Raw genomic sequence first — 54,970 nt, forward strand, 5'->3', positions numbered from 1 at the left:
GCTTTCGTGGTGGCCCCGGGTGGGGCGTTTCTCGTCAGCCGTGTTCGCGCCAGCGGTTGGTGATGGGGAGCCGGCGGTCCTTGCCGAAGCCCTTGGCCGAGATCTTGGTGCCCGGCGGGTACTGGCGCCGCTTGTACTCCGCCGTGTCGACCAGGCGGAGCACCCGGGTGACGAGGTCCGGGTCGAAGCCGGAGGCGACGATCTCCGCCCGGCCCTGGTCCCGGTCCACGTACCGTTCGAGGATCTGGTCGAGGACGTCGTAGTCCGGCAGCGAGTCGGTGTCGACCTGCCCCGGGCGCAGCTCGGCGCTGGGTGGTTTGGAGATGGAGTTCTCCGGGATCGGGGGCGTCTGCCCGCGGTCCTCTGCCGCCCGGTTGCGCCATGTGGCGAGGCGGAAGACCTGGCTCTTGTAGACGTCCTTGATCGGGCCGTAGGCGCCGACCGAGTCGCCGTAGAGGGTGGAATAGCCGCAGGCGAGTTCGGACTTGTTCCCCGGCGCGAGCACGATATGGCCCTCCTGGTTGGAGATGGCCATCAGGGTGGTACCACGCAGCCGGGACTGCAGGTTCTCCTCGGCCAGGCCCGTGAGCTGTAGCGCTTCCATATAGGCGTCGAACATGGGGCCGATGGGCACCGTGCGGTAGTGCAGACCCGTACGGCGCGCGAGCTCGGCGGCGTCCTCCTTGGAGTGCTCCGAGGAGTAGCGGGAGGGCATGGAGACGCCGTGGACGTTCTGCGCGCCGAGCGCGTCGCATGCGATGGCGGCGACGAGCGCCGAGTCGATGCCGCCGGACAGGCCGATGAGGACGCTGCGGAAGCCGTTCTTGGCCGCGTACGCGCGCAGGCCGACGACCAGCGCGGAGTAGACCTCCTCGGCGTCGTCCAGGCGTTCGGCGTACCCGCCGGTGAGCTCGGGCTCGTAGGGAGGGAGCGGGGTGGGGGAGAGGGTGACGTGGTCGACGCGCAGACCGTCGTCCACCGTGCCGGAGGGCGGCTCCGGGGCAGCCTCCGGCAGGTCCAGGTCGATCACGACACAGCCCTCGGCGAACTGGGGCGCGCGGGCGATCACTTCGCCGTCGGGCGCGACGACGATCGAGTCGCCGTCGAAGACCAGTTCGTCCTGGCCGCCGATCATCGCCAGATAGGCGGTGGTGCAGCCTGCCTCCTGGGCGCGCTTGCGGACGAGTTCCAGGCGGGTGTCGTCCTTCTCGCGCTCGTAGGGGGAGGCGTTGATGGAGAGCAGCAGTCCCGCGCCGGCGGAGCGGGCTCCGGGGACGCGGCCGCCTTCCTGCCACAGGTCCTCGCAGATGGCGAGGGCGACATCGATGCCATGGACACGGATGACGGGCAGGGTCTCGCCGGGGACGAAGTAGCGGAACTCGTCGAAGACGCCGTAGTTGGGAAGGTGGTGCTTGGCGAAGGTCAGCACCACCTCGCCGCGGTGGAGGACCGCCGCGGCGTTCTGCGGGGCGCCCGCGGGCTGGCCGTAACGCGGCTGTGCCTTCTCCGACCGGTCGAGATAGCCGACGACCACCGGGAGTTCACCCAAGCCCTCCTCCGCGAGCCGCGCCGCGAGCGCGCGCAGGGCGGCGCGGGACGCCTCGACGAAGGAGGAGCGCAGCGCCAGGTCCTCGACGGGGTATCCGGTCAGCGCCATTTCCGGGAAGGCGGCCAGATGGGCCCCCTGCTCGGCGGAGTGCCGGGTCCAATGGACGATCGTCTCGGCGTTCCCGGCGAGATCGCCGACGGTCGAGTCGATCTGATTCAGGGCGAGACGAAGTTGAGGCACGCGGTCAGTGTAATCGTCTCTCTGACGCGATCCAGGGGCGGGCGGTACGCGCTCCAGCATGCGGTGCGGGCCCGCCGCCGGGTCCTCCGAGGATCCGGGGAGGCCGGGCCGGCCGGGAACGTGAAGGCCCCGTCCGGTGCAGGCACGGGCCTCGTCGGAGCTGAGGCCGGGGCAGCCCGCAGACCGCCGTCTCGATCGGCGGCCGCGGCTGACGGCCGCGGCCCGGACACCATCAGGCTTGGGGACGGCTCTTCCGAACGCGGCGGGGCGGCCCGGCGCCCGCTGTGGTGAACGCGGTGCCGGGTCCCCCCGTGCTGATTGCTCCGCTGAGCTGCGGCGATAGCATGACGCCCACTATGTCCGGTGCCCCGCGTCTCATCTCCGTCCTGCTCGCACTCGGAGCGGCCGCCTACACCGCCTGGGTGCTGGAGGCCGTCCTGGCCACCGGCCTGGACCCCGGCGGGACGTACGTCAGTGAGCTCGCGGCGACCGACCAGCCGCTCGGAACACTGTTCCGGACGACCGACCTCGCCGCCGGAATGATGTTCCTCGCAGCCGCCGTGATCGCGCTGCGCCGGGAGCCGCGCCGCGCCCCGTGGGCCACCTTCGGCTGGGCCGGGATGGCCGTGTTCGGCGCCGCCACCGCGATCGACTCGCGGCTTCCCCTGAGCTGCGCGGCGACAGACGACACCGGGTGCGCAGCCCGCGAGGCCGCCGGTCTGGTGCCCGTCACGCATATGGCGCACGTCGTCAGCAGCGCGGTCGCGATGGGCGGCGCGCTGGTGGCCGTGGCGGCGCTGACGCTCGCGGCCCGCCGCTACGGCCGGTGGGCGCCCGTCGCCCGTTTCGGCCCGCATCTCCTGGCCGGTGAACTGCTCGCCACCGTCTGGACCCTGGCCGCCGTCGCGGCCTTCGAGACAGGCTGGGGCCAGTGGTACCTGGGGGCCGGACAGCGGCTGCAGGTGCTGCTCATCGCGGTCTGGACCGCCGTACTGGCATACGCCGTGCGGGAGCGGACCGTATGACGCGCGTCCCCGGGCGCATGCTCCGGATCGACGGGGTGCCCACGCACGTCCTGTGCGAGGGGTCGGGCCCGGTGTGCGTCCTCAGCGGCGGGCTCGGCAGCAGCTGGTTCGACTGGGATCCCGTGGTGCCGCTGCTCACCGCGCACCGCACCGTGGTCCGCTTCGACCGTCCAGGGCTGGGCCTCAGCGCCCCGTCCCCGCGCGTCCCGACCGCCGCGGGGGAGGCCGGCCGCATTCTGCGTGTCCTGGACGCGCTCGGACTGACCGGCCCCTGCGAGGTCGTCGGGCACTCCCTCGCCGGATTCCACGCCGAGGCGTTCGCCAGACTGCACGCCGCGCGCACAGCGGGGCTCGTCCTGCTGGACGGCAGCGTCGAGGAGAACCCCCGATCACCGTTCCCGCCGGGGCTGCGGATCGGCACCGCCCGGCTGCTGGCCGCGGCGCTGTCGGCCGCGGGCCTGCCGCGGGCGCTGGGCCGTACCGCCCGGCGCCTCACGGTCCGGGCGGAGACCGTACGGCACCGCGACCCCGCGCCGGGCGAGCTCGTACGCCGCTGCTACGGCACCAGCCGTGCACTGCGGGCCGGGCTGCTGGAGAACGCCACCTACCCGGACGTGGCGGCGGAACTGGCCGCGCTGCGCGCCCGGCACCCGCTGCCCCGCGTGCCCGTCACCGTCCTGGCGGCGTACGGCGCCACGGACTCGCCGCGGGAACTGCGCTGGCTCGAGCGGCAGCGGGAGCTCGCCGCGCTGCTCGGAGGAGAGTTCCGGATCTCCGCCCCCGCAGGGCACCTGGTGATGCTCGACGACCCTGCCGCGGTGGCCCGGGCGGTGCTCCGCGCCGACTGACGGGTTCGCCCGCACCTGAATTGCGCCACCACCGGTGGAGACGCGTAACCTGCTGGAAACTGCCCCTGGTGATACTGATCCGGCCCCCACGATGTGCCCGGCGGCGCTGAACAAGCCGTCCGACCTGCAAGGAAGTAGCGATGGACAAGCAGCAGGAGTTCGTGCTCCGCACGCTCGAAGAGCGCGACATCCGCTTCGTGCGCCTGTGGTTCACCGATGTGCTCGGTTTTCTCAAGTCGGTCGCGGTGGCACCAGCGGAGCTCGAGCAGGCATTCGACGAAGGCATCGGCTTCGACGGCTCGGCGATCGAGGGATTCGCACGGGTCTACGAATCCGACATGATCGCCAAGCCGGATCCGGCCACGTTCCAGATCCTGCCCTGGCGCGCCGAGGCCCCCGGAACGGCCCGGATGTTCTGCGACATCCTGATGCCGGACGGCTCGCCGTCGTACGCGGACCCCCGCTATGTCCTCAAGCGGATCCTGGCCAAGACCTCGGACCTGGGCTTCACCTTCTACACCCACCCCGAGATCGAGTTCTTCCTGCTCAGGGACAAGCCGGTGGACGGCAGCCGTCCGGTCCCCGCGGACTCCTCCGGCTACTTCGACCACACACCGCAGAACGTCGGCATGGACTTCCGCCGGCAGGCGATCACCATGCTCGAGTCCATGGGCATCTCCGTGGAGTTCTCCCACCACGAGGGCGCGCCCGGCCAGCAGGAGATCGATCTGCGGTACGCGGACGCGCTGTCGACCGCGGACAACATCATGACGTTCCGGCTGATCATGAAGCAGGTCGCGCTGGAGCAGGGCGTGCAGGCCACCTTCATGCCCAAGCCCTTCTCGGAGTTCCCGGGCTCCGGGATGCACACGCATCTCTCGCTCTTCGAGGGCGACCGCAACGCCTTCCACGAGTCCGGTGCCGAGTACCAGCTGTCGAAGGTCGGACAGGCCTTCATCGCGGGCCTGCTGCGGCACGCCGGCGAGATCGCGGCCGTGACGAACCAGTGGGTGAACTCCTACAAGCGGATCTGGGGCGGCTCCCAGCGCACGGCGGGCGCGGGCGGTGAGGCGCCCTCGTACATCTGCTGGGGCCACAACAACCGCTCGGCGCTGATCCGCGTGCCCATGTACAAGCCGGGCAAGACCGTCTCGACGCGGATCGAGGTCCGCTCGCTGGACTCCGGCGCCAATCCCTATCTGGCGTACGCGGTGCTGCTCGCGGCCGGGCTCAAGGGCGTCGAGGAGGACTACCGGCTCCCGGCCGGCGCGGACGACGACGTCTGGGCGCTGACCGACGCCGAGCGCCGTGCGATGGGCATCGAGCCCCTGCCGCAGAACCTCGGCGAGGCCATCGCGCTGATGGAGCGCAGCGAGCTGGTTGCGGAGACCCTCGGCGAGCATGTCTTCGACTTCTTCCTGCGCAACAAGAAGCAGGAGTGGGAGGAGTACCGCTCCGAGGTCACGGCCTTCGAGCTGCGCAAGAACCTGCCGGTTCTCTGATCCGGCATCGGGCAGCCCGGCCCGCCGACCCCGGATAGGCTCGTCACCAGCCCTTGACCGCGAGGGCGGCAGGCCGGCGGGGGCGTGCTCCAGGGACGGGAGGCGGCGGGATGCGGGTACCGCAAGGACGCAGAAGCAGTACGTTCACCCGGCTGCTCAGGTACGGCTTCACCGACCCCTCGGCCGCCGCCCGGCTGCTCGACGCCCCCGAGTTCTCGGCCGTCAGCACCGACTCCGTCCTCCTGGACGCCCTCGGCGAGACCGCCGACCCCGACCTCGCGCTGATGGGCCTGGTACGCCTCGTGGAGGGGCTGTCGCTGCGGGACGAGGTGGAGGCGGCGTCCGGGGAGGACGGGGGGCGGCCCGAGGCCCAGACGCTGCTCGACACCCTGATCGCCGCGAAGCCCCTGCGCGACCGGCTGCTCGGCGTGCTCGGCGCGTCCGAGGCGCTCGGCGACCACCTCTCCCGGCACCCGCTGGACTGGCACGCGCTCGTCACCTACGAGGCGGCCGATCTGCATCCGGGCGTCGACGAGTTCGAGCGCTGCCTCGACGAGGCGAAGGACCCCGACGCGCTGCGCGCCGCGTACCGCCGCTGTCTGCTCACCATCGCCGCCCGCGACGTCTGCGGGACCATCGACGTCGCCGACAGCGCCGCCGAACTGGCCGATCTGGCGACCGCCACCCTGCGCGCCGCCCTGGCCATCGCCGAGGCCCAGGCACCTGCCGACGCCAAGGCCTGCCGGCTCGCCGTGATCGCCATGGGCAAGTGCGGCGGCCATGAGCTGAACTACGTGTCCGACGTGGACGTCATCTTCGTCGCCGAACCCCTCGACGGCACCGAGGAGCCCAAGGCGATGCAGGCTGCGACCCGGCTGGCCTCGCACATGATGCGGATCTGCTCCGACACCACGGCCGAGGGCACCATCTGGCCGGTGGACGCCAATCTGCGCCCCGAGGGCCGCAACGGCCCGCTGGTGCGGACCCTCTCCAGCCATCTGGCCTACTACCAGCGGTGGGCCAAGACCTGGGAGTTCCAGGCGCTGCTCAAGGCCCGGCCGGTCTCCGGCGACATGGCCCTGGGCCAGGAGTACGTGGACGCCGTCGAGCCCCTGGTCTGGCAGGCCGCCGAGCGGGAGAACTTCGTCCCCGACGTGCAGCAGATGCGCCGCCGCGTGGTCGACAACATCCCCGCGGCCCAGGTCGACCGGGAGCTCAAGCTCGGCCCCGGCGGGCTGCGGGACGTGGAGTTCGCCGTCCAGCTCCTCCAGCTCGTGCACGGCCGCACCGACCCCGACCTGCGCAGCGGCGCCACCCTCGACGCGCTGGCCGCGCTCGCCGCGGGCGGCTACGTCGGACGCGCGGACGCTGCCTCGCTCGACCGCGCGTACCGTTTCCTGCGCTCGATGGAACACCGCATCCAGCTGTACAAGCTGCGCCGCACCCATCTCGTCCCCGAGGACGAGGCCGATCTGCGCCGCCTCGGCCGCTCCCTGGGCTTTCGTACGGAGCCGGTGACCACCCTGCGCCGGGAGTGGAAGCGGCACGCGCGCGAGGTGCGCAGGCTGCACGAGAAGCTTTTCTACCGGCCGCTGCTCGACGCCGTCGCCCAGCTGGAGCCGGGCGAGGCCCGGCTCAGCCCCCGGGCCGCGCGCCAGCGTCTCGAAGCGCTCGGTTACGCCGACCCGGCTGCCGCCCTGCGCCACCTGGAGGCCCTGGCTTCGGGCGTCACCCGCAAGGCAGCGATCCAGCGCACCCTGCTGCCCGTGCTGCTGGGCTGGTTCGCCGACTCGGCGGACCCCGACGCCGGGCTGCTCAACTTCCGCAAGGTCTCGGACGCGCTGGGCAAGACCCCCTGGTACCTGCGGCTGCTCCGGGACGAGGGCGCCGCCGCGGAGAATCTCGCCCGGGTGCTGTCCGCCGGCCGGCTCGCCCCCGACCTGCTGCTGCGCGCCCCCGAGGCGGTCGCCCTGCTCGGTGACCCCGAGGGGCTCAAGCCTCGCGACCGGGCGCATCTGGAGCAGGAGATCCTTGCCGCCATGGGCCGGTCCGACGGGCCGGAGCAGGCGCTCGTCACGTCCCGCGGCGTACGGCGCCGCGAGCTGTTCCGTACCGCCGCGGCCGACCTCATCGGGGCGTACGGCACCGAGGCCGGCCTCGCGGAGGAGGCCGACCACCCCCTCACCGGCGGCCGCGCCGTCGACATGGTCGGCAGCGCGATCAGCACCATCACCGCAGTGACCATCGCGGGCGCGCTGCGGGCCGCGGTGCGTGCCACCTGGGGCGATGAGCTGCCCACCCGCTTCGCCGTGATCGGAGTGGGCCGTTTCGGCGGGTACGAGCTGAGCTACGGCTCGGACGCCGATGTGCTCTTCGTCCACGAGGCCCGCGAGGGCGTGGACGAACAGGAGGCCGCGCGGGCCGCCTTCGCCGTCGCCAACGAGATGCGCCGACTGCTCCAGCTGCCCACCGCCGACCCTCCGCTGCTGATCGACGCCGACCTGCGCCCGGAGGGCAAGTCCGGACCCCTGGTGCGCACGCTGGCCTCGTACGCCGCCTACTACCGGCGCTGGTCGCTGGTCTGGGAGAGCCAGGCGCTGCTGCGTGCCGAACCGGTGGCGGGCGACCGGGATCTGGGGGAGCGGTTCATCGAGCTGATCGACCCGCTGCGCTACCCCGTCGAGGGCCTCGGCGAGGACGCCGTACGGGAGATCCGCCGGCTCAAGGCCCGGATGGAGTCCGAGCGGCTGCCGCGGGGCGCCGACCGGACCACCCACACCAAGCTGGGCCGCGGCGGGCTGTCCGACGTCGAGTGGACCGTACAGCTGCTGCAGATGCGGCACGGCTGGGCGGAGCCGGGCCTGCGGACCACCCGCACCCGGGAGGCGCTGCACGCCGCCCATGCGGCGGAGCTGATCTCCACCGAGTACGCGGAGATCCTCGACGAGGCCTGGGTGCTCGCCGCCCGGGTCCGCAACGCCGTGATGCTGGTGCGCGGACGGCCCGGCGATACCTTCCCCACCGACGGGCGGGAGCTCGCGGCGGTGGGGCGCTATCTGGGGTACGAGCCGGGTCATGTCGGAAAGATGCTCGACGACTACCGACGGATCACACGACGGGCACGGGGGGTCGTCGAGGAGCTGTTCTACGGGGCATGAGAGCTCGCCGCGGCACGCTCAGACCGGCCGCAGCTCCGGCTGCACCGCCACCTGTCGGGGCAGCCGGTACGCCATCGAGCCGTACCAGGCGAAGGACAGCGCGAAGCCGAACGACAGGCACATCAGCCCGCCGACCGCGTCCAGCCAGAAGTGGTTCGCCGTCGCGACGATCACCAGCAGGGTGAACGTCGGATAGACCATGCCGAGCACCTTCGCCCACAGCGGACGGGCCAGCATCGCGATGGTGATGCCGCACCACACCGACCAGCCGATGTGCATCGACGGCATCGCCGCGTACTGGTTCGACATGGCGGCGAGATTGCCGGACGCCATCGAGCCCCACGTCTCGTGCACCAGCACCGTGTCGACGAAACCGCCGCGCGGCATCAGCCGGGGCGGCGCCAGCGGATACAGGTAGTAGCCGAGAAGGGCCACACCCGTGGCCACGAAGAGCACGAGCCGCGTCGCCGCGTAGCGCCCCGGGTGCCAGCGGTAGAGCCACACCAGAACCGCGATGGTCACGATGAAGTGCAGCGTGGCGTAGTAGTAGTTCATGCCCACGATCAGCCATTCCACCGAGTTCAGGGCATGGTTGACCGTTTTCTCCACGGCGATGCCGAGGGCCTCCTCCGCACGCCAGATCCAGTCGGCGTTGCGCATCGCCTCCGCCCTCTGCTCGGGCACCGCGTTGCGGATCAGCGAGTACGTCCAGTAACTGACCGCGATCAGCAGGATCTCGAACCAGAGCCGGGGCCGACGAGGGGTACGCAACCGGTCCGTCAGGGACCGCTGGAGCGCGGCACGGTCCGCGCGCTCCTCGATGGGTGACGGAGTGGTGGCCGCGCGACGGCCTTCCAGAGTCCTCACGGTTACTTCACCCATAGCGCGACAGTCTGCCAGATCGTCGCCATCGACAGATCATTCGCCGGTCGGTTCCTCCTCACCCACGCTACGCCTGGACAGGCTCTGCTGCCCCTTCGGACCGGCGGCCGTCGAACCGCGTACCACCAGCTCCGGGAGGAAGACGAACTCGTTGTACAGCGGGGCCCGGGCCCCGCCCGAGGAGGGCAGGGGAAGGGTGCCGCCGACCTCCTCCAGCAGCGCCCGCACCGCCGCCTGCCCCATCGCGGCGACCGGCTGTCGGATCGTGGTCAGCGGCGGATCGGTGAAGGCGATCAACGGCGAGTCGTCGAAGCCGATCACCGACACGTCGTGCGGCACGTTCCGGCCGCGCTGCCGGGCGGCCCGGACCGCGCCGAGCGCCATCATGTCGCTCGCGCACACCACCGCCGTACAGCCCCGGTCGAGCAGCGCGGAGGCGGCCGCCTGGCCGCCCTCCAGCGAGAACAGCGAGTGCCGCACCAGCGACTCGGCCTCCTCCGTGCCGAGGCCCAGCTGCTCCTCCATGCTGCTCAGAAAGCCCTCTATCTTCCGCTGCACCGGTACGAACCGCTTGGGGCCCAGCGCCAGCCCGATCCGCTCGTGGCCGAGCGCCGCGAGATGGGTGACCGCCAGACGCATCGCCGCCCGGTCGTCGGGCGAGACGAAGGGCGCCTGCACCTTCGAGGAGAAGCCGTTGACGAGCACGAACGGCACACCCTGGGCCCGTAGCTGCTCGTACCGCTGCATATCGGCGGAGGTGTCGGCGTGCAGCCCGGAGATGAAGATGATCCCGGCGACCCCGCGGTCCACCAGCAGCTCGGTCAGCTCGTCCTCGGTGGCGCCGCCCGGGGTCTGGGTCGCCAGCACCGGCGTGTACCCCTCGCGGGTCAGCGCCTGTCCGATCACCTGCGCGAAGGCCGGAAAGATCGGATTCTCCAGCTCCGGGGTGATCAACCCGACCAGGCCGGCGCTCCGCTGACGCAGCCGCACCGGGCGCTCGTAACCCAGCACGTCCAGCGCGGCCAGCACGGACTGGCGGGTGGTCGCGGCCACGCCCGGCTTCCCGTTGAGGACACGGCTGACCGTCGCTTCGCTGACCCCCGCCTGAGCTGCGATGTCAGCAAGGCGCGCGGTCACGGAACGGGACTGTACCGGTCGCATCTCAGACCGCCCACCACACACAGGAATCGGCCGGGACACGGACGGTGCCTCCGGCGAACTCGAGCGGTCGGGTGGAGAGCAGCGGCCGTCCCGGTACCGGGAGTTCGATCTCCCCGCCCAGTGTGTTGAGCGTGCACACGAACCCGGGACGCGACACGGCCAGCACCCCGGTGGGCGCGTCCAGCCAGGTCATCGGTCCGTCGCCCAGCCCCGGCAGATCCCGGCGCAGCACCAGCGCCGAGCGGTACAGCTCCAGGGTGGAGCGCGGGTCACCCGACTGTGCCTCGACCGACAGCTCCTGCCAGGCCGCCGGTTGCGGCAGCCAGCTGCCGCCCGGCCCGAAGCCGTACGGCGACCGCTCGCCCGACCACGGGATCGGCACCCGGCAGCCGTCGCGGGTGCCGTCCTGGCCGTCCCCGCGGAAGAACGCCGGGTCCTGGCGCACCTCGTCGGGCAGATCCACGACCTCGGGAAGGCCCAGCTCCTCGCCCTGGTAGACATAGGTGGAACCGGGCAGCGCGAGCATCAGCAGGGCGGCGGCGCGGGCCCGGGCCAGGCCTCGCTCACCGCCGCCGTAGCGGGTGGTGTGCCGGACGACGTCGTGGTTGGACAGCACCCAGGTGGTGGGCGCGCCGACCGAGGTGGTCGCGGACAGCGACTCGTCGATCACCGTACGCATCGCGGTCGCGTCCCATGCGCAGGTCAGGAACTGGAAGTTGAACGCCTGGTGCAGCTCGTCGGGGCGTACGTACAGCGCGAGCCGCTCGGAGGTCGGCGCCCAGGCCTCCGCGACTCCGATCCGGTCGCCGTCGTAGGAGTCGAGCAGCTTCCGCCAGGAGCGGTGGATCTCATGCACCCCGTCCTGGTCGAAGAACGGCAGCGTCTGCGCGCCGATCATCTTGGCCTGCTCGCCGGCGCCGATGTCCGGCAGACCGGGGGCCTTGACCATGCCGTGCGCGACGTCGATACGGAAACCGTCGACACCCAGGTCCAGCCAGAAGCGCAGGATCGAATCGAACTCCTCCCGCACCTCCTGGTTGTCCCAGTTGAGGTCGGGCTGCTCGGGCGCGAAGAGGTGCAGATACCACTCGCCGGGGGTGCCGTCCGGCTCGGCCGTACGCGTCCAGGCCGGGCCGCCGAACACCGACTCCCAGTCGTTCGGGGGCAGTTCACCGCCCGGGCCCTTGCCGGGCCGGAAGTGGTACCGGTCCCTGGAGGCCGCGCCCGCTCCCTCCGCGAGCGCGGCCCGGAACCACACATGCTGGTCCGAGGTGTGGTTGGGGACGATGTCCACGATCACTCTGAGCCCGAGCTCATGAGCCGTACGCACCAGGTCGTCGGCGTCCGAGAGATCGCCGAACAGCGGGTCCACGGCGCGGTAGTCGGCCACGTCGTATCCGCCGTCGGCCTGCGGCGAGGCGTAGAAGGGAGTGAGCCAGACGGCGTCCGCGCCCAGTTCGGCGAGGTAGGGCAGCCTCTCGCGGATTCCGCGCAGGTCGCCGATACCGTCGCCGTCACTGTCCGCGAACGAGCGCACATACACCTGGTAGATGACGGCACTGCGCCACCAGCCCTGGGTGTGCTGCCCGGCCGGCTGCTCGCGGACGGACGGGGCGAGGTCCTGGGTCATATTGCGTCCCTATCGGGTAGGCCCAACGGAGGGGCATCACAGGCGAAGGCTTGGTCGTAGGAGTCAACGCGCCGCGCGCGGACCGGGATACGGAGATCAACCCTTGGTGCCGCCCGCGGTCAGCCCGGCGACCAGGTGCTTCTGGGCGAAGAAGAACATCAGGCCGGCCGGGATGGTGATCAGTACCGAGGAGGCCGTCATCAGGCCCCATTCGGCCCGGTGCGGGCCGATGAAGGTCTGCAGCCCGACGGCGAGGGTGTAGTTCTCCTCGCTGGACATGAACTGGGTGGCGTAGGCGACTTCGCTCCACGCCGTGATGAAGGAGTAGAAGGCGGTGACGGCCAGACCGGGCCGTGCGAGCGGCACGATCAGCCGCCAGAAGGTGCCGAACGGGGTGAGCCCGTCGACGCGCCCCGACTCGTCGATCTCGGTGGGCACCGTGTCGAAGTAGCCCTTGAGCATCCAGGCGCAGAACGGCACGGACACCGAGCAGTAGGTGAGGATCAGACCGCCGTAGCTGTCCAGCAGGCCCAGCTTTCCCAGGATGTTGTAGAGCGGCACGATCAGCACCGCCACCGGGAACATCTGGAAGAGCAGAAAGGACCACATCAGCGATCCGTGCCCGGGGAAGCGCATCCGGGAGACGGCGTATCCGGCGGTGGCGGAGATGAGGACGCCGACGAGCGTGTTGCCTCCGGCGACCACCAGCGAGTTCCCGAACCAGTTCAGGAACTCCGTCTCGCCCAGCACCCTGGTGTAGTTGGCGAGGGAGAAGCCGGACATCTCCATCGGATGCGTCCAGCCGTTCTCGCCGCGCAGCGACACCAGGACGATGAAGAGGACCGGGAACAGCGCGACCAGTGCGGCCAGTCCCAGCGTGGCGTGCAGGGCCACCGACGAACCCCGGGCCCGCTCCCCGCGCTTGCGTATGCGTACGGCTGTGGTGCCGCTCATCGGGCGGTCTCCTGACGGGTCAGCATCCTGCGGTAGAAGACGGAGAAGACCAGCAGGAGGGAGAGGATGACGATGCCGTACGAGGCCGAACCGGCGTAGTCCCGTACGCCCTGGAAGGCGAGGCGGTAGGCGTAGGTCACCAGGATCTCGCTCTCGGTCCCCCCGGCCTGGCCGATCACCAGATAGATGATCGGGAACATATTGAACGTCCAGATGGTGCCCAGCAGGATGACGGTGCTGCTGACCGGGCGGAGGCCGGGAAGGGTGACATGGCGGAACCGCTGCCACGGCGAGGCCCCGTCCATCTCGGCCGCCTCGTGCAGTTCCCGGGGGATCGACTGCAGTCCGCCGAGGATCGCGACCATCATGAACGGCACCCCGAGCCAGGTGTTGACCATGATGACCGAGATCTTCTGGATGAAGGGGTCGCCGAGCCAGTCGACCGGAGCGACACCGACCTCGGCGAGCAGCGCGTTGAAGACGCCGTTGCGGCCGTTGTACATCAGCTTCCAGGCGAAGGCGGCGACGAATGCCGGGACCGCCCAGGGCAGGATCAGCAGCACCCGGTACAGGGAGCGGCCCCTGACCGGGCGGTTGAGCAGCATCGCCAGACCGAGACCGATGGTGTAGTGCAGGAACACACAGCTGGCGGTCCAGATCACGGTCCAGGTCAACCGGGGATAGAACGACCCCTCCTTGCCGGAGAGGATGTCCCAGTAGTTGTCGAGGCCGACGAAGGTGTACGTCGACGGGACCTCGAAATTCCCGATGGTGCGGCCGATGTTGGCCTCGTTGGCATCGGTGAAGGAGAGATAGAGGCCGCGGCCGAGCGGATAGCCGACGAGCACGGCCAGGACCACGACGACGGGCAGCACCATCGCCCAGGCGTACCAGTGGTGGTTGAACGATCGCCTGGCCCGGGCGAGCAGTCCGGGGCGCGGACGCTTTTCCGGGCCCCCGGCGCTCCCGGCGCCGGGAGCGCTCCGGGGCTGGGTGACGGCTGTGGTCATGGCTCCAGGCTTTCTACGGGTTCTGCGTGCGGAACGGACGGGAACCGGCTCGGCCGGCCGGGCGCGTGGGTTCCGTCCCACGCGAGCGGGGCGGACCCCCGGCCGGCCGAGCCGGAGACAGGTCCTGTCTGACAAATCCCGCCTGGCCCACGACGCCTGGCACGCCCGTCTGCTGCGTTGTCGGAGTGTCCGAGTAGCCCACTACGAGGACACTCCTCCGCCTTGCAGCCGCACGCGCCATGCGCCGTGGGCCCCGCCTTGCGGCGGACGGCGCTATTTGTCAGACAGGCCCTGTGCTCAGCCGCCGATCGTGTAGTCCTTGATCAGCTTGGTCTTCCACTCCTCCGCCAGTGCGTCGAGCCCGGCCTTCGGGGCGACCTGGCCGCGCAGGATCTTCACATAGTGCTGGTCGAAGGCGACGAAGAGATCACCGACGCCGGGAATGGACGGGCGCGCCCTGGAGGTGGCCAGTGCGTCCTTGAAGGCCTTCCTGACCGGGTCGGCGGTGACCGCCGCGGTGTACGCCGATGTGCGGGTGGGCAGCGTGCCCAGCTCGGTGGCGGTGTACTCCTGGCTCTTCGCCGACGTCATGAACTTCACGAAGAGATAGGCGGCGTCGAGGTTCTTCGTGCCCCGGTAGACCGAGTAGTTGTGGCCCCCGATGGGAGCCGCGCCCTTGCCGGAGGAGCCGGCCGGGATGGGGGCGATACCCAGGTTCTTCTTGTCCTTGAAGGCCTTGCCGGTGAAGTCGTCGGCGGTCGACCAGGGGCCGTTGACCACCATGGCGACCTTGCCGTCCTTGAAGGCCGTCTGCATGTCGACGTAGCCGTCGGTGGTGGCGGGCTTCAGCGAGACACCGGACTTCACCAGCTTCAGCGCGGTCTCGACACCCTTGACGGCCTCGGGTGAGTTCACGGTGATCTTCTTGCCCTTGACGTCGAGCATGTCACCGCCCTCGCCGTAGATGAACGGCAGGGAGAAGTAGCCCTCGGGGTTGAGCTGGGTGCCCGCGACCCCGGTCCTCTTCTTGATCGTCTTCGCGGTCTCGATGAACTCGTCCCAGGTGGCAGGGGGCTTCACGATCCCGGCCTTCTTGAAGACCTCCTTGTTGTACAGGAGGCCGAGGGTGTCGGTGACCTGCGGGACGCCTACCGTCCGGCCCTTGTACTTCGCGGTGGACAGCGGGCCGGGGAGGAAGTCCTCCTCGTTCTCCAGGGCGGCGGTGCCGTCGAGGGGCTGGAGGTAGCCGAGGTTGGCGAAGCCCGCGGTCCAGCCGACGTCCGTACGCATCACATCGGGTGCGCCCTTCCCGGACTGGGCGGCGGTCTTGAACTTCTGCTCGGCGGCGTCGAAGGACACCGGCACCTGCTTGACGTCGATCTTCGGGTACTTCTTCTCGAAGTCCGCGACCAGCTTCTTGTACGCCGGGCCCTCGGCCTCGTTGGCGGTGTCCCACCAGGTGACGGTGCCGGAGACGCTGCCCGGGTCCTTGGCGGCCTTCGACCCGTCGCCCCCGCTGCCGCCGGTGTCGCCACCGCAGGCCGTCGCCGTCAGAGCCAGCACCCCGGCCACCGCGGCGATCGATATGCCTCGACGCATATGGATCTCCTCATTGAATGTGACCCGGCTTGTCCCTTGGCGGTCCGGGCTGGCAGGAACGTAACAGGCTGCAATCTCTTGCGAAAGGCCTTGCAGAGAGAAAACGCTGTGATGTCTCCGCTGTGACCTCCCTGTGTCCTGGGGCTTGACCCCGGTGGTTGAGCCTCGTACGGTCTCGACCGCAGCAATGCGCTGTCGGCTTGCTGCAAGAATCTTCATCAATGGCCTTACGGGCATGGCGCGTTGCCGCACGAGGCTGCGCCATTCGTCCCGCACCTCCCCCCAAACAGGAGGCCCCCCACATGGCCGGCACCCTCAGCAGGTCCCTCGCCGCCGGTTTAATTGTCGTGAGCATGGCGGCGGCCCTTGCCGTGCCCGGCACGGCTCAGCGGGCACAGGCGGCCCCGCCCGGCGACAAGGACGTCACCGCCGTCCTCTTCGAGTGGCGCTTCGACTCGGTGGCCCGGGAGTGCCGGGACACCCTCGGCCCGGCCGGCTACGGCTACGTCCAGGTCTCACCGCCGCAGGAGCACATCCAGGGCAGTCAGTGGTGGACCTCGTACCAGCCCGTCGGCTACCGCATCGCCGGCCGGCTCGGCGACCGCGCCGCCTTCAAGAACATGGTCGACGCCTGTCACGCCGAGGGCGTCAAGGTCGTCGCCGACTCCGTGATCAACCACATGGCCGCCGCGTCCGGCACCGGCACTGGCGGCTCGTCATACACCAAGTACGACTACCCGGGCCACTACCAGTCGCAGGACATGGACGACTGCCGGTCGGCCATCGGCAACTACCAGGACCGGGCCGATGTGCAGAACTGCGAGCTGGTCGGTCTCGCCGACCTGGACACCGGCGAGGAGTACGTCCGCTCCAGGATCGCCGGATATCTCAACGATCTGCTGTCGCTGGGCGTGGACGGGCTGCGGATCGATGCCGCGAAGCACATGCCGACCGGTGACCTCGCCGCGATCAAGCGCAAGTTGAGCGACCCCGACGCCTACTGGAAGCAGGAGGCGATCCACGGGGCGGGCGAGGCCGTATCACCGAGCGAGTACCTGGGCAACGGCGACGTCCAGGAGTTCCGGTACGCCCGTGACCTCAAGCGGGTCTTCACCAGCGAGCAACTGTCGTATCTGAAGAACTACGGCGAGGGCTGGGGCTATATGGAGAGCGGCAAGTCCGCCGTCTTCGTCGACAACCACGACACCGAGCGCGGCGGCGACACCCTCACCTACAAGGACGGCGCCGACTACACCCTGGCCCACGTCTTCATGCTGGCCTGGCCCTACGGCGCCCCGGACGTCCACTCCGGCTACGAGTTCAGCGACCGCGACGCGGGCCCGCCCGACGGCGGCGCGGTGAAGGCCTGCTACACCGACGGCTGGAAGTGCCAGCACAAGTGGCGGGAGATCGCGGACATGGTCGGCTTCCGCAACGCCGTGCGCGGCACCGCCGTCACCCAGTGGTGGGACAACGGCCATGACGCCATCGCGTTCGGCCGCGGAGCCAAGGGCTTCGTCGCCATCAACCACGAGAACACCTCTCTGAGCCGTACGTGGCAGACGTCGCTGCCGGCCGGCGACTACTGCGATGTGCAGAGCGGCAAGGGCGTCACGGTCGACGGCTCCGGCCGGTTCACCGCCACCCTCGGCGCGAACACGGCCGTAGCACTGCACATCGGCGCCCGCGGCTGCGCCGGCTGAAGCCGGCCCCCTTCGTCCCCTTCGTCAAGGAGACCCCGTCCGTGACCCTCCCCGCTCTGCACAGAACGGCCGTGGCCGTCGCCGTCACCCTGTGCGCGGCCCTCTCGCCGGCCCTGCCTGCATCCGCCACGCCGTCCGGAAGCCCGTACGCCCCGCCGACGGCGGACAGCGTGCCCGGCCCGGACCTCACCACGTCCGAAGCGCAGTGGATCGACCGCTCCACCGTGGCCTGGAAGGTCCGGGCCACCGGCGCCACCAGCCAGCAACTCGTCTACGCACCCAGGGGCGGCATCACCATCGAGGACGGGAAGCTGTCGCACCGGGGTCACCGGCTGCGGCTGAGGCCCACCGAGCTGACCGACGCCCAGAAGGACGCGTACCCCCATCTCAAGGACTATCCGGCCTTCACCGTCGACCCGCGCGACCGGCACCGTGTCCGTACGGCCCTCAAGGGCCGGCTCCTCGCCGTCCAACGGGCGGCCGGGGGCACCCCCTCCCGGGCCGAGGGCTCCGGGGCGCTGCTCGCGGCGACCGGGGTGCAGATCCCCGGAGTCCTGGACGATCTGTACGGGGCCAGGGCCTCGCGTGCGCGGCTCGGACCGGTCTTCGCCGACGGACGTCCCACCCTCTCCGTCTGGGCGCCGACCGCGCGGAAGGTGTCGCTCGACCTCGCCGGCCGTACGGTCCGGATGTCCCGGGACGAGGCCAGCGGAGTCTGGTCCGTGCGGGGAGAGAAGAGCTGGGCCGGTAAGCCCTACCGCTACGCGGTGACGGTGTGGGCACCCTCGGTCCACAAGGTCGTCACCAACAGGGTCACCGACCCCTACTCGACGGCCCTGACCGCCGGCTCACGGCGCAGCCTGGTCGTCGACCTGGCCGATCCGGCCCTCGCGCCCCGGGGCTGGTCATCGCTGAGGAAGCCCCGGCCGGTGCCGCTGCGCACGGCCCGGATCCAGGAGCTGCACATCCGCGACTTCTCCATCGCGGACCGCACCTCCCACCACCCCGGCACCTATCAGGCCTTCACCGACCAGCGCTCGGACGGCGTCCGGCACCTGAGGAGACTCGCGGCGGCCGGCACCTCGTACGTCCATCTCCTCCCGGCCTTCGACATCGGCACCATTCCGGAACGGTCCTCCGACCGGACCGAGCCCCGCTGCGACCTGGGCTCCTATCCCGCCGACTCCGCGGAGCAGCAGAAGTGCGTGGCCGCGACCGCGGCGACGGACGCGTACAACTGGGGCTACGACCCGCTGCACCACACCGTCCCCGAGGGCTCCTACGCGAGCGACCCCGACGGCCTGCGGCGCACGGTGGAATTCCGCCGTATGGTCCAGGGCCTCAACGCCACAGGCCTGCGCACGGTCATGGACGTCGTCTACAACCACACCGTCGCGAGCGGCCAGAGCGAGAAGTCCGTCCTGGACAGGATCGTCCCCGGCTACTACCAGCGGCTGCTGGCCGACGGCTCGGTGGCCACCTCCACGTGCTGTGCCAACACCGCTCCCGAGCACACCATGATGGGCAAGCTCGTCGTCGACTCGATCGTCACCTGGGCGAAGGAGTACAAGGTCGACGGCTTCCGCTTCGACCTCATGGGCCACCATCCGAAGGCGAACATCCTCGCCGTCCGCAGGGCGCTGGACGCGCTCACGCCGGAGAGGGACGGCGTCGACGGGAAGAGGATCGTCCTCTACGGCGAGGGGTGGAACTTCGGCGAGGTCGCGGACGACGCCCGCTTCAGCCAGGCCACCCAGGCGAACATGGCGGGCACCGGTATCGCCACCTTCAGCGACCGCGCGCGCGACGCGGCCCGGGGCGGCGGCCCGTTCGACGAGGACCCGCGCGTACAGGGCTTCGCCTCGGGCCTGTTCACCGACCCCAACAGCTCACCCGCGAACGGCTCCCCGGCCGAGCAGAAGACGCGGCTGCTGCACGAGCAGGACCTGATCAAGGTCGGACTGACCGGCAGTCTGCAGGACTTCACCTTCACGGACTCCTCGGGCCAGCAGGTCAAGGGCTCGGAGGTCGACTACAACGGCGCTCCGGCCGGCTATGCGGAGGCCCCCGGCGATGCCCTCGCCTATGCCGACGCCCATGACAACGAGACGCTCTACGACGCGCTGGCCTTCAAGCTGCCGCGGCGTACGACACCCGGTGACCGGGCCAGGATGCAGGTCCTGGCGATGGCCACCGCCGCCCTCTCCCAGGGTCCGGCGCTCTCCCAGGCCGGCACGGACCTGCTGCGCTCCAAGTCGCTGGACCGCAACTCCTACGACAGTGGCGACTGGTTCAACGCCATCCACTGGCAGTGCGGCGCGGAGGGCAACGGCTTCGGCCGCGGGCTGCCCCCGGCGGCGGACAACGAGCCCACGTGGCCGTACGCCCGGCCGCTCCTGGCCGACCCGGCCCTGCGCGCGGGCTGCGAGGAGACCCGGTCCGCGTCGGCCGCCTACCGCGACCTGCTGACCATCGGCACCACCGAGAAGTCCTTCGGTCTCTCCTCGGCGGAGGCCGTGCGGTCGGAGCTCTCCTTCCCGCTCTCGGGGAAGGACGAGACCCCCGGTGTGATCACGATGCGTCTCGGCGGGCTGGTCGTGGTCTTCAACGCCACTCCCGAACGGCAGGGCCAGCGGATCGCCTCCCTCGCGGGCACCCCGTACGCGCTGCACCGCGTCCAGGCCGAGGGCGCGGACGCGGTGGTGAGGACCTCCTCCTACGACCGCGGCACGGGCACCTTCACGGTCCCGGCCCGCACGGTCGCGGTGTTCAGCCGCGGATGAGACCACCGTGGCCCGCTGTCCACCGGGACAGCGGGCCACACGTCATTCGATCCTGTGGACGGGCTTGTTCGCCGTGCCGGAGGCCTCCGTCGTCCCGGCGCCGTCCGTCGTCCAGGCGCCGTCTGCCGTCCCGGGCCGCTGTGGTGCCAGGGCGATCAGTCGGGTCACCAGGTCGCCCAACGTCCCGTCCACCCGCTCGCGCGCGGCGATGCGCCGTACGAGTGCCGCGGCCTCCTCGTCGTACGCCGCGCTCACCGCCAGCAGCGCCATGAAGTCGTGCACGAGCTGCAACTCCAGCTCGGCACGGGGAATGCGCCGGCCGTCCAGCCAGGTGAGGGCCGTGGTCTCGGTCAGCCCGATCCAGGAACGGACCGCGAGCACGATCCGCGGCCCCGGGTCGCTGACCTCCAGATGAGCCAGCATGTGGTCGTACGCCGCCTGGCGCACCTTGTCGATGAGGGCGTTGGCCTGTTCCGAGCCGACGGACGAGCCGCCGCGCAGCAGAGCTTCGAAGCCCGGCGCGTGCTGGTCGACGAAGTCGAAGAAGCGTCGCATGACCCGCAGCAACCGCGGCCCGAGCGCCCCTTCGTGCGGTTCGACGAAGCCTCGCGTCAGCTCGTCGGCCGCGCGCCGCACCACCTCGTCGTACAGGCTGTTCTTGCCCGGGAAGTAGTGATAGACGAGGGGGCGCGAGATGCCCGCGGCCGTGGCGATCTGGTCGATGGACACCTGCCCCGGCGGGCGTTGGCTGAACAGTTCCTGTGCCACGGCGATCAGCTGCTCACGCCGTTCCTCCACGCCCATCCTGCGGCGCACCCCACTTGTCATACGAACACCATATCCGGGGGCCCGGATGGTGTTCTCCAGGGCATCGCCGCAGGCAGAGGCCATGACTACGGTCTCGCGCGGACGCCAACCCGGCCCGGGCGGGGCCGGGTGAGGGGGCGGAACGGGCGGGCGGGGTGAGCGGAGGGGAACGAGCGGGCCGGGTGAGGGGAGGAGGGAGCGGAACGGGCGGGCCGGGTGAGCGACGGGGAACGACGGCCAGACCCCGTCAGTGTCAGTGTCAGTGCAGTGCCGCGAGTCGGCTGCCGTCCGCCAGCCGGGCGTCCAGTTCGGCCCGCGCGCCCGGCCCCGCGGGCAGGGCCAGCACACTGCCTCGGACCGCGCCCCGGACTCCGCCCGACGCGGAGATCGACGCCACGTCCCGGCTGCCCGCGGCCAGGACATACCACTGCCCGGTGCCCGTCTTCCACACCACGCCCGCCAGGACCCGCGGCGCACGGGGACCGCAGGCCCTGGAGCCGGAGGCCTGGGCGGCCACCGCGCCCGGGGCGCCCGGCTGCGCGGTCGGTGGCTGGAACTCGGCGAGCACCCTGCTCCCGGCGCCCCGCCAGGTCTCCGCGCGGGTGCACACCCAGGCAGCGGTGCCCCCGCCCCCGGGGAGCGGCTGGACGGCGAACTGCCAGGCGTTCACCGTCCGTACGCCCAGTGAGCGCACCGCCGGAAGATGGCAGGCCGTACCCGCCCAGCTCGCCCGCGCCGCGCCGCCCGACACATCGCGGGCCGGCCGGGCCGGATGCCCGTACGTCAGCCGGGCCGGGGCCAGCTCGCCGAGATCGGTCAGCAGCCGCGAGGCAGGGCCGCGACCGGCTCCCGGCGGCGTACGCAGCTCCAGCGCCGGCCAGCTCCGGCAGGCCGTCGCCGAGACCGGGCTGGGCAGGGGGGCGGTCACCCCGTCCGCGGCGTGGCGCAGCGGACGCCCGGCATCTGCCGGGCGCAGCAGGTCGAGCAGGTGCGCGCCGGACACCCAGGGGGCGGTCAGATAGCGGACGTTGCCGTCGGTGCGGTCCACGACGACAGCGGAGGCGGACGCGTCGTCCGCTCCGTCCGTCCGTGCGAAGTCCAGGGCCGCGCCGCCGCCCTCGGCGTCCTTCGCCTCCGCGTACCGCACGATCCGCAGACCGTCGTACAGCAGCACGACCGCGGCCCGGTCGACCTCGCCCGCGTACAGCAGCTGCGCCGGCCCCGGGGGCGGACCCGACGCGGTGCCGGGGGTCGCCGACACCAGGACTCTCCGGCCGGGGCGTGCCCAGACCGCGAGCGCGCGGCGCAGCAGGGCCCGGTCGTCGGTGCGGTTGCCGCGCGCGGGCCAGGCGGCGAAGCCCGTACGGTCCGAGGTCCGCCAGGCCGCGGGCGCCGTACGGGTCAACGCGGCGGGATCCAGGGCGCGTTCGGACGAGCGGTTCCGGGCGTACGGCGGTGCGGCGGCGCCGTCCTTCCCCCACCCCTCGCCGGGCACGCCGAGCAGCGTGCCGCACACGACCACCGCGGCGGCGGCCGCGAGGGCGGCCCGCTGATGCTGGCGGCGGCGCAGCAGGTCGGTGGGCCGGGCCTGAAGAGAACAGGCATCGAACTCCGGGGAGGACAACAGGAGTTGGTCCCGGCTGCCGTTCGGCACGGTGATGCCGTCGGCCTCCATGAGGGCGGCCCGTGCGTCCCGGACCCCGGCCGTCTCCAGCAGCTTCCGCACCTCGCGGTCGGGAAGCCGCTCCAGCCCGCGGACCACATACGCGGCCCGGGCGGGCGGAGTGAGCGCCGACAGGGCGATGTCCAGGGCGAGTTCATCGGCCCCACCGGACCGCGGGAACAGTCGCAGACCCCACACCTGCGGGAACAGCGCGGGCAGCTGCGCCCGGCGGGGCAGGCCCCAGCGGCGGCGCGTCCGCCCGGCCCCGAGCGCGGCCCGCAGCACCCGCAGCCGTACGAACGCATACCCGGCCTCGGCGGCACCGGTGCCCCCGTCCGCCCGCTGGGCCGGAAGGCTGTGCTCCGCTCCGCCGGTGCGATTGCGGGGCAGGGCCCGCTGTACGACGGCGTGCGCGGTGAGCACCCTGCGGTTGCGCCCCAGCCCGGACGGCAGGATCAGATAGGCGATCCGTACCAGCCGGGGGTAGTGCTCGACGAGCGCGGCCTCGGCCTGCTCGACGCCGACGGGCTCGGCCGGAGAGGGCGGGGGAGGGTGAGCGGCTGTCGCGTCCCGGGGAGTCACGTTCAACAGAACGAGCGAATCGTCGGATGGTCACCTGGCGGACGACATCCCCACCCATACGTTCGCTGCAACCGGCCGCGTGCCTGCGCACGGTCTGCGCCCCGCCGCACGACTACGCCACCTGCGCCCCGCCGCGTCGCAGACGCGCTCAGGCGAAGGCTGTTTCCGCCGGTCAGCGCACGCGCCACCCGCTGAACTCCGCCGTTCCCCGCGCCCCGCCTCCGCCGTTCGACGCCGACATGAACAGGCCCGCGTCCTGGCTCGCCGCCGCGCCCGGCACCGTGACCGTGGCGACCGTGCGCCACGTCGCCCCGCCGTCCGTCGAGCACTCCCCGGTGTACGAGCCGGAGGCGGCCTGTGACAGTCGCAGCAGCACCGGAGCGCGTACGCCCGTGACCCGCTGGTATGCGTCCAGCGTGCCGTTGCCGTCGGTGTCGTAGGACAGGACCACGCCGTTCGCGGGAGTGACCGACAGATTCAGGAAGCCCGGGGAGCCCGCCGTCGCAAGGCGGTTGCGGACGATGATCCCGGCCCGCGCCCAGGGCGCGGTGACCGTCTGGCCGTCCACCCCCACCGTTACCGTCCCGCCTACCGGCAGCGCCCCCTCGCGGTAGACCGCGCCGAACTCCGCCGTCCCCTTCCACAGGTCCGCACCCGCGCCATCGATACCGATCCGGTCACCCAGCTGCCCGAAGACGGCGTCGTTGCTGGTGACGGTCCGCCATTCCGCGTCGAGCGGGCCCGCCACGAAGAGGGTGCCCGGGTGCACCGCGCGCACCCGCTCCTCGCCCCGCGGTCCGTACTCGGTGCTCAGCTCGTACGGGAGCGGCTTCAACGGCCGGTCGAGCGGCCCGTCCGGCGCGGTCACCCGCCAGCGGGCCGTGCCGCTGCCGCCGGGCGCCACCCGGGGCAGGGACACCGGGCCCTGCGGCTGCGCGTCCACACCGGTGAGCGCGAAGTCGACACGTCCGGTCGCGGACAGGCCGTTGACGTTGCGGAAGGCCGCGGAGACCCGCGCCGCGCCGCCCGGCGGCAGCGTGGCCGGTTCGGCGGTCACCGTCACACTGCCCTGGTAGGGCGCGGCGGCCAGGACCTCGTGCACCCGCCGCGCGGTGCGGTACGCGTCGGTCACCGGCCGCAGCGGATAGCTGGTGCGCTCCCGCGTCCAGGGCTCCTCGACGGCGTACCAGTCGAAGGCCCTGGGGGCGCGGTCCTGGGCGAGCGCGTCCTCGAGCTCGTCCAGATAGCTCTGCCACTGCGGGAGGTGGAAGTCCCCGATCAGCCCGTGCCAGTCGCGGTTGGCGTAGTTGGCGAGGTGTCCGCCGTCGGCGGTGCCCCGGTCCGCCCAGGTGGTGACGAGCACCCGCGCCGTACGCTCCAGCCGTGCCGCCTCCGCGTCGCCGGCCGCCATCCGCCGGGCGTCGTCCAGCCAGGGGCCGAGGAGGAAGAGCCGGTGGGCGCCGGTGATGTCCTCGCTCAGCCGCATCAGCCGCAGCCACAGCCGGGCGAGCGCGCGGAAGGTCTCCAGGTCCTTGCGCTCGTACGCGGTCCTCAGCTGGGGGAGCAGGTGCCAGGAGCGGTTCGCCAGCGCCTGGCGGGCGGTGTCCGTCAGGTCGTAGCGGTAGGTGTCGGAGCCGCGCAGGTCCTCCCGTACGCCCAGGAGCGCGGCGAACGCGGTGTCGAACCCGGCCGGGTCGAAGGCGGGCGTATGGGTGGCGTAGTGCGTGCCGGAACGGGCGGTGAGGCTGGGCCGGGCGGCGAAGATGCTGTCGTGCGGCCGGCCGTCGCGGCTGCTGATCTCGTACGCGGTCTCGCGGAGCGCGGCGAACGCCTCGCGTGCGTGCCCGTCGCGCCCCCCGTACCGCAGATCGGCGTACCCGTCGAACCACGCCGCACGGTCCACCGGGTCACGCCGCCAGGCGAGTTCGCTGAAGAGTTCGAAGGCCGCCGGGTCGCGCTCGGCCGCCTCGGGCATGTACGCCGTGCCGACCAGCTTGCTGCCCGGCTTGTCGCGCCAGGCGGTGAAACGGTCCGCCCACATATGCGTCTTGGCGCCGACCGTCGTGCGGCCGCCGAAGTTGGGAATGGTGCCGAAGGCGTACGGTGTGCCGCCCCAGTCCTTCTCCCGGTCGGTCACCGTCTCCAGGTCGGAGAGGCCGTCCACGACGAGCATGCGGTCCTTGTCCAGGGCGTCCAGCAGATCGCGGCGCGGATTGTCCTGCCAGCCGAGGATCACCCAGGTGGCCCCCGGGCGGGACGTCCGCAGGGCCGTCTCGACGGCCCTCGCCGCCTCGGGCACGGGGACGTCGCCGGGGCTGCCGCCCTCGTGCAGCAGATCCATCTTGAAGTGGCCGACGGGCCCGAACAGCTCCCGCTGGTGGCGGTAGAAGGCGGCGGCCACCTCGCGGAACGCGCTGGTGCGGGGGTCGAGCCAGTCCGGGCGCCGCAGCCCCGCCCAGGTGCCCTGCGGGACCGTACGGGCCCCCGGGTTGCGCTGCTCGAAGCCGTCCGGGACGGTGCCGAAGTAGCCGGGGAGCACGGGCGACATACCGAGCTCGCGCAGCCGGTCGGTGATCCGCCGGCCCAGGTCGGCGCGGCGGGCGAGCAGCTCCGGGCTCACCGGGCCGCCGTACGCGCTCATGTTCTGCAGCAGCCACCACGGCTGGTGGGAGGGGGCGGGGAGCCACGCGCGGGCCTCCGCGTCCGTATAGCCGAAGTCCTGCAACAGGCGGTGGTAGACGGCCTCCTGCCCGGGGGTGACGAGGATCTGGTTGAGGCCGTGCAGCGCCATGACGTCGATCAGCCGTTCCCATCGCGGCCAGTCGGCGTACGGCCCGGTGTAGCCGTCGTGTGTGTCGTTGAGCGCGAAGCGGTTCGGTACGGTCGCGGAACGCTCCAGGGGGCGGGCGGGGGCGGGCAGCCGTCGCGGCAGCCCGGTCCGGCTTCCGGACCAGGAAATATGCGCGCCGCAGACGTACTTCAGGTACCAGTGGACGCCGGTCAGCAGCACCGCCGGGCTGGTGCCCGCCACCTCGATACGGCCGGTGGAGCCGGTGACACGGAAGCGCTCGCGGCCACCGGAGAGGGCTTCGAGGCGGAACTGTCCGGCGTGGCCGGGCAGGAGACGCCGCAGCGCCGCGTCTGCCGCAGAGGTGTCCTCGAACCCGTGTTCATCGGCGGCGGAGGGCGGGGGGCCGCCCAGGGAAGCGGCGACGCCGAGAGCTCCGGCGCTCCCCAGCAGCGTCCGTCTGGCCACGGTACGGCTGTGCAGATCGGTCACGTGCGCTCTCCTCTGCTGCGCTCGCTCGTCTCCGGGCGCTCTGATCGGGTCCCGGCGTGCTCCGTCGCACGCGGTGCGTCCTTCGGCGCGCACGCTCGCTCGGGCGGTGCGGTGCGGTGATGAGGTGCGGGGATGCGGTGCCGTGGTGCGGTGCGGGGATGCGGGGATGCGGCGGCACTAGCTGTGAGGTGCACGGTAATGACCGGGCCAAAGGGGAGCAACGGGGCGCGAGTGAGACACGCGTGGGCGAATTCCGTAACGAGAAGTGCCGACGTGTGTCGGCTGCCGTCCGGACCTTGCCCGCGGTCCCGATCCGGGGCACAGTCCAGAGCCCACCCAGAAGGAGCATCATGCGTACAGCGAGCCGAGCCGTTCTCACTTCCGCAGCGCTGGCGGGCGCCCTGCTGCTTGCCTCGGGATGCTCGGGCGGCGAGGAGAGCCGGGAGAAGAAGGTGCCGAAGGCCGCGACGGGCACCGTGGAACAGCTGGCCGCGAAGGCGAAGTGCAAGCCCGACATGCAGATCGACGCCGAGGAGCTGCGGCAGGGCATCTGCAAGACCGGGAAGAGCAAGTTCATCCTGGCGACGTTCAAGACGAACCAGGGACAGCAGAACTGGCTGAGCGAGGCACAGAACTACGGCGGTTCGTACCTCGTCGGTCCGAAGTGGGTGGCCGTGGGGGACACGACGTCGCTCGGCACGCTGCGTGGCCGGCTCGGCGGACAGGTGGAGAAGTCCAACGCCCACGGGGGCGCCCACGGAGGCGGCGGCTCGCACGGAGGCGGGGACACGCACGAGAACGGTGAGCCGCACAAGAGCGGGGACTCGCACTAGAGCAGGGACCAGCACTGAAGCGATGAGCGGACGAGAGCACCGTGGCCGGTGACACCGGAACATTCCGGTGGCACCGGCCACGGTGATTCAGGAGAACGACGGTCACGGAGCTGACCGGCCGGCGTCTCCCGAGGGCCGGGCTGCTAGTTCTGGCAGTTGCGGCCTTCGTTGATGCAGGCCACGGCTTCCTTCATCAGGTTCTCCGAGAAGATGTTGATGAAGTCGCCATGGTCGGTGACCGGCTTGTGCAACTGCTCCGGGAAGGAGTCGACCGCGAAGTTCGTCTCGGCCGGGACGTCGTAGACAAGGCGCTGCACCAGCTGCGGAATGGCCTGGAAGCCGTTGTCGCAGGAGCCGTCCTCATTGGCGAAGTCGACATGCGTACGGTGGTTGGCGCTGTCGATGTTCTGACCGTCCCAGCAGCTCTGGAACTTGAAGGTGCGGACCACCTGCTCGCCCTCCGGGCAGAGCGGGTACTTGTCCTTCAGCTGCACCTTGTCCTCGAAGCCGGTGCAGCTCCACGAGGCGTTGGCGTTGGCGTCACCGTTGGTGAAGGCTTTGGCGTCACCGGTGATGATCCGCAGGAAGCGCGGCATTTCCACGACATCGCCCTGGGGGTTGCCCACGAACTCGTTCGTCACCTGTGCCGGGGTCTGGATCTCCCCGATGTTGTCGTCCTGGCCGCCGCCGGGCGCGTTCGCGTCCTGCTCGTCCTGGCCGTTCTGGATACGCAGCACGGGCCAGAAGTAGGTGGACTGGTCCTCCTGGTTCTGGCACGTGGTCTCGCCGTTGGCCAGGTCGTCATCGCTCGCGAAGGCGTCATTGGCCTGGTTGCCCACGTAGTCGTGCATGTGCTGGGCGCCGTTGCTCACACCGGGAGCGACGATGACGTTGTCGGAGTTGAACTTGCCGTTCTCATTCACCCCGCAGTCGGAGGAGAAGGTGCCGGTGGACCCGCCGCCCTGGTCCTGGGCGTCGTTGACGTTCGGCTGGACGTCCTCGATGTTGACGAAGTCGTCGGGCGAGGGCCCGCCGACCTGCTGGTCGCCGGCCTGGTCCTGCCCGGCCTGGTCCTGGCCCGCTTGGTCCTGCCCGGCCTGGTCCTGCCCGGCTTGGTCCTGGCCCGCTTGGTCCTGCCCGGCCTGGTCCTGGCCGTCGATGTTGTTCTGGTCCTGACCGTCCTCTCCCAGGGTTGCGGCGTCGTTCTCCTTGAGCTGACAGTCGGCCAGCTCCTCCAGACCCTGAGGCTTGTCACCGGTGCGGTCCAGGACCGTGCCGATGCTCTTGATCGTGGCTTCCCGCTTGGCGACCAGCGGATCCATGACCTTGGTCTTGACAAAGTCAGGATCGCTCTCGGCGGCCTCGCGGTTACTGACCATGAGCTGGTACGCGGCGCCGACCTGTTTGTCCAGCGCCGCGAGCTTGCGGTCGACTTCCAGCCGCGACTCCTTGGGCACGTTGTCGATCTGGTTCACCACCTCCGGGCAGGCGATGGTGGAGGCATTGCGCGCCGCGACCGGTTGGTCCTGGGAAGAGTCGCCGCTCTGGCCTGCATTGGCGGTGACGTTGAAGGCAATGAGCCCGCCGCCGCCCAGCAACAGGGCCGCCGCCGCAGCGATCGCCCTTTTGGCCAGCGGGTTGCGTTTGTGTGTTGTGTGATTCATGGAACCCCTCTACGTCGTTCCGGAAGATGGGGGGACTCCCGGTCGAGAAGCTCCGTTTCATACGACGAACGCTCCGGCCGTGTTCATGGCCGCCCGAGGTTTTGTGGGATGCGCCAACGGCAAGTGTCCCCAGAGCCCTCCATTTACGGCACGGCGGTTACCCCCGGTCGAGACGGGCGAGAACCACCCATACCCCGGTGGAAGGTCGTGGGCGGCGCCATGACCACAGCAGTGAGATGCCCTGCGGGGTCATCGCCGTCCCTCCAGTCCCTTCCGAGGCCCCGCGCGTACCGCGTCGATGGGCCGGTCCGCCTCGAAGGCAGGGGACATTTCGTACTGCCGCCATGCCGCGGGCCGCGGAGTGGCAGCATGTGCGCCCATGACAGACGCCCGGTCGCTCTCGCGGCACGCACGGGCCGCGGTGTTCGCGGCGGTGTGCGTGGTGCTGGCCGCGGCCGGTCACGCATGGACGTCGGGCCGTCACATACCGTTGCCGACGCTGATCGCCGCCTTCGCGACGACCGGCGCCGCCGCCTGGCTCGCCGCCGGTCGGCAGCGGGGTCTCCTGCCCATCGGCACGGGGCTGTTGGCCGTCCAAGCGGCGCTGCACGCGATCTTCGACGACGGGCAGTGGTCCGTGCAGCCCCACAAGGCCCACGACATGGCCGGCACGGCCGCCGCAACAGGAATGGATGCCGTGCGGGGCGTGACCGGTACGGCCGGCGGGCCCGGCGCGCCGCTCGCGCACACCGGCGCCGCCGGCCACAGCCCCGAAGTCATGCTCGTCGCCCACGTGCTGGCGGCGGTGTGCTGCGCCCTGTGGCTGTGGCGCGGCGAGGCCGCCTTCTTCCGGCTGCTGCGCTGTCTGGGCGCCTTCGCCTTCACACCGCTGCGACTGCTCCTGGCCGCCGCGGAACTGCGGCCCGCCCCCCGGCCCGTACGCCCCCGCTTCCGCCCCGCTGCCGCCGGGCCCGGGCGGAGCCTTCTTCTCGCACACGTCCTCTCGCGGCGCGGCCCGCCGTACAGCGCGGTGTTCAGCCACACCACGCCCACCGGCCCGCCGGTTCCGGGATTCTGAGCGACCCCTTCCGCGAACGGGCTCATCGGTGGGTGCCACCGCCGGCGGCCTCTTTCCGCCGCACGGCCGTCCCGTCCTGCCGCCGACGCACGACGGTTCCCCGCCCTTGCCGCGTACCGGCCTGCCCGTACGCGGCCGCGAGACAGAAGGACCCCATGTCCGTTGACGACCCCGTCCAGGGGACCCCAGAGACCCAGTCCTCCCCGCGCGGCCCGGAAGACGCCGACCCGGCGACCGCACCGGACGAGCCCGCCGGCGGCAGGCGCGGCGGGTGGGCGGGCCTGCGCCCGCTCGTCCTGCGCCTGCACTTCTACGCGGGCCTCCTCATCGCGCCGTTCCTGCTCGTCGCCGCCGTCACCGGGCTGCTCTACGCCGCTTCCTACCAGATCGAGAAGGTCGTCTACGCCGACGAGCTGACCGTCCCCGTCGGCAGGGAGACCGTCCCCCTCTCCCGTCAGGTGGAGGCCGCCCTCAAGGCCCACCCCGACGGCACCCTCACCGCCGTCTGGCCCTCCGCGGAGGACGGCGCCACCACCCGGGTCCTGCTGAGCGACCCCAGCGTGGACGAGGACACGTCGCTCGCCGTCTTCGTCGACCCGTACACCGCCGAGGTGCGCGGGGCGCTGGAGAGCTACGGCGGTTCCGGCGCCCTGCCCTTCCGCGCGTGGATCTCCGAACTCCACCGCAATCTGCACCTCGGCGAACCGGGGCGGCTCTACAGCGAACTGGCCGCCAGCTGGCTGTGGGTGGTCGCGCTCGGCGGGCTGCTGCTGTGGCTGGGGCGCAAGCGCCCCAGGCGCCGCGCCCGCGGCCTGCTGCTGCCCGAGCGCGGCTCGAGCGGCCGGCGGCGCACCCTGTCCTGGCACGGCACCGTCGGGCTCTGGGCCGTGCTCGGCCTGCTGTTCCTCTCGGCGACCGGCCTGACCTGGTCGACGTACGCGGGGGGGAACATCGATGCGCTGCGGACGCAGGTGCATGGGGCGACCCCGGAGATCACCGCCACGGTCGGCGGCCATGCGGGAGCCGACGGCCACGGTGAGCACACGGGCCACGGAGGTGGCGCGGACCAACACCCGGGCGGCGGCCGGGACATCGGTGTCGACCGTGTGCTGGAGACCGCGCGCGAGCGGAAGCTGACGGGGCCGATCGAGATCGCCGTACCCGGCGAAGAGGGCACCGCGTACGTGGTGAAGCAGACCGACAAGCAGTGGCCGGTGCATCTGGACTCGGTGGCCGTGCATCCGGCCACCGGCGAGGTCACCGACGAACTGCGCTTCGCGGACTACCCGGTGCTCGCCAAGCTCACCCGCTGGGGCATCGACGCCCACCAGGGGCTGTTCCTCGGCCTGGTCAACCAGATCGCGTTGATCGCCCTCGCCCTCGGGCTGTCCCTGCTGACCGTCTGGGGCTATGTGATGTGGTGGCAGCGCCGCCCCGCACAGGAGCGCGGTCTCCGAGCCGGCCGGCCCATCCCGCGCGGCGCCTGGCGCCGCGTCCGGCTGACGGTACTGCTGCCGCTGGCCGCCGCGACCGCCGTGATCGGCTGGTTCGTCCCGCTCTTCGGGGCCGGCCTCGCCCTGTTCCTCGCCGTGGATGTGGTGCGGGGAGCCGTCGGCCGCCGTCGCGCCGCGTCCTCCTGACGGCATCGCGCCCGTGGTCCCCGGTATGCGTACGGGGACCACGGGCGTCTGGTCTCTAAGGGACGGGCGGTGTGTACTTGTAGCCGACGCGTCGCACCGTCACGATCGAGTCCCGGTGCGCCGCGCCCAGCTTGCGGCGCAGCCGGGCGATATGGACGTCGACCGTGCGGCCGTCGCCCACGTGCCCGTAGCCCCAGACCGTGGTGACCAGCTGGTCACGGGTGTGGACCCGGTGCGGATGGGCCACGAGATGCGCCAGCAGCTCGAACTCGAGGTACGTCAGGTCCAGCGGCTCGCCGTCGACGAGCGCGATGCGCTGCGCCGCGTCGATCCGTACCGGACCGGAGTCCTCCGCCGGCTCGGGCTCGTCGGTGGCGGTGGCCGACGGCGCGGCGACGGCGAGCCCGCCCGGGGGCTCATCGGCCGGTACGAGCACCAGGTAGCCGACCATCGGAGGCTTCCCCGGCAGGGTGGGCAGGGTGTGCTGCGGCGCGGGGAACCAGGTGGCGCCCGGCGGCAGCAAGTCCGGGAGATGCACCACCTCGTCCCGGTCGACGGCTCGGAGCCGGTGCCGTCCCAGAGGAGCGGCGGTGGCGGCCGGAGAAGCGGAGGGGGCTGCGGACAGGGAGCGGGTGTTCGTCATGAGAGCTCAGCTCTTTCGCGCGTGAGGTCGTCGATGGACGTACATGCGCGCGGGCCGTTGGCCGGTGAAGGGTGACCGGCGGCTGACTTCGACGGTGGGGCGTCAGCGGTGGGAGAGGGCCTGCGCGTGGGTCGCGCGGCAACACACCCGGTCGAAGTCGTGATGCTGGCGGGAAGGCCAGAACGGCTCGAGGTCGTCGAGACCTGGTGCGGAGTTCTGGAAGCGGGCCATGGCCCCTATTGAAGCAGAAGCGGCGCCGCCTGTGCTCCGCCCTGTCAAGGGGTGATACGGAATGGCTGGTTCCGGCAGCGGGAAGCCGCTGCCGTACGCCGCTGTGCCGGGCCGCCGGACCCGGTGGCGGACCTCGGGTACGCCGGTGCCGGGCGACACGGCGGGGAGGTGGCCGACCGCACACGGCGCCCGCCGGCCCTCACGGACCGGCGGGCGCCTGCGGGACGGGCCGGAGACCGGCGCGGCGGACGATGGGCCGCCGGCCTCCCTGGACGTACGCACGGCTCAGACCTGGCCGGCCTTCTCCAGGGCCGTGCAGCAGGTGTCGACGATGAGGCGGGTCACCACGTACGGGTCCACGTTGGCGTTCGGCCGCCGGTCCTCGATGTAGCCCTTCTTCTCCACCTCGACCTGCCACGGGATACGCACCGAGGCGCCGCGGTCGGAGACGCCGTAGCTGTACTCGTTCCACGGGGCGGTCTCGTGCAGCCCGGTGAGACGGGACTCGATGCCGGTGCCGTAGTTCTCGACATGGCGCAGGGGCTTGTCCCCGTCGCCCAGTGCCTCGCACGCGGTGATGATGGGGTCGTAGCCCTCACGCATCGCCTTGGTGGAGAAGTTGGTGTGCGCACCCGCGCCGTTCCAGTCGCCCTTCGCCGGCTTGGCGTCGAGCGTCGCGGTGACGCCGGCCGCCTCGGCCGTGCGGTAGAGCAGCCAGCGCGCCACCCACATGTGGTCGGCGACCTCCAGCGGGGACAGCGGTCCGACCTGGAACTCCCACTGGCCGGGCATGACCTCGGCGTTGATGCCGGACAGCCCCAGGCCCGCGGCCAGGCAGTTGTCGAGGTGCTTCTCGACGATCTCGCGGCCGAAGATCTCATCGGCGCCGACACCGCAGTAGTAGCCGCCCTGCGGAGCCGGGAAGCCGCCCTCGGGGAAGCCGAGCGGGCGGCTGCCCCGGAAGAAGGTGTACTCCTGCTCGATACCGAAGACCGGCTCCTGCGCGGCGAACCGCTCGGCGACCGGGCGCAGCAGCGCACGGGTGTTGGTGTTGTGCGGCGTCATGTCCGTATGGAGCACCTCGCACAGCACCAGGATGTCGTCGCCGCCCCGGATGGGGTCCGGGCAGGAGAAGACCGGCTGGAGCACGAGGTCGGAGGAGTGACCCTCGGCCTGGTTGGTGCTGGACCCGTCGAAGCCCCAGACGGGAAGGTCCGCGACGCCCCCGGACGGACCCCCGGGGAGGATCTTGGTCTTGGAACGGAGCTTGGCGGTGGGCTGGGTGCCGTCGATCCAGATGTACTCGGCCTTGAAGGTCACGGGTGGGTCCTTTGCTCGGCGCAGGCCGTGCGGGGTGGCTGCGGTCTGTACCGCGGGAGCCTGTCAACACGCGATTTCCCGGCCTTTGCTCACGGGTGAACCCCGTGTTACCGGGCTGTCTCACGGCCGGGGGCCGCAGGGAGAGGCGGCCGGGAGCCATGGCGCGGCCGTGTCCCGGCGCCGGCGGCCGGTGACCCCGGTCCGTCAACCCCGACCTTCGTCCACGTCCTGCCGTGCCGCTGTCCATCCGGGCGGTGCCACTGCTGTTCGGGCGTCGGCGCGGGAACGCCACCGGCCTCGTGGGCAAGACCGTCGGGACCGCCGAGAGGTCCCCGTGTCCCCGCGGAACACTAGATCCGTACCAGACAGAACGGGTGGCCCGCCGGGTCGGCGTAGACGCGCCAACTCCGTTCGCGGTCCCCGGTGTCGAGCGGCGCGGCGCCCAGCGTGAGGACCCGTTGCTCCGCCCGGTCGAGGTCGGCCACCTCCACGTCGACGTGGAACTGCTGCGGATACGCGGGGTCCGGCCAGCGCGGCGGCCGGTGGTCAGGAGCCCGCTGGAAGGCGAGAACCTGGCCGTCCGCCGTATGCAGCGTCGACCAGTCCTCGTCGAGCGACCAGCGCGGATCCGGCCGGTCGACCTCGCCGCCGAACAGCGCCGCGTAGAAGCGCGCGAGGGCGCGCGGGTCGGGACCGTCCAGTACCACGCACTGCAGCTTGCCGATCATGGCGTCCTTCCGTCACAGGCCTCCGGTGCGGATACCCGGACGGCTCTTGTGTTGACCGCGTTGGCCACTGCGATCAGAAATCCCACCGCGGCGTCCGCGATAACCGCGCCTCCCCGCCCGTAGCCCATTCGCAGCGTGGCGAGCATGCCCGGAGGTCGCGGGGGGTATGGGCGCCGGCTCACCCCGGGGCGTCGGTGTCCTCGTACGAGAACGGTTCGACGACCCACGGCTGCCCCGGGCCGTCGCGGTAGGCGGCGTAGCCGGACGGCAGTGTGGCGGTCTCCGCGAGCGAAGGATCCGCCTCGACGAGACGAGCGATGCAGTGGACGGCGCAGGCGTCGGGCAGGTTCGGATCATTCACCCCGTCGCCGACCAGCCAGTCGCCGTCCGTGTCGTGCACCACGGTCAGCGCCGGAAGGACGCCGTCCGCCACGGTCCGCTGGACGACGGCGCCCAGATTCCCCGGAAACCGGTTTCCGGGGAAAGGGAAGGCGACGGTTCGGACGACCTCGTGCTCTTCATGCGTCACCCGCCGCAGTGTGTCATCCGGGGCCGTTGATCGTCCGTGCTTTCCGTATCCCGGTCGGCGGACCGGATACGGCAGCCCGCAGCGCCGTACGCATTCCGGTCCCCTACGAAAGCGCCAGGCCGAGAGGGTCTCGACCAGCGTCAGCGCAGGGAGGCGTTCGCGAGCAGGACGTCTGCCTCCCGGGTGAATTCCGCGACCCCTGGCACCGTCGTATGGGGAGCAAAGCGCTTACGCAGTCGTGCGATGCGTTGGAAACCCCGGGGAGAATGCAGCTTCCGCGTCAGCCGGACCGCTTCCAGGGCATGCTGAGCGGCTGCGTCGGGTTCGCCCTGGGACAGACTCGCGTCGGCGAGAATCGCGGTGTTGATCGAGCGCCGTCGGATATGCGTCACGGGCAGCATCCCCAGGGCGGCCCTGGCGTGTTCCTTCGCCTTCACCGGCAGCTGGAGATCGCGGAAGCAGTGCGCGAACGTGTCCGCCAGATAGGCCTCTTTGAAATAGCTGAGATAGGAGGCGGCGTTGTCCGTCGCCGCTGATCTATGGAAGTGACGCTCGGCCTCGGAAAGCGCTCGTGCGCAGGCCGGGGCATCTCCCATCCGGGCGTGCCCCCGGGCCTCGACGGCCCAGGAGACGGCCGCGGCGAGGGGCGTCCCCTTCTGGCGGCCTCCCTCGCGTGCGGCCTGCGCCAGCTGTACGGCTTCGCCGGGATACCCCGCGTACAGGGAGAGATGGCCGAGGTGGGTGGCCATCACCTGGGCGCCGTAGTCGCGGGAGCCTCCCGCGTCGGCGAGTCGCAGCGCCAGTGTGTAATAGCGCCCCGCCAGGCCCAACTCATTGCAGTCGACGGCCATATAGCCGGCGGACGCGGTGAACTCCGCGGCGGTCTGGAAGAGAGCCCGTCCCACCGCCTCGGTACGGGATCCACGGAGCAGCGGTGCGACGTCGTGCTGAAGGAAGTTCACCATGTGCCAGCGAATGAGCTTGGCCCCGAACTGATGGCTCAGCCGCTCGAATCCATCGCCCAGCGCCCGTACTTCGCGGACGTTGTCCATGCTCACGCGGGAGCCGCCTCCCCCCAGGGCGAGTTGGTCGAAGGAGGGGCCGATGAGCCAATCGCGGCTGGACGCCGACACGGCTCCGGGGACGAACATCGAGCCGATCAGGAACTCACGGCGTTCCACGTCGTACCTCCACAAACGTGTCACTGTCTCGACAGTGCTCTCAAGCGATTTGGGATATCGCAGACCCACGGTGCACTCGTCCGACCCGGTGGCCATTCCGAGGTCCCGGGGGGTGAGCGAACGACCGGTCCGCTGGGACAGCACCTGCGCGAGCAGCGCCGGAGCAGGGTCCCTGGGGACCGCGCCTCCCAACCACCGGGCAATGGAGGTGTGATCGCAACTCAGTACGTGCCCTTGGGACGCTGCCAGCTCACTGACCCGCCGGGCGAGCCCTTTGCGTGAACATCCTGCTTCCCTGATCACCGTGGCGAGTTGATGGTTCGGTTCTCGACGATGCGTCATAGGTGCCCCCGATGCACGTGGCGGTCGTGATGAGCATCGTAGGAGCCCATGGCCGTTTGACTAAGCCTTTACTCGAAGTGCGCCCGTTCCGAGCCCCCCGGAGCATGTGCCACCCTCCCGGCGCGTCTATGCCCACCGCCTGGTCTCCGGGTCTTCTGGAAGGGCTGTCACCGCATGAAGGAAGGGGAGCCGAAGTGCAGGGGGAAGGCGGAAACAATGCGCACTTCAGTCAGTCGATCTCACTGTCGGCGTTAGCCACGTCGGCCGCAGTCTTGATCAATTTCTGGGGAATTCTGACAAGCGGTGATCAGCTGCTTGCCATCGGGGGACTGTTGGCGGAGCTCATCGCCCAATGCATCGTGGCCCGGGGTGGGCAGACCGTCGTACGCGGCCTCTTCCCGCTGACGGGCGGACGGGATACGGCGCCGGGCGAGGAGGCCTAGCCCGCTCTGCGGAACGCGCGGGCAGCTGCCGACCGGCGGGATGCGGCAGCTGCCCGTGAGCTCCCGGAGGCCCCGGGACAGTCGGCTGGTGTGCGCGGTCGGCCGGCTGGTCCGGGCGACCGGCGGTCACAGTCGGCAGGCGGCCTGGGCGGGCCGGAGGAACGGGGCCGGCCGGCGGAAGGGTCACCCGACGGAACGGGCGGGTGGTCCGGCCAGTCCGTGAGTCCCGGTTGGCCGGCCGTCTCCCTCACACGGTGGTCTCGGTCAGATGGTCTCGGTCCGCAGCCACGCCAGGTACGCGTCGCTCCCGGCGGTGATCGGCGTGACGATGACCTCGGGGGTGTCGTAGGTGTGCACATCCTTGATGTGCGCCTCGAGCTCGGCGTACCGGGCGGCCGTGGTCTTGTAGAGCACCCGCCACTCCGCCTCCGTCTCGATCTTCTCCTGCCACCGGTAGACGCTCGTGACCGGTCCGTCGATCTGAGCGCACGCGGCGAGCCGCTTTTCCACAGCCGTCGCCGCGAGCTGCCGGGCCCGGTTCTCGCTGTCGGTCGTGGTCAGCACGGCGAGGTATGCGGCATCGGCCATGGTGTCCCCGCTCTCGTTGGGTCGGTCGCAGCCGACCGTACCGCAGCGGTGTCCGCGAGGGCCTCGGTCAGGTGCCGACGTAGGCCGCGAGGTGCTCGCCGGTGAGGGTGGAGCGGGCGGCGACGAGGTCGGCGGGTGTGCCCTCGAAGACGATCCGGCCGCCGTCGTGCCCGGCGCCTGGGCCGAGGTCGATGATCCAGTCGGCGTGCGCCATGACCGCCTGGTGGTGCTCGATGACGATGACCGACTTGCCGGAGTCGACAAGCCGGTCGAGCAGGCCGAGCAGCTGCTCGACGTCGGCGAGGTGGAGGCCGGTGGTCGGCTCGTCGAGGACGTAGACGCCGCCCTTCTCGGCCATGCGGGTGGCCAGCTTGAGCCGCTGCCGCTCGCCGCCGGACAGCGTCGTGAGCGGCTGGCCGAGGGTGAGGTAGCCGAGCCCGACGTCGGCGAGCCGGTCGAGGATGCGGTGTGCGGCCGGGGTGCGCGCCTCGCCGGCGCCGAAGAACTCCTCGGCCTCGGTCACCGACATCGCGAGCACCTCGCTGATGTCGCGGCCGCCGAGGTGGTATTCCAGCACCGATGCCTGGAACCGCTTCCCCTCGCACTCCTCGCAGGTCGTGGCGACGCCGGCCATCATCGCCAGATCGGTGTAGATGACGCCGGCGCCGTTGCACTCGGGGCAGGCGCCCTCGGAGTTGGCGCTGAACAGCGCCGGCTTCACGTCGTTGGCCTTCGCGAACGCCTTGCGGATCGGGTCGAGCAGTCCGGTGTACGTCGCCGGGTTGCTCCGTCGCGAGCCGCGGATCGCGCCCTGGTCGATCGACACCACACCCCCGCCGGCGGCCCCTGAACCGTTGACCAGCGACCCGTGCACCAGCGAGCTCTTGCCGGAGCCGGCGACGCCGGTGACGACGACAAGCACCCCGAGCGGGATGTCGACGTCGACGTTGCGCAGGTTGTGCGCCGTCGCGCCGCGGATCTCCAGCGTGCCGGTGGGCGTCCGCACCGTCTCCTTGAGGGCGGCCCGGTCGTCGAGATGGCGGCCGGTGACGGTGCCGCCGGCCCGCAGCCCCTCGACGGTGCCCTGGAAGCAGACAGTGCCGCCCGCCGTACCGGCGCCCGGGCCGAGGTCGACGACATGGTCGGCGATCGCGATCGTCTGCGGCTTGTGCTCCACGACGAGCACCGTGTTGCCCTTGTCCCGCAGCCGGAGCAGCAGGTCGTTCATCCGCTGGATGTCATGGGGGTGCAGGCCGATGGTGGGCTCGTCGAAGACGTAGGTCGTGTCGGTGAGCGAGGAGCCGAGGTGGCGGATCATCTTGGTGCGCTGCGCCTCGCCGCCCGACAGGGTGCCCGACGGCCGGTCGAGCGAGAGATAGCCGAGGCCGATCTCCACGAACGAGTCGAGAGTCTGCAGCAGCGCGGTGAGCAGCGGCGCCACCATGGGGTATTCCCTGCTCGAAGAGCTTGGGGAAGGCTCGTCGAGGCCGCGGACCCAGTCGGCCAGGTCGCTGATCTGCATCGCGCACGCATCGGCGATGTTGATCCCCTTGATCTTCGACGACCGGGCCCCCTCGCTGAGCCGGGTGCCGCCGCACTCGGGGCAGGCGGTGAAGGTGACCGCCCGGTCCACGAACGCCCGGATATGCGGCTGAAGTGCCTCCTTGTCCTTGGACAGGAACGACTTCTGGACCTTGGGGATCAGCCCCTCGTAGGTGAAGTTCACGCCCTCGACCTTCACCTTGGTCGGCTCCCGGTAGAGGAAGTCGTGCATCTCCTTCTTGGTGTACTTGCGGATCGGCTTGTCCGGGTCGAGGAAGCCCGACTCGGCGTAGATCCGTACTGTCCACCAGCTGTCCGACTTCCAGCCGGGGATGGTGAACGCGCCCTCGGCGATCGACTTGGAGTCGTCATAGAGCTGGGTGAGGTCGATATCGGAGACCGTGCCCCGGCCTTCGCAGCGCGGACACATGCCGCCGGTGCGGGAGAAGGTCGCTTTCACCGTCTTCTTGGCACCGCGTTCGACGGTGATCGCACCGCTCGCCCGGACCGAGGGGACGTTGAAGGAGAACGCGTTGGGCGAGCCGATGTGCGGCTGCCCCAGCCGGCTGAAGAGGATGCGCAGCATCGCGTTGGCGTCGGTGGCGGTGCCGACCGTGGAGCGGGGGTCGGCCCCCATCCGCTGCTGGTCGACGATGATCGCGGTCGTCAGCCCTTCGAGTACGTCGACCTCGGGCCGGGCCAGCGTCGGCATGAAGCCCTGCACGAAGGCGCTGTACGTCTCGTTGATCAGCCGCTGCGACTCCGCGGCGATCGTGTCGAACACCAGAGAGCTCTTGCCCGAGCCGGAGACGCCGGTGAACACGGTCAGCCGGCGCTTCGGGATCTCGATGCTGACGTCCTTGAGGTTGTTCTCGCGCGCGCCGTGCACGCGGATCAGATCGTGGCTGTCGGCAGCGTGCAGCGCAGGCGACTGCGCGCCCTTCCTCGTGGCCATGCTCATCGATCTCCATCTGTGAGGCGGGGCCGCCTTGCGGCCCCGTCGGCGTCGCCTGGCTCGATCCGACCAGCTTCGAGCAGCACGTCCGGTCCTTCTTCGTCGGCGCGGTCGCGGCACGGTCGGCCGTCTGCCTGATCGGTGGTGTCGGCCGGGGTGGCGCGACCCCGTCCGGCTGACGCCGGCCGGGGTCGCGCTCGGCGCAGGAACCAAGGCATCCACGCCGCTTCGGCCCGTGGAGCCTCTGTGCCCCGGCCACGCGGCGCGCCCGGCCGAGGCGTCGGAACCAACCCGCGGTCGTCGCTCATCAGCTCGCGGTCGGGCATCTCGTTCACCTCGCGCCAGGCCTGGATGCGGCGCGGGGTTCGCCGACAGGGTAGCGCCCGGTTCGCGGGGCCAGGGCTCACTGCCTGCGAGGCTGGGTGAAGCGCAGCATATTGCCGGAGGGATCGCGGAAGGCGCAGTCGCGGACGCCGTATGGCTGGTCGATCGGCTCCTGCAGCACCTCGCCACCCGCGGCGCGGATGCGCTCGAAGGTGGCATCGCAGTCGTCGGTCCCGAAGATGACACCGCGCAGCAGGCCCTTCGCCAACAGTTCCGCCATGGCCTGCTTGTCGGCGGGCGAGGCGTTCGGGTCCGCGAGGGGCGGCTCGAGGACGATCTCCACATCGGGCTGAGACGGCGCGCCGACGGTCACCCAGCGCATCCCCTCGAACCCGACGTCGTTGCGCACCTCCAGGCCGAGAACGTCCCGGTAGAAGGCGAGCGCCTTGTCGTGGTCGTCGACGGCGATGAAGCACTGTGCAAGCTTGATGTCCATGCGGTTCACGCTACGGGCGGGGGGCAGGTTTTGCTTCTCCATTCCTGACCGGTCGCGTGTGGATCTTGGCGACGCAGGCCGGGATGGCGGCGCCCTCGTCATGGCGGCGGGCCCGGTATGAGCTCGGGCTCTCGCCGACCAGCTCGGTGAACCGCGAGCTGAACGACCCCAGGGACGTGCAGCCGACCGCGAAGCACGTCTCCGTCACGGTCAGATCGCCCCGCCGCAGCAGCGCCTTGGCCCGCTCGATCCGGCGCGTCATCAGGTAGCTGTACGGCGTCTCCCCGAAGGCAGCGCGGAAGCTGCGGGAGAAATGGCCCGGCGACATGAGGGCGACGCGCGCGAGCGCCGGAACGTCGAGCGGCTTCGCGTAGTCGCGGTCCATCAGGTCACGGGCCCGGCGCAGCCGGACGAGGTCCTCCAACGTCACGCGACCACCATCCCACAGCGCCGGGCGCCGCCGTGTCGGCGCAGGGGAGGCCTGGCTGCTCCGCATTGGTCGAGGTGCTCCACGTCTCGACGCCGACCGGAGACGGCTGTGGGCCGTGCCCTCCCAGGGAGAAGCACGGCCCACGGCCCACAGACGGCCCAGGGGAGCGGAAACCCGCTCCGACCCGCGGCGATCTTAGATGTCGAAGTACATCTCGAACTCGTGCGGGTGCGGACGCAGCTGGATCGGGGCGATCTCGTTCGTCCGCTTGTAGTCGATCCAGGTCTCGATCAGGTCAGCGGTGAAGACGCCGCCGGCCTGCAGGTACTCGTTGTCCGCCTCGAGGGCGTCGAGCACCGCCGGGAGGGAGGTCGGGACCTGCGGGACGCCCGCGTGCTCCTCGGGGGCGAGCTCGTAGAGGTCCTTGTCGATCGGCTCCGCCGGCTCGATCTTGTTCTTCACGCCGTCCAGGCCGGCCAGCAGCAGCGCCGAGAAGGCGAGGTACGGGTTGCTGGACGGGTCCGGGGCACGGAACTCGACGCGCTTGGCCTTCGGGTTCGAGCCGGTGATCGGGATACGCATCGCAGCCGAGCGGTTGCGCTGCGAGTACACCAGGTTCACCGGCGCCTCGAAGCCCGGCACCAGGCGGTGGTACGAGTTCACCGTCGGGTTGGTGAAGGCCAGCAGCGACGGAGCGTGCTTGAGGATGCCGCCGATGTAGTAACGGGCGGTGTCCGAGAGGCCCGCGTAGCCCGCCTCGTCGTAGAAGAGCGGGTCGCCGCCCGACCACAGCGACTGGTGGACGTGCATGCCCGAGCCGTTGTCACCGAAGATCGGCTTCGGCATGAAGGTCGCGGTCTTGCCGTTCCGCCAGGCGACGTTCTTCACGATGTACTTGAAGAGCATCAGGTCGTCAGCCGCGGCGAGCAGCGTGTTGAACTTGTAGTTGATCTCGGCCTGGCCGGCGGTGCCGACCTCGTGGTGCTGGCGCTCGACGTGGAGGCCGGCCTTGTTCAGCTCCAGGGAGATCTCGGCGCGCAGGTCGGCGAAGTGGTCGACCGGCGGGGCCGGGAAGTAGCCGCCCTTGTACCGGACCTTGTAGCCACGGTTGTCCTCGATGGCGCCGGTGTTCCAGGCGCCGGCCTCGGAGTCGATGTGGTAGAAGGACTCGTTCGACTTGGTCTCGAAACGGACGCTGTCGAAGACGTAGAACTCCGCCTCCGGGCCGAAGTACGCGGTGTCCGCGATGCCGGAGGAGGCGAGGTAGGCCTCGGCCTTCTTGGCGATGTTCCGCGGGTCACGGCTGTACTGCTCGCCCGTGATCGGGTCGTGGATAAAGAAGTTGATGTTGAGGTGCTTCTCCTGGCGGAACGGGTCCAGACGGGCCGTCGTCAGGTCGGGGACCAGCGCCATGTCGGACTCGTGGATGGCCTGGAAGCCGCGGATGGACGAACCGTCGAACATCAGCTGTTCGGCAGGGTCGAACGCCTCCACCGGAACCGTGAAGTGCTGCATCACGCCGGGCAGGTCGCAGAACCGGACGTCTACGAACTTCACGTCCTCGTCCGCGATGAACTTCTTCGCATCGTCGGCGTTCTGGAACATCCAACTCCTCCTAGCCCGCCGCCAGGGGGCGGGATTGCTGCTCGGGGCGTGGCCAGTGCGGTGGCACGCTGGCCCCGACCATAGGTTTCCGGGATTTCCCGAGCATGACCCATTTGTTTCGCCGAGGTTAACCGCGGAACGGCGTAACCGGCATCCGCCGGTGAGATGGGCCGGTGCCCGTACTCCCCATGAAACACCCAGTGGGCCATGGAGTGGCGGAACCCGCGCGCGGGGGCACGTATGCGGTCCCAGTACCGTGGACGGGTGGACAACAGGCAAGCAATCGGATCGTGGCTCTCCGGGCCCCGTGCGGCCGCCGAGGAGATGGGCGTCGACTTCGGCCACCGGGGCAAGCGGCTGGGGCTGCCGGAGGACGGGCCGGGCTCGGTCGCGCCCCTCGGACGGCGCTTCGGAGCCCTCTTCATCGACTGGGCGCTCTGCGTCCTGATCGGCTACGGGCTCTTCGCCCCCGGCGACATACGGTCCGCCGGCGACTGGGCCCTGCTGGTCTTCCTGGTGCTGAGCGTGGTCACCGTCGGCACGGTGGGCTGCACGCCGGGCAAGCGGCTGTTCGGCCTGCGGGCGATCTCCGTCGACGGCACGCGGCTCTCCCTGCCGTACGCCGCGCTGCGCTCCGTGCTGCTGGTCCTGGTGGTCCCGGCGCTCATCTGGGACCGCGACGGACGGGGTCTGCACGATCGCCTGGCCCGCGCCGTCCAGGTCCGGATCTGACGCACGTACGGCCGGTACGGACCGTACGGACTCACAGCGCCCGGACCGGGCCGGGCCGGGCCGGCCGGCATCGCGTTGTATACGAGACCGGCAAGACGTGACGGCAATGACGGAGGCGACCCGGAACCGAGGTTCCGGGTCGCCTCCGTCATTGCCGTCATGCGTACGAACGAGCCGTACGGCGGCTCAGCGCATCCTGCCGCCGCGGGGCATCCGCATGCCCTTCGGCATCGGCCCCTTCGGAACCGGCATGTTGCTCATCAGGTCGCCCAGCGCGCGCAGCCGGTCGTTGACCGCCGTGACCTGAGAGCCTGGGAGCACCTTCGGCAGCTTCATCAGAGTGGTGCGCACCCGCTTCAGCGGCACCTGGCCCTCGCCGTCGCCCACGACCACGTCGTGCACCGGTACGTCCACGACGACACGCGCCATCTTCTTCTTCTCGGCGGCCAGCAGGCCCTTGACCCGGTTCGGGTTGCCCTCGGCGACCAGGACGATGCCCGCCTTGCCGACGGCGCGGTGGATCACGTCCTGGCTGCGGTTCATCGCCACCGCCGGGGTCACCGACCAGCCGCGGCCGATGTTCTCCAGCACCGCGGCCGCGGCCCCCGGCTGGCCCTCCATCTGGCCGAAGGCCGCTCGCTCGGCCCGTCGCCCGAAGATGATCGCCATCGCGAGGAAGGCCAGCAGGAAGCCCAGAATGCCCAGGTAGACAGGGTGCTCGATCAGGAAGCCGATCGCGAGGAGGACACCGAAGGTGACAATTCCCACTGCCGCGACGACAAGACCGACCTTGGAGTCGACCCGCCTGGTCATCTGGTAGGTCAGGGCGATCTGCTTCAGTCGCCCGGGGTTCTCGGATGTTTCCTTCCTCGCCATGCTGCAGAGTTTACGTGGCCTGGGGAGTCCCGGTTGCCACGGCCTCCAGTACGTGCTGGGCCTCGCGGCGGTCATGGGCGCGGCGCCGGTCCTCCAGGACCGCGGTCCAGGCGTTCTGGCGAGCGGTGCGCTGGCCGCCGCGCATCAGCACCTCCTCGACGGCGCGCAGGGCATCGGTGACGGACGGGATCGCGGTAGCGCGGACGGGCGCGGCCTGCATGGCGTGAGTCCCCTCGGAGCGGGCGGGCGGGAACGGAAGTGCGCTGTGCTGTGCTTACCCGGGGTCACCCCCAGGTCCCATCAGAGTCACTGATGGGTGTTACCAGGGAGTGACCGGTCGGTCAAACACCAATGAAACCCGTACGTGGCGAGATCACATCTTGACGCGGCCCGTCCGTGGGAACGTCCGTGCCGCGCCGACACCGAATGGGCCAGTGCGCTCCGTCAGCCGGCCTGCGAGGCGACGGTGGCGCCGCGGCGGTCCATGGCCTGCTGGAAGAGGCGGCCGGCGCGGTAGGAGGAGCGGACCAGCGGGCCGGACATGACACCGGAGAAGCCGATCTCCTCGGCCTCCTCCTTGAGCTCCACGAACTCGGCGGGCTTGACCCAGCGCTCGACCGGATGGTGCCGCACGGTGGGCCGCAGGTACTGGGTGATGGTGATCAACTCACAGCCCGCGTCGTGCAGGTCCTGCAGGGCCTGACTGATCTCCTCGCGCTCCTCGCCCATGCCCAGGATCAGGTTGGACTTGGTGACCAGACCGGCCTCGCGTGCCCGGGTGATGACCTCGAGGGAGCGCTCGTAGCGGAACGCGGGGCGGATCCGCTTGAAGATCCGCGGCACGGTCTCGACATTGTGCGCGAGCACCTCCGGGCGGGCGGAGAAGACCTCGGCGAGCTGCTCGGGGACGGCGTTGAAGTCGGGGATCAGCAGCTCGACCTTGGTACGGCCCGCCTCGCGCTCCGCCGTCATCCCGTGGATCTGCCGCACCGTCTCGGCGTACAGCCAGGCGCCGCCGTCCTCGAGGTCGTCGCGCGCGACACCGGTGATGGTGGCGTAGTTCAGGTCCATGGTGACCACGGACTCACCGACGCGGCGCGGCTCGTCGCGGTCCAGCGGCTCCGGCCTGCCGGTGTCGATCTGGCAGAAGTCGCAGCGCCGGGTGCACTGGTCGCCACCGATGAGGAAGGTCGCCTCGCGGTCCTCCCAGCACTCGTAGATGTTCGGGCAGCCGGCCTCCTGGCACACGGTGTGCAGGCCCTCGCTCTTCACCAGGCTCTGCATCTGCGTGTACTCGGGGCCCATCTTCGCCCGGGTCTTGATCCACTCGGGCTTTCGCTCGATGGGCGTCTGGCTGTTCCGGACCTCCAGGCGCAGCATCTTGCGTCCGTCGGGTGCGACTGCGGACACGTCCGGCTCCCTACGACTTCGATTCTTCGGCGCACACCAGGGTACGCCCGTTGTTCATACGGTCCTACGTGCGGGCAACCCCTGCGCCGGGGGGCGCATTCCCCCTCCCTTCAGGAGAGGGGCGCGCCCTTCAGGAGAGGGGCGCGATCTGGCGCGGCAGCGGCTTCGCCGCCTCCAGGACCGCCCGCAGATGCTTCTCCACCACGGGCAGGGCCTCGGCCACGGAGATCTTCCGGCCCAGTTCGTTGGAGAGCGAGGTGACCCCCGCGTCGCGGATGCCGCACGGCACGATCCGGTCGAACCAGGTGTTGTCGGGGTCACAGTTGAGCGCGAAGCCGTGCATGGTGACGCCCTTGGCGACGCGGATGCCGATGGCGGCGAGCTTGCGGTCCTCGCGGCGCTGGCCGGCGTTGGACGGGGCGTACTCCGGGCCGTTCATCCGGGGGTCGAACTCGTCGTCCTCCAGCCGCGGGTCGAAGTGCAGCGACAGGCTTCCGGCCGAGGTGCGCTGCTCGACCGGGTCACCGAGCACCCAGACCCCGCTGCGGCCCTCGATCCGGGTGGTCTCCAGACCGAACTCGGCACAGGTCAGGATCAGGGCCTCCTCCAGGCGCCGGACATGCGCAACGACATCCACCGGGCGGGGAAGCTGCAGGATCGGATAGCCGACGAGCTGGCCGGGACCGTGCCAGGTGATCTTGCCGCCCCGGTCCACATCGACGACCGGCGTTCCGTCCAGGGGGCGCTCGCTGTCGGTGGTGCGCCGTCCGGCGGTGTAGACGGGCGGGTGCTCCAGCAGCAGACAGGTGTCGGGGATCTCGTCCGCGAACCGGGCGGCGTGCACCCTGCGCTGCTCCTGCCAGGCCTCCTCGTAGTCCACGGCGTTCTCGCCGAAGCCCAGGTGGACGAAGCGCAGTCTCGTGGGGACGGTGGCCGTCTCCTGGGAGAGTGCAGCACTCACGGCAGCTCCTGTTCGAACTTTCGTCTTCCATGTGTCGCGCCCAGCCACTGTACGGCCGGGGTACGGAAATGTCGGCAGGCGGCCGAAAGGCGGCCGACAGTCCCCGCACCACCTTTGCTCACACGATCGGATGAATGCGTGGCGATGGCGCCGGGGAGGGCTTCGCAGGCCGTTACATTCTCGCCGTTCCACATGGGTGAGCGGGGAAGCAGCAGGGTCGCGGCCTTGTCGCGCCCTTCCTCCCAGGGCCCGGAAGGCAGGAGACCGCACAGCCGATGACGGATCGACCCCAGCAGCGCATCCCCAACCGTCAGCTTGCCGCGCTCATCGCAGAAGCCGGGTTCTCGAATGCCGGGCTGGCCCGGAGAGTCGACCAGCTCGGCCTCGAACACGGCCTCGATCTGCGCTACGACAAGACCTCGGTGACCCGCTGGCTGCGCGGGCAACAGCCGCGCGGGACCACTCCCGCGCTGATCGCCGAGGTGTTCACCCGCCGCCTGGGCCGTCGGCTGTCGGCCCAGGACATCGGGCTGGACGCCTGCGCACCGGTGTACGCGGGGCTCGAATTCGCCGCCACGCCCGCCGAGGCGGTGGACATCGTCAGCGGGCTGTGGCGCAAGGACTCAGGCAGCCACGCCGAGCTGCGCAAGATCGCGTTCACCCCGGCCGGGCTGGTGGTGCCCAGCCGCGACTGGCTGATCGGCCGGCCCGACGACCGCGTCGGCCGGGGCGTCGACCCGGCCTCCACCGGTCGCCCCGGCAGCCCCGGTACGGGCCTGGAGAACGGCGTCCGGGCCGGTCATCCGGGAAGGCCGGTGGTGCCCCGGCAGCGCGGGACCGACCGGGTGGCGGGCCAGCGGGTCACGGCGGGCGACATCGCGGCCCTGCGCTCGGTCGCGGAGCTGTTCCGCACGCTCGACCAGACCTACGGCGGCGGGCACGCCCGGCAGGCCCTGGTGCGGTATCTGGAGCACGAGTCGGAGCCGATGCTGCGCGGGACGTACGGGGAGACGCTGGGGCGGCGGCTGTTCGCGGCCGTGGCGGACCTGACCCGGCTGGCGGGCTGGACCTCGTACGACATCGCGGCCCACGGGCTCGCTCAGCGCTACTTCGTGCAGGCCCTGCGCCTGGCCCAGGCGGCCGGCGACCGGCCGTACGGCAGCTATGTGCTGGTGACCATGAGCCGGCAGGCGGTGTATCTGCAGCACGGTCGGGAGGCGGTGCAGCTCGCCCGCGTCGCCCAGCAGGGCATCGGCGCCGGTGCCCCACCCGTGGTGCAGGCGCTGCTGCACGCGGTGGAGGCGCGCGGGCACGGTGTGCTGGGCGATGCGCGGGCGTGCACCGCCTCGCTCGCGCGGGCGGAACGGGCGCTGGAGACCGCACGGCCGGGGGACGACGTGCCGCACTGGGCGCGGTGCTTCGACGAGGCACAGCTCGCCGACGAATTCGGCCACTGCCACCGTGACCTCCAGCAGTACCGGGCGGCCGCACAGCACGCGGAGCGATCGCTGCAGCTGCGTGGGCCCGCGTACGCACGGAGCCGGCTGTTCTGCCGGGTGGTGCTGGCGTCGGCACGGCTGGGGCTGGGGGAGCTGGAGCAGGCGTGCGCGCTGGGAGCGGAGGCGGCCCAGCAGGCGACCGAGATGCGGTCGGCGCGGGCGACGGAGTACGTCCGTGATTTCGAGCGGCGGCTGGAGCCGTACAAGGAGGCGGCGGCCGTACGAGGATACCGGGAGCGGGTGGCCGCGCTCGGGGTGTGAGGTTCCTCGGGATGCGGGGCCGCCTCTCGAGGTGGCGGTCTCCCGGGAGCACGGGTGCGGTCCCTCGGGCCCGCCCGTGCGGTCATGCCGCCGCGGCCAGGGGCGACGGCTCCTCCGCCGGATGGAGACCGAAGTCCCGGAGAGCGGCACGGGCGGCGCGGCGGCCCGAGGCCAGGGCGCCCCGGGCGGTGCTGGTCTCGCGATGGTCCCCGCAGACGTAGAGTCCCGACAGCACGCGCACCGGTCGCCGCAGGTCGTGCGGTGCGCGCATGGCTGGTACGGCCTCGGTGTCGTGGTGGGCGGCGAGCAGCTGCCAGCCGTCCGCGGACGCGCCGTAGAGCTCGCCGAGCTGGGTGCGGGCCGCCTTGTCGAGGGCGGTCAGCGGTTCCGAGGCGTCGACGCCGAGCACCGTCGAGGTGATGAGGACCCGGCCCGGGGGAGTGCGGGACGGGTCGGCCTCGCTGACGACCGCCGTGTGCGAGACGGGGCCGCGCCGGTCGGCATCCAGGAGGAGGGCGGGCTCGCCCAGCGGCGGCTCGTCGGCGGTGTGGTGCAGCACGGTCACCGGGTGGAAGTCCGGCAGCCGGAGCCCCGGCAGGAGTTCGGCGGCAGCGCGGGCTCCGGTGGCCACGAGCACGGCGCGGCAGGCGAATTGGCCGTGCTCGGCGGTCTCCACGGAGGTGGTGGAGGCCGCCACGGCGCGCACCCCGGTCCGTACGGTGCCCGGTGGCAGGGCCGCGGTCAGCAGTTCGGTCACGGCGGAGGCGCCGCCCGCGGGCAGACAGAGCCGGCCGCGGACGAAACCGCGCAGCGCGAGCTCGGCGACCCGGCTCGATGTGCTCATGTCCGGGTCGCTGAGCAGCGCCGAAAGCAGGGGGCGGAGGAAGCCGTCGACGGTCCGGGCCGGCACGCCCCGGGCGTGAAGGGCCTCGGAGACAGCCAGTTCGGGCCGGGCGAGGAGCCGGTCGACGGGCGTGGCCGCAAGCCGGTTCAGAAAGGCCGTGGCCCGCGCCTGGTCGAGCGCGCCGCCGAGGGGCGCCCGAGCGGCGGACGCGAGAGCGCGCGCGGCGTTGAGCGCGCCCCTTGTGCTCCTGGCGTCGCCGAACCGCTGGTTGCGCCCGCCGATGTGCAGCAGAACTCCTGCTGACAGAGGGCGAAGCGCCAAGCCGCCCAGACCGGGCGTACGGCGCAACTCCGAGCAGGGGGTGGGGAAGAGCTGCGGTGCGCGGTCGAGGCGGAAGCCGTCGATCTCGTCGGTGCACATCCGGCCTCCGACGTAAGGGGCGGCCTCCAGGACCGTGACACTTACTCCGGCGTCGACCAGTTGCCGCGCCGCGGAGAGTCCTGCCAGTCCGGCGCCGACGACGACGACGTCCGTCCGGTGTGTGTTGTGGCGTGCTGCGCTGCTGAGCACGTGCGCCTCCCCGAGGTCGGCTGTGTCTCGCGCTGTGTGACCCTGCCGGTCGCTGGGGACCTCATGCCCTCAACGGACCCAGGGGATGCTTCAGTTCTGGACGAGCGTAGGAATGATTCCGGTCGTACACAGTCGCGCACCGCCCGAGCACAGGCGCACGCCGGTCGCACGACGATCGCTCACGTGCGGCGGCGTCGTCAAATCAGTCGATAACGGTCAGGTGCGGACCGTCGGCGTGGGCCGGGCCCGTTCGGCGTGACGCCCGTTCCGTTCGGTGCGCACTCGTCCCGTTCGGTGCGGGCTCGTTCCGATCGGCGCGAGCCGGGGACCTTCGGCGCGAACTCCCGCTCGGCCGGGGCGCGTCCCGTTGAGCCGCGGGCGGCGTCCGTACGGTGGCGTCCGTGCGCGCGGGGCATCCCGTACGGAGAGGGGCATCCCGTACGGAGAGGGGCCATCCCGTACCGCCCGGGGAGGGGCCCGCTCAGGACAGTGCGGCCCGTACCGCGCTGTCCACGGTCGGGAAGGCGAAGGAGAAGCCGGTCTCCAGCAGCCGTTTGGGCAGTACGCGCTGGCTGCCGAGGACCTCTTGGGAGAGCTGTCCGAGGGCCAGCTTCAGCGCGGGCGCCGGGACGGTGAGGAGCGTCGGCCGGCGCAGTGCACGCCCCATCGCCGCGGTCACCTCGCGGTTCGTGGCGGGCTCCGGCGCTGTGCAGTTGACCGGCCCCGACAGCTCCTCCGTGGCCAGGATGTGCCGTAGGGCGGCGACCTCGTCCTGGAGCGAGATGTAGCTCCAGTACTGGCTGCCGTTGCCGAGCCGGCCGCCGAGGCCCAGCTTGAAGAGGGGAATGATCCGCCGCCCCCAGGCGCCTCCCTCGCCGGAGATGACGAGCCCGCTGCGCGCGAACACCGTTCGAATTCCTGCTTCTTCGGCCGGTGCGGCTGCTTCCTCCCACTCCTGGCAGAGCCGCGCGAGGAAGCCGTCACCAGGGGGCGCGGTCTCGTCGACGGGGCGGTCGCCGGTGTCGCCGTAGAAGCCGATCGCGCTGGCGTTCACCAGCACCCGGGGCGGGCTGTCGAGCGAGGCGACGGCCTCGGCGATCGCGGCCGTGCCGAGCACCCGGCTGTCCCGGAGCTTCCGCTTGTACGCCTCGGTCCAGTACCGGTCGCCGATCCCCGCCGCCGCCAGGTGCACCACCGCCTCGCAGCCCGCCAGCCCGGCCGTGTCGACGTGCTGCCGCTCCGGATCCCACGTCACCTCGTCCGCCGCTCGCGGTGGGCGACGCACCAGGCGGACCACGTCGTGTCCGTCCGCGCGGAGCGAGCGAAGAAGTGCCGTACCGATGAGACCGGTCGAGCCGGTGACCGCGATGCGCATGCCCCCATCCTGCCCCGCCGCTCACCGGTATGCCGGAACGGACCGGACGGATGGCACAGTGTCACCCATGCCCGCCTCGCACATACGTCCCGTCATCCGCCGTGCCGTCCGCGACGACGACGCCGCGCTCGCCGCGCTGGACCGGCGTACCTGGTCACCGCTGCATGCCGTGCAGCCGGGCCCACCGCCGGCAGGCGACCCCTTCTTCGACGCGGTGCATCTGCCGTCCCACTTCCTGGTCGCCGAGTACGAGGGGCGGGTCGCGGGCTATCTGCGGCTCATCGCGCCCACCTCGCTCCCCGCCCATGCGCACGTACGCCAGATCCAGGGACTCGCCGTGGACACCTGGGCCCGCGGCCGCGGCATCGCACGGGCGCTGCTCGAGGCAGCCTGCGCGGAGTCACTGCGCCAGGGAGCGGCCCGGATCACCCTGCGGGTCCTCGGGCACAACGCCCCGGCCCGGCGGCTCTACGAGTCGGCGGGCTTCGTCGTGGAGGGCATACTCCCCGGGGAGTATCTGATCGAGGGGGAGTACGTGGACGATGTGCTGATGGGACGCCGTCTGACCGTGTGACCGCCTGACCGACGGGACGAACCGCCTGACCGCCTGACCGCCTGACCGCCTGAGCGGCGGGACGAGGGGACACCCGACGCGGTGCCGCGGTCCGTACGGCGGCTGACCGGTGAGAGCGCACGGGACCGGAACGGGCCCCCGGGACCTGGACGGGATGTGGGTCAACCATTCCGGCCACCGGGCGGACCTCCGGCTGCCGGCCGCCGGGGGCATCCGGCTGCGGCCTCCAGGTGGGCTTCCGGCCTTTCCGGCTCCTCGGAGCGGGCTCCTGGCAGATGCCTCGGAGCGGGCTCCCGGGCTCCCGGCCGCCGGGGCATCCGAGCGGCTCCCGGCCGACAGGGCCTCCGTGGGCGGCGAGTCCCTGGGGGTGTCCCGGGGCTACGCCCGGAATGCGTCCCAGAGCTTGGGAAAGCGGTCCGCGAGCGCCTTGTCGTCCTCGAAGTCGATGGCCGTGCCCGCAGGCTCCAGCGGCGGCCTCGCCAGCCCCAGGTCCGGTGTCTCCAGCCCCGTGAGCTGCTCGTACGCCTCGTCCGCCGCGTACCCCAGCTCCTCGGCGTCCCCGTCGACCTCCTCGTCGAAGTCCTCCAGCAGATCCGCCAGGTCGTCCGGCTCGTGCAGCGCGCCCTCGAAGACCTCCCGGCCCTGCGCGATCAGCCAGCAGCGGAAGTTGTCGAAGGCGTCGTCGCTCGCGCCGCCCAGCAGCACCCAGGCCGCGCCCCACAGATCCCAGCGGTACGCGCGGTTGAAGCGGGCCTCGAAGTGCCGGGCGAAGTCGAGCACGGCGTCCGGGTCGAACTGCAGCAGCCGTTCCACGAGCAGCTCGGCCTGGTCCTCCGGGTCGCCCTCGGCGGCCTCGCGGGTGCTGTCGACGATCTCCCAGAACTCCGTCTCGTCCATCACGGGACCAGCATCGGCCCTGCCACCCCACGACGCACGCGGAGCGGCCCGGATGCGGCTGTGTCGTTATCAGCGCGGCTGCCTGCGGAAACCGGACAGAGGTTGTCGTCTTTGAGTGACAGCGTCAGTCGCAACCACTGGCGAGCGGCACAGGAGAGGACGTACACGTGAGCGAGCAGGGCGCACTGGCGGGCAAGGTCGTACTCGTCGCGGGAGCCACCCGCGGCGCCGGACGTGCGATGGCCGTGGAACTCGGACGGGCAGGGGCCACGGTGTACGCCACCGGCCGTACGACCCGGGAGCACGTCAGCGAGGTCGGCCGGACCACCGAGACCATCGAGGAGACGGGCGAACTGATCACCGCCGCCGGGGGAGAGGCCGTCGTCGTACCCACCGACCACCTGGAGCCGGACCAGGTGCGGGACCTCGTCGAGCGCATCGACCGCGACCACGGACGGCTGGACGTCCTGGTGAACGACATCTGGGGCGGCGAGCACCTCGTCGAGTTCGGCGAGGGAACCAGGATGTGGGAGTACGACCTGGCCAAGGGACTGCGGATGCTGGAGCTCGGTGTGAAGAGCCACCTCGTCACCAGCCACTTCGCGCTGCCGCTGCTGGTCCGCGACCGCGGCGGCCTGCTGGTCGAGGTCACCGACGGCACCGCCGACTTCAACACCAGGTATCGGGAGAACCTCTACTACGACCTCACCAAGAACGCCCCGATCCGGATGGCGTTCGGCCTCGGGGAGGAGCTGAAGGACGTCGGCTGCACCGCGGTCTCCCTCACCCCCGGCTTTCTGCGTTCCGAGCAGATGCTCGACTTCTTCGGCGTTACGGAGGAGAACTGGCGCGAGGGCGTCAAGCAGATGCCGAGCTTCGCCATCGCCGAATCGCCCGTCTACATCGGCCGGGCCGTCACCGCTCTCGCCGCCGACCCGGACGTGGCGCGCTGGAACGGCCAGTCGCTGTCCACCGGGCAGCTCGCCCGGGTCTACGGCTTCACCGACACCGACGGCACCCGTCCCGACGCCTGGGGCTACATCAAGGAGGTCGAGCTGGGCGGCAAGGCCGCGGACGACTCCGCCTACCGCTGAGACCGTCGCTCACGCCCCGAGCCGCTCAACGCCCGCGTACAGACCTGGTCAACGCCTCCCCTACAAGGCCGCTCAACGCCCCCGCGTACAGAGCCTTTCATGATGCGTCCGTACAGGGCCGCTCAACGCCCGGCGTAGAGGGCCGCCGTACGTTCCGCCGCCCGCGCCAAGCGGTCCCGGAGCTCCGGCGGCTCCAGCACCTCCGCCTCCGGACCGAGCGCCAGCAGCTGGCCGTACGCCACGTCCACCGACTCGACGGGAAGGGTGAGCGTCACCCTGCCCGCCGGGTCGGGCGGCCCGGCCCGCGCCACCGCTTCCCGGGCCGCGGTGCGGTCCGTCACATACGGCAACTGCCGCGCCCCGGCCTCCGACAGCCGCACCACCACCGACTCCCGCAGGATCGACCGAGCGAACTGCTCGGCCCGCTCCTCCCAGAACGCAGGGAGTGCGAATTCCTCGTCACGCACGAACCGTTCGGTACCGGGCGAGACCGCCGCGAACCGGTCCACCCGGTACACGCGGTACACCCGGTACTCGCCCGATCCACCGGCCCGCCCACCCGGAGGACGGGCCCCGGCCGCCTCCGCCGGGGCGGGCCCGTCCACGACCCCGGCTGCGAGATACCAGACCCCGGCCTTCAGGACGAGACCGTACGGTTCCAGCTCACGCACCACCTCGGTGTCCCCGCGCCGGTAGCGGACCGTCAGCCGGCGGTCGTCCCATACGGCGTCGGCAACGGCGGGCAGCCACTCCGGCGACTCCGGCTCCTGCCACCAGCCGGGCGCGTCCAGATGGAACCGCTGCGCCGCGGTGTCCGGCGCGTCCCGCAGCTCGGGCAGCAACGCCGCGGCCACCTTCAGCCGCGCCGCCGACCCCGCGTCCGCCAGGCCCATCTCGCGGAGCGCGGAGGGCACGCCGGAGAGGAAGAG

Annotated in this window: 41 protein-coding genes and 1 pseudogene; 13 read left to right on the forward strand and 29 right to left on the reverse strand. The window is 71.1% G+C overall.

All coding sequences use genetic code 11. The annotated features are described in order from the left end of the window. Window positions 1-34: 34 nt before the first annotated feature. Window positions 35-1,789, reverse strand: coding sequence for an NAD+ synthase (locus ACTWQE_RS18555; protein ID WP_443330082.1), 1,755 nt, complete (start codon window positions 1,787-1,789; stop codon window positions 35-37). A 344-nt stretch (window positions 1,790-2,133) separates the two neighbouring features. On the opposite strand from ACTWQE_RS18555, the gene ACTWQE_RS18560 reads away from it, so the two are divergent. The 4 genes from ACTWQE_RS18560 to ACTWQE_RS18575 all read left to right on the forward strand — a co-directional run bounded on the left by ACTWQE_RS18560 (window position 2,134) and on the right by ACTWQE_RS18575 (window position 8,322). Continuing rightward, entirely contained in the window at window positions 2,134-2,814 is a 681-nt protein-coding gene (locus ACTWQE_RS18560; protein ID WP_443330083.1) for a DUF998 domain-containing protein, read from the forward strand. Continuing rightward, window positions 2,811-3,662: an alpha/beta fold hydrolase gene (locus ACTWQE_RS18565; RefSeq protein WP_443330084.1), complete on the forward strand. Its 852-nt coding sequence runs from the start codon at window positions 2,811-2,813 to the stop codon at window positions 3,660-3,662. The genes ACTWQE_RS18560 and ACTWQE_RS18565 overlap by 4 nt, the downstream gene beginning before the upstream one ends. 140 nt (window positions 3,663-3,802) lie before the next feature. Continuing rightward, complete coding sequence (gene glnA / locus ACTWQE_RS18570; protein ID WP_443330085.1) at window positions 3,803-5,164, forward strand: type I glutamate--ammonia ligase; 1,362 nt, start codon at window positions 3,803-3,805, stop codon at window positions 5,162-5,164. 110 nt (window positions 5,165-5,274) lie between these two features. Next, window positions 5,275-8,322, forward strand: coding sequence for a bifunctional [glutamine synthetase] adenylyltransferase/[glutamine synthetase]-adenylyl-L-tyrosine phosphorylase (locus ACTWQE_RS18575; RefSeq protein ID WP_443330086.1), 3,048 nt, complete (start codon window positions 5,275-5,277; stop codon window positions 8,320-8,322). An 18-nt stretch (window positions 8,323-8,340) separates the two neighbouring features. Here ACTWQE_RS18575 and ACTWQE_RS18580 read toward each other — a convergent pair whose 3' ends face one another. From ACTWQE_RS18580 to ACTWQE_RS18605, 6 genes are all read right to left on the reverse strand, one after another. After that, window positions 8,341-9,204, reverse strand: a complete 864-nt coding sequence (locus ACTWQE_RS18580) for a phosphatase PAP2 family protein (protein WP_443330087.1) — start codon at window positions 9,202-9,204, stop codon at window positions 8,341-8,343. Window positions 9,205-9,240: 36 nt separating this feature from the next. Further along, on the reverse strand, window positions 9,241-10,341 hold the full coding sequence (locus ACTWQE_RS18585; protein ID WP_443330088.1) for a LacI family DNA-binding transcriptional regulator: 1,101 nt from the start codon (window positions 10,339-10,341) through the stop codon (window positions 9,241-9,243). 25 nt (window positions 10,342-10,366) lie between these two features. Then, window positions 10,367-11,995 carry a glycoside hydrolase family 13 protein gene (locus tag ACTWQE_RS18590; RefSeq protein ID WP_443330089.1) on the reverse strand — a complete coding sequence of 543 codons (1,629 nt, stop codon included), beginning with the start codon at window positions 11,993-11,995 and terminating at the stop codon, window positions 10,367-10,369. 96 nt (window positions 11,996-12,091) lie between these two features. Next, on the reverse strand, window positions 12,092-12,949 hold the full coding sequence (locus ACTWQE_RS18595) for a sugar ABC transporter permease (protein ID WP_443330090.1): 858 nt from the start codon (window positions 12,947-12,949) through the stop codon (window positions 12,092-12,094). Further along, window positions 12,946-13,959: a carbohydrate ABC transporter permease gene (locus ACTWQE_RS18600; RefSeq protein ID WP_443330091.1), complete on the reverse strand. Its 1,014-nt coding sequence runs from the start codon at window positions 13,957-13,959 to the stop codon at window positions 12,946-12,948. The genes ACTWQE_RS18595 and ACTWQE_RS18600 overlap by 4 nt, the downstream gene beginning before the upstream one ends. Before the next feature lie 297 nt (window positions 13,960-14,256). After that, a complete protein-coding gene (locus tag ACTWQE_RS18605; RefSeq protein WP_443330092.1) occupies window positions 14,257-15,558 on the reverse strand; it encodes an extracellular solute-binding protein in 1,302 nt (433 codons plus the stop codon). A gap of 353 nt (window positions 15,559-15,911) precedes the next feature. Between ACTWQE_RS18605 and ACTWQE_RS18610 the strand changes: the two are divergent. Together ACTWQE_RS18610 and pulA are read left to right on the forward strand one after the other, a co-directional pair. Beyond that, window positions 15,912-17,258, forward strand: a pseudogene (locus ACTWQE_RS18610) (alpha-amylase); the annotation flags it as partial. A 59-nt stretch (window positions 17,259-17,317) separates the two neighbouring features. Continuing rightward, window positions 17,318-20,044, forward strand: a complete 2,727-nt coding sequence (gene pulA / locus ACTWQE_RS18615; protein ID WP_443330120.1) for a pullulanase-type alpha-1,6-glucosidase — start codon at window positions 17,318-17,320, stop codon at window positions 20,042-20,044. Window positions 20,045-20,086: 42 nt separating this feature from the next. Here pulA and ACTWQE_RS18620 read toward each other — a convergent pair whose 3' ends face one another. The 3 genes from ACTWQE_RS18620 to ACTWQE_RS18630 form a co-directional block, all read right to left on the reverse strand. Next, complete coding sequence (locus ACTWQE_RS18620; RefSeq protein WP_443330093.1) at window positions 20,087-20,872, reverse strand: TetR/AcrR family transcriptional regulator; 786 nt, start codon at window positions 20,870-20,872, stop codon at window positions 20,087-20,089. A 238-nt stretch (window positions 20,873-21,110) separates the two neighbouring features. Next, window positions 21,111-23,096, reverse strand: coding sequence for a hypothetical protein (locus tag ACTWQE_RS18625; RefSeq protein WP_443330121.1), 1,986 nt, complete (start codon window positions 23,094-23,096; stop codon window positions 21,111-21,113). Between the two features lie 172 nt (window positions 23,097-23,268). Continuing rightward, window positions 23,269-26,376, reverse strand: coding sequence for an alpha-N-acetylglucosaminidase (locus tag ACTWQE_RS18630; RefSeq protein ID WP_443330094.1), 3,108 nt, complete (start codon window positions 26,374-26,376; stop codon window positions 23,269-23,271). Between the two features lie 350 nt (window positions 26,377-26,726). Between ACTWQE_RS18630 and ACTWQE_RS18635 the strand changes: the two genes are divergently transcribed. Next, complete coding sequence (locus ACTWQE_RS18635; RefSeq protein ID WP_443330095.1) at window positions 26,727-27,209, forward strand: hypothetical protein; 483 nt, start codon at window positions 26,727-26,729, stop codon at window positions 27,207-27,209. A 143-nt stretch (window positions 27,210-27,352) separates the two neighbouring features. Here the strand turns inward: ACTWQE_RS18635 and ACTWQE_RS18640 are convergent, their stop codons facing one another. After that, entirely contained in the window at window positions 27,353-28,873 is a 1,521-nt protein-coding gene (locus tag ACTWQE_RS18640; RefSeq protein ID WP_443330096.1) for a DUF1996 domain-containing protein, read from the reverse strand. 379 nt (window positions 28,874-29,252) lie between these two features. Here ACTWQE_RS18640 and ACTWQE_RS18645 point away from each other — a divergent pair, with 379 nt between their 5' ends. Both ACTWQE_RS18645 and ACTWQE_RS18650 read left to right on the forward strand, forming a co-directional pair. Then, complete coding sequence (locus tag ACTWQE_RS18645) at window positions 29,253-29,951, forward strand: hypothetical protein (protein WP_443330097.1); 699 nt, start codon at window positions 29,253-29,255, stop codon at window positions 29,949-29,951. Between the two features lie 155 nt (window positions 29,952-30,106). Then, entirely contained in the window at window positions 30,107-31,591 is a 1,485-nt protein-coding gene (locus tag ACTWQE_RS18650) for a PepSY-associated TM helix domain-containing protein (RefSeq protein WP_443330098.1), read from the forward strand. A gap of 55 nt (window positions 31,592-31,646) precedes the next feature. Here the strand turns inward: ACTWQE_RS18650 and ACTWQE_RS18655 are convergent, their stop codons facing one another. The 10 genes from ACTWQE_RS18655 to glnA (ACTWQE_RS18700) form a co-directional block, all read right to left on the reverse strand. Then, window positions 31,647-32,234: a winged helix-turn-helix domain-containing protein gene (locus ACTWQE_RS18655; protein WP_443330099.1), complete on the reverse strand. Its 588-nt coding sequence runs from the start codon at window positions 32,232-32,234 to the stop codon at window positions 31,647-31,649. 516 nt (window positions 32,235-32,750) lie between these two features. Next, entirely contained in the window at window positions 32,751-33,785 is a 1,035-nt protein-coding gene (gene glnII, locus ACTWQE_RS18660; RefSeq protein WP_443330100.1) for a glutamine synthetase, read from the reverse strand. Between the two features lie 350 nt (window positions 33,786-34,135). Continuing rightward, complete coding sequence (locus tag ACTWQE_RS18665) at window positions 34,136-34,513, reverse strand: VOC family protein (protein WP_443330101.1); 378 nt, start codon at window positions 34,511-34,513, stop codon at window positions 34,136-34,138. Window positions 34,514-34,691: 178 nt separating this feature from the next. Continuing rightward, complete coding sequence (locus tag ACTWQE_RS18670) at window positions 34,692-35,042, reverse strand: hypothetical protein (protein ID WP_443330102.1); 351 nt, start codon at window positions 35,040-35,042, stop codon at window positions 34,692-34,694. Between the two features lie 140 nt (window positions 35,043-35,182). Further along, window positions 35,183-36,223, reverse strand: coding sequence for a transcriptional regulator (locus ACTWQE_RS18675; RefSeq protein WP_443330103.1), 1,041 nt, complete (start codon window positions 36,221-36,223; stop codon window positions 35,183-35,185). A gap of 1,049 nt (window positions 36,224-37,272) precedes the next feature. Further along, window positions 37,273-37,596, reverse strand: a complete 324-nt coding sequence (gene cutA, locus ACTWQE_RS18680) for a divalent-cation tolerance protein CutA (RefSeq protein WP_443330104.1) — start codon at window positions 37,594-37,596, stop codon at window positions 37,273-37,275. 67 nt (window positions 37,597-37,663) lie between these two features. Continuing rightward, a complete protein-coding gene (locus ACTWQE_RS18685) occupies window positions 37,664-40,099 on the reverse strand; it encodes an ATP-binding cassette domain-containing protein (RefSeq protein ID WP_443330105.1) in 2,436 nt (811 codons plus the stop codon). 397 nt (window positions 40,100-40,496) lie between these two features. Further along, window positions 40,497-40,913, reverse strand: a complete 417-nt coding sequence (locus tag ACTWQE_RS18690; RefSeq protein ID WP_443330106.1) for a VOC family protein — start codon at window positions 40,911-40,913, stop codon at window positions 40,497-40,499. 10 nt (window positions 40,914-40,923) lie between these two features. Further along, complete coding sequence (locus ACTWQE_RS18695) at window positions 40,924-41,343, reverse strand: helix-turn-helix transcriptional regulator (RefSeq protein WP_443330107.1); 420 nt, start codon at window positions 41,341-41,343, stop codon at window positions 40,924-40,926. A gap of 195 nt (window positions 41,344-41,538) precedes the next feature. Beyond that, the gene (gene glnA / locus ACTWQE_RS18700; protein WP_443330108.1) at window positions 41,539-42,948 is read right to left on the reverse strand and encodes a type I glutamate--ammonia ligase; all 1,410 of its coding nucleotides are present in this window, start codon (window positions 42,946-42,948) and stop codon (window positions 41,539-41,541) included. Between the two features lie 264 nt (window positions 42,949-43,212). Here glnA (ACTWQE_RS18700) and ACTWQE_RS18705 point away from each other — a divergent pair, with 264 nt between their 5' ends. Next, the gene (locus tag ACTWQE_RS18705) at window positions 43,213-43,680 is read left to right on the forward strand and encodes an RDD family protein (protein WP_443330109.1); all 468 of its coding nucleotides are present in this window, start codon (window positions 43,213-43,215) and stop codon (window positions 43,678-43,680) included. Between the two features lie 186 nt (window positions 43,681-43,866). On the opposite strand, the gene ACTWQE_RS18710 is transcribed toward ACTWQE_RS18705, so the two are convergent. The 4 genes from ACTWQE_RS18710 to lipB form a co-directional block, all read right to left on the reverse strand. Then, window positions 43,867-44,556, reverse strand: a complete 690-nt coding sequence (locus ACTWQE_RS18710) for a DUF4191 domain-containing protein (protein ID WP_443330110.1) — start codon at window positions 44,554-44,556, stop codon at window positions 43,867-43,869. Between the two features lie 10 nt (window positions 44,557-44,566). Next, on the reverse strand, window positions 44,567-44,776 hold the full coding sequence (locus ACTWQE_RS18715) for an SCO2195 family GlnR-regulated protein (RefSeq protein ID WP_443330111.1): 210 nt from the start codon (window positions 44,774-44,776) through the stop codon (window positions 44,567-44,569). A 224-nt stretch (window positions 44,777-45,000) separates the two neighbouring features. Next, on the reverse strand, window positions 45,001-45,966 hold the full coding sequence (lipA, locus tag ACTWQE_RS18720; RefSeq protein WP_443330112.1) for a lipoyl synthase: 966 nt from the start codon (window positions 45,964-45,966) through the stop codon (window positions 45,001-45,003). A gap of 130 nt (window positions 45,967-46,096) precedes the next feature. Next, window positions 46,097-46,927 (reverse strand): lipoyl(octanoyl) transferase LipB, encoded by an 831-nt coding sequence (gene lipB, locus ACTWQE_RS18725; protein WP_443330113.1) that lies wholly within the window; start codon window positions 46,925-46,927, stop codon window positions 46,097-46,099. Window positions 46,928-47,202: 275 nt separating this feature from the next. Between lipB and ACTWQE_RS18730 the strand changes: the two genes are divergently transcribed. After that, a complete protein-coding gene (locus ACTWQE_RS18730; protein WP_443330114.1) occupies window positions 47,203-48,687 on the forward strand; it encodes a regulator in 1,485 nt (494 codons plus the stop codon). Between the two features lie 82 nt (window positions 48,688-48,769). Here the strand turns inward: ACTWQE_RS18730 and ACTWQE_RS18735 are convergent, their stop codons facing one another. Continuing rightward, window positions 48,770-50,101, reverse strand: coding sequence for an NAD(P)/FAD-dependent oxidoreductase (locus ACTWQE_RS18735; RefSeq protein ID WP_443330115.1), 1,332 nt, complete (start codon window positions 50,099-50,101; stop codon window positions 48,770-48,772). A 481-nt stretch (window positions 50,102-50,582) separates the two neighbouring features. Beyond that, window positions 50,583-51,476 carry a TIGR01777 family oxidoreductase gene (locus ACTWQE_RS18740; protein ID WP_443330116.1) on the reverse strand — a complete coding sequence of 298 codons (894 nt, stop codon included), beginning with the start codon at window positions 51,474-51,476 and terminating at the stop codon, window positions 50,583-50,585. 67 nt (window positions 51,477-51,543) lie between these two features. On the opposite strand from ACTWQE_RS18740, the gene ACTWQE_RS18745 reads away from it, so the two are divergent. Continuing rightward, window positions 51,544-52,050: a GNAT family N-acetyltransferase gene (locus ACTWQE_RS18745; protein ID WP_443330117.1), complete on the forward strand. Its 507-nt coding sequence runs from the start codon at window positions 51,544-51,546 to the stop codon at window positions 52,048-52,050. A 378-nt stretch (window positions 52,051-52,428) separates the two neighbouring features. Here ACTWQE_RS18745 and ACTWQE_RS18750 read toward each other — a convergent pair whose 3' ends face one another. Beyond that, entirely contained in the window at window positions 52,429-52,947 is a 519-nt protein-coding gene (locus ACTWQE_RS18750; protein ID WP_443330122.1) for a DUF4240 domain-containing protein, read from the reverse strand. A 167-nt stretch (window positions 52,948-53,114) separates the two neighbouring features. Here ACTWQE_RS18750 and ACTWQE_RS18755 point away from each other — a divergent pair, with 167 nt between their 5' ends. Beyond that, complete coding sequence (locus ACTWQE_RS18755) at window positions 53,115-54,041, forward strand: SDR family oxidoreductase (RefSeq protein WP_443330118.1); 927 nt, start codon at window positions 53,115-53,117, stop codon at window positions 54,039-54,041. A gap of 122 nt (window positions 54,042-54,163) precedes the next feature. Here the strand turns inward: ACTWQE_RS18755 and ACTWQE_RS18760 are convergent. Further along, a partial coding sequence (locus ACTWQE_RS18760; protein WP_443330119.1) for a helix-turn-helix transcriptional regulator occupies window positions 54,164-54,970 on the reverse strand: 807 nt, incomplete at its 5' end.

The organism is Streptomyces sp. 8N706, assembly GCF_052245415.1.
In the GTDB taxonomy this organism is placed as follows: Bacteria; Actinomycetota; Actinomycetes; order Streptomycetales; family Streptomycetaceae; genus Streptomyces.

Coding starts and splice junctions, on each gene's coding strand:
- ACTWQE_RS18560 (WP_443330083.1), top strand. CDS start 2,134: ATGACGCCCACTATGTCCGGTGCCCCGCGTCTCATCTCCGTCCTGCTC.
- ACTWQE_RS18565 (WP_443330084.1), top strand. CDS start 2,811: ATGACGCGCGTCCCCGGGCGCATGCTCCGGATCGACGGGGTGCCCACG.
- glnA (WP_443330085.1), top strand. CDS start 3,803: ATGGACAAGCAGCAGGAGTTCGTGCTCCGCACGCTCGAAGAGCGCGAC.
- ACTWQE_RS18575 (WP_443330086.1), top strand. CDS start 5,275: ATGCGGGTACCGCAAGGACGCAGAAGCAGTACGTTCACCCGGCTGCTC.
- ACTWQE_RS18580 (WP_443330087.1), bottom strand. CDS start 9,204: ATGGGTGAAGTAACCGTGAGGACTCTGGAAGGCCGTCGCGCGGCCACC.
- ACTWQE_RS18590 (WP_443330089.1), bottom strand. CDS start 11,995: ATGACCCAGGACCTCGCCCCGTCCGTCCGCGAGCAGCCGGCCGGGCAG.
- ACTWQE_RS18595 (WP_443330090.1), bottom strand. CDS start 12,949: ATGAGCGGCACCACAGCCGTACGCATACGCAAGCGCGGGGAGCGGGCC.
- ACTWQE_RS18600 (WP_443330091.1), bottom strand. CDS start 13,959: ATGACCACAGCCGTCACCCAGCCCCGGAGCGCTCCCGGCGCCGGGAGC.
- ACTWQE_RS18605 (WP_443330092.1), bottom strand. CDS start 15,558: ATGCGTCGAGGCATATCGATCGCCGCGGTGGCCGGGGTGCTGGCTCTG.
- ACTWQE_RS18620 (WP_443330093.1), bottom strand. CDS start 20,872: ATGACAAGTGGGGTGCGCCGCAGGATGGGCGTGGAGGAACGGCGTGAG.
- ACTWQE_RS18635 (WP_443330095.1), top strand. CDS start 26,727: ATGCGTACAGCGAGCCGAGCCGTTCTCACTTCCGCAGCGCTGGCGGGC.
- ACTWQE_RS18640 (WP_443330096.1), bottom strand. CDS start 28,873: ATGAATCACACAACACACAAACGCAACCCGCTGGCCAAAAGGGCGATC.
- ACTWQE_RS18645 (WP_443330097.1), top strand. CDS start 29,253: ATGACAGACGCCCGGTCGCTCTCGCGGCACGCACGGGCCGCGGTGTTC.
- ACTWQE_RS18650 (WP_443330098.1), top strand. CDS start 30,107: ATGTCCGTTGACGACCCCGTCCAGGGGACCCCAGAGACCCAGTCCTCC.
- ACTWQE_RS18655 (WP_443330099.1), bottom strand. CDS start 32,234: ATGACGAACACCCGCTCCCTGTCCGCAGCCCCCTCCGCTTCTCCGGCC.
- ACTWQE_RS18665 (WP_443330101.1), bottom strand. CDS start 34,513: ATGATCGGCAAGCTGCAGTGCGTGGTACTGGACGGTCCCGACCCGCGC.
- cutA (WP_443330104.1), bottom strand. CDS start 37,596: ATGGCCGATGCCGCATACCTCGCCGTGCTGACCACGACCGACAGCGAG.
- ACTWQE_RS18685 (WP_443330105.1), bottom strand. CDS start 40,099: ATGAGCATGGCCACGAGGAAGGGCGCGCAGTCGCCTGCGCTGCACGCT.
- ACTWQE_RS18690 (WP_443330106.1), bottom strand. CDS start 40,913: ATGGACATCAAGCTTGCACAGTGCTTCATCGCCGTCGACGACCACGAC.
- glnA (WP_443330108.1), bottom strand. CDS start 42,948: ATGTTCCAGAACGCCGACGATGCGAAGAAGTTCATCGCGGACGAGGAC.
- ACTWQE_RS18710 (WP_443330110.1), bottom strand. CDS start 44,556: ATGGCGAGGAAGGAAACATCCGAGAACCCCGGGCGACTGAAGCAGATC.
- ACTWQE_RS18715 (WP_443330111.1), bottom strand. CDS start 44,776: ATGCAGGCCGCGCCCGTCCGCGCTACCGCGATCCCGTCCGTCACCGAT.
- ACTWQE_RS18730 (WP_443330114.1), top strand. CDS start 47,203: ATGACGGATCGACCCCAGCAGCGCATCCCCAACCGTCAGCTTGCCGCG.
- ACTWQE_RS18740 (WP_443330116.1), bottom strand. CDS start 51,476: ATGCGCATCGCGGTCACCGGCTCGACCGGTCTCATCGGTACGGCACTT.
- ACTWQE_RS18745 (WP_443330117.1), top strand. CDS start 51,544: ATGCCCGCCTCGCACATACGTCCCGTCATCCGCCGTGCCGTCCGCGAC.
- ACTWQE_RS18750 (WP_443330122.1), bottom strand. CDS start 52,947: ATGGACGAGACGGAGTTCTGGGAGATCGTCGACAGCACCCGCGAGGCC.